The sequence below is a fragment of the Bacillus sp. F2HM genome (assembly GCF_019266135.1).
GTDB classification, from domain to species: domain Bacteria; phylum Bacillota; class Bacilli; order Bacillales; family Bacillaceae; genus Bacillus; species Bacillus safensis.
In genome coordinates this window covers 1-57,671 of record NZ_LRMO01000022.1, presented here as the reverse complement: position 1 = coordinate 57,671, position 57,671 = coordinate 1, and the positions used below count along the sequence as shown (strand labels likewise).

Sequence of the window (57,671 nt, the reverse complement as noted above, 5' to 3'; positions counted from 1 at the left end):
ATGACTTCAAGGCCATTTCCTTTTCTGACCGATATCTGTTCATCTAATTCAAGTCTATGTACTTGCTGCTGCGCCGATTGAAGCGGTCCATCGGTAATTTCACCAGCAATGGCTTTCACTGCTTTTTGATGCAGAATCGCATAGCATGGCAAATAGGCATGGTCTGAGCCGATATCAGCGAAGACTGCCTCATCTGGTAAAAAGTCTGCGACTTTTTTTAATCGTTTCGATAAATTCATTTCATTCATACGTATCACTACTTTTCTTTAATGTTCATACTTGTCTATCTTATATAAATTATGGACTTTTTAAAAGTCGTTTTCAAATGAAAAAAGCTCTTCTTTTGAAAAAGAGCTTTTTGTATAAGATTATTTAATTTTAGACACCCATTCCGCCATTTCATCGAGCTTTTCATTTGGAATCAGCCCGCCTGGCATCCCGTTGCCGCCTTCTTGAATTTTCTTCTTGATGTCGGCTACTTCAAGCTTGTCTCCAACACCTTTTAATGCAGGACCTGCACCGCCTTCATAGTTTTCCCCGTGACAGCTTATGCAGTTCTGCTTATACAATTCTTCCGGCGTTGCATTTGCTGTCTCTTCTTGCTTTTGCTCTTTGCCCCCTGAGGCAATCTTTTCTTCATCTTTCAGCCCCTTCATTGATAAGAAAAAAGTGAGTCCAATACCTAAAATGGCAATCAATAAAAATGGTATAAGTGGATTCCGTTTCATTTCTTTCATCCTCCCCTTTGTGAAAACCCCTTTGAGACTATGCAAACAATTCTAATTCTACTTTAATTTTACAAAAAGTAAACGAATTATGATACAAAACTTTGGTCAAGTTCACAGATTAGACAAAAATGATTCAAGATGAGAAATGAAGCCTTCAGCACATTTAGATGTATTTTTTATACATCTTTTCTCTAAGAACGTTGCAAATTCATTTGTTATTCAGTAAAATATAATCAGATTGAAAAAAGCGTTTTCATTTTTGATAAGAAAGAACGGATCTCTTTCAAGATCCGTCCGGTTTCTACTCTAAGAAGTCTTTTAATCGTTTACTTCTGCTTGGGTGTCTTAATTTACGAAGAGCTTTCGCTTCAATTTGTCTGATACGCTCTCTTGTTACGCCGAACACCTTACCAACCTCTTCTAACGTGCGAGTTCTTCCGTCGTCTAGTCCGAAACGTAGTCTTAGCACATTTTCTTCACGGTCCGTCAGCGTGTCTAATACATCTTCAAGCTGCTCTTTTAAGAGTTCGTACGCAGCGTGGTCAGATGGAGATGTCGCCTCTTGGTCTTCGATAAAATCACCAAGATGCGAGTCATCTTCTTCACCAATAGGTGTTTCTAAAGATACAGGCTCTTGCGCAATTTTAAGAATCTCTCTTACCTTTTCTGGAGTTAAATCCATGTCTTCAGCAATTTCCTCAGGCGTTGGTTCTCTGCCTAGGTCTTGCAGAAGCTGTCTTTGAACACGGATCAATTTATTAATCGTTTCCACCATATGAACCGGGATCCGGATTGTTCTCGCCTGATCGGCAATCGCACGTGTGATCGCCTGTCTAATCCACCAAGTCGCATATGTTGAGAATTTATATCCTTTGCGGTAATCAAACTTCTCAACCGCCTTCATCAGACCCATGTTTCCTTCTTGAATCAAGTCAAGGAACAGCATACCACGACCGACATAGCGTTTCGCAATGCTGACAACGAGACGAAGGTTCGCTTCCGCTAATCTTCTTTTTGATTCCTCATCGCCCTCTTCGATCTTTTGAGCATACGTAATTTCTTCTTTTGCAGATAACAAATTGACGCGTCCGATTTCTTTTAAGTACATACGAACAGGATCATTGATTTTGACACCTGGTGGTACGCTTAAATCATTCAGGTCAAATTCTTCTTCTGCTTTAGCCAGCTGCTGAACATTTGGGTCTTCTGTCTCTTCGTTTTCACTAATGAGCTCTACACCCTGTTCGCCTAAGTATTCATAGTATTCATCCATTTGGTCTGATTCAATTTCAAAGCTAGACATACGCTCTGCAATTTCTTCGTATGTTAAAACGCCCCGTTTTTTACCCGTTTCAGTGAGCTTATCTCTCACCTGTTCAAAGGTTAATTCAGTTTCGGTTTCGTGGGCTTGTTTATCAGCCATTATGGATCCCTCCTTCCAAAGCTTGCAACGAATTCTAAAGTAACTTGCGATTTACTTCCGCCCTGCTTTTCTCTCTCTATCAAACAGATGACGAAGCAAATAGGAAATAAAATAAATAATGATGAAGGCAAGATGCTTGCGGTCTTATGCTCCTCCCGTAAAGGATTCATTGCCAGCCGTAAGTCCTGTCATTAATAATAGACGTATTACTTCAGCGAACGGTTCAACTGAATAATTTCTTTTGCAAGTGTTGCCGCTTTGAAGAAATCTTTTTGCCTCTCCGCTTCTGCACGTTCTAGTTCTTTTTCCTTTATCATTGACAAATTCCGATGATTCAACACTTTTTTTACATAATCACTTAATTCAGCTTCACTTAGTTCGTCTCCGACTTGAATCATCAATATATCCGTCAACAGCTGATTCATGACATCATCTTCTATCCGGTTCATCAGGTGCTGCGGCGTTGGTTCTTTGCCTTCTTCATACAAGGCATAAATGTACGTTGCCAGCGCCCTGTGCGAATCTATATTAAATTCAATCCCGATTCTGTCAAGTACTTTGCGGATCACGTCATCGCTTTTTAACATATGTGCAAGCAGCATTCGCTCTGCATTTTCATATGCCGGCCGCAGACGCTTTCTTCTCACTTGTGTTGACAGATGTGCACGCCGTTTTTCAAGCCCGTTTTCTTCCTGCGTGCTTTTGGTTTCTTGCCGCTGCTGTTTTTCAAACAGCTCCAGTTGTTCTTTTAATGAATCAAGTGAGATCGAAAACTCCCCAGCAAGCTGTTTCATGTAAATCTCTTGCTCCAAAGAGCCATTTAACCGGCTGATTTCTCGGAGAACCTGCTTCATATAAGTAAGACGGTCTCCTTCGTCTGATAAGTTTTTTCCTCTTCGGAAAAAATTCATCTTAAACGTCATTAATGTCACACTTGCATCTATGATGTCATTCCTAAATTTCTCGCCGCCATATTTACGAATGTAATCATCTGGATCAAGTCCATCTGGTATCATGGCAACGCGAACTTTACATCCTCTTTTTCCAAGCAAATCTGATGCTTTCATGGTCGCTTCGTATCCGGCCGTATCAGAGTCATAGCAAAGGATGATCTCTTCTACGTTCCGCCTGAGAAGCTTTACGTGCTCTTCTGTAAGAGACGTACCCATTGTTGCAACACTTTCACCGACACCTGATGTAACAGCTGAGATGACGTCTGCAAATCCTTCAAAAAGAACTGCCCGTTCGCGTTTGCGAATATGCATACGTGCGTCATGAAAGTGATAAAGCAGCTTACTTTTATGAAAAAGCGGCGTTTCAGGACTATTCATATATTTAGGCTGCTGATCACCAAGCGATCTTCCGGAAAAAGCGATGACCGTTCCATGATGATCATGAATGGGAAACATGACACGATCTCTAAAGCGGTCAAAAAAGCCTGTGCCGTTTTCACGTTGAATCAAAAGACCAGCCTTCTCCATCATCACAGGATCAAATCCTCGTTTTTCTAAAAACTTGGTCACGAAATCCCAAGAATCAAGAGCATACCCGATCTCAAACTTGGCAATGGTTTCATCCGTAAAGCCTCTGGACCGTAAATAATCGAGTGCGTTTTGACCTTCTTTTGTATTTACCAGCAAATGGTGGTAAAATTTCTTAAGAAGCTCATGGGCCTCAATCATTTTATGATCTGCAGTGTCCTCTTGCTGAGAGGAACTCATCTGAGCATTCGCCACCTGCTCAGGCAGATCAATATGGTACTTATCAGCCACATGTGAAACGGCTTCAATAAATGAGTAGCCCTCCATTTGTCTGAGGAAAGAAAACACATTGCCTCCTGCACCACAGCCAAAACAATGGAAGATTTGCTTATCTGCTGAAACAGAGAATGAAGGAGTATTTTCACCATGGAATGGACAAAGACCGAAGTAATTTCGACCTTGCTTTCTAAGCTGTACGTATTCTCCAATCACTTCGACAATGTCTGCGTTTTTTTGGATCTGCTCCAAAAGTTCATCTGGTATACGTTTGCTCATCCTAATAACACTCCGTCGTACATTATTCGCCTTTTAATTTAAAAATCCTTCATGATTCGACAGGATTTTTTGTAGTTGCGCCATAAATCGCTTCTTATCCTCTTCTAAAAGCTTTTTGGGACCTTTTCCGTATACACCTTTTCTTCGCTGTTTGCTGGAAACATGCCTGCGTTCCAAATCAAAATCAATTGTTTCGTTTGTGTACATTCGTCCTCTTTCAGACAGAACAATGACCTGTCTCGGAAGCAGTAAGGAGGCAAGACCAATGTCTTGGGTGACGACAATATCATGTGCGGCAGCTGAGTTGGCAATGACTAAGTCCGCTGCTTCCTTATGTGTATCTACAAACCGCCAATCTTCAAGTGGAGATCTTTTGGTTTGAAAATGCTCATATGAAGCAATGAATGTCACTGGTACTTGAAATTGAGATGCGACAGAAAGGATTTCGTCTTTTACAGGACAAGCATCTGCATCGACATAAATCGTCCTCTCTTTTTTACGTTCATTCAGGTGACTAATTCTCCATCCCTCCACCTTATTCCTGCTTTAGAGAAGCAAAAAGACCATACTTTTCCCCCATAGAGCAATCAACAGTAAAACTCATTTTGTCGAAAAGTTATGTTCAGAATCACTTGACTTCTGCCAATATTAGTTTATTCGTTCTTGACTTAACTTAAACCTAAAATCAATCATTTTATCACAATTTTTTATTATAATACAAATGCAGCAAATATGCTATTGTTTTTGTTTACCCGTTTCCCACCATAGGAAAAACCCAGGAGGAGCATCCTGAGTTTATTCGGAACCTCTTTTGGTCAGCATTTGATGAATGACATTTGCCGTTTCCTCAACTGCTTTATTCGATACATCAACGACTTGACAGTTAATGCGGTCAACCACTTTTTCAAAATACTCTAGTTCCTCTTTAATCCGCTCAATGTTCGCATAAATAGCGCGATCATTTAAACCAAGAGATTTTAACCGCTCTTTGCGAATATGATTTAATTTGTCTGGACTAATTTTCAAACCGATACATTTCTTCGGATCAACTGAAAATAACTCTTCTGGCGGATCAACTTCAGGTACAATTGGAACGTTCGCTACCTTCAGCCGTTTATGCGCTAAATATTGAGATAATGGCGTTTTGGACGTGCGTGATACACCAATGAGCACAATATCAGCCTTTAGAATACCTCTTGGGTCTCTGCCGTCATCGTATTTCACAGCGAACTCGATAGCTTCTACCTTTTTAAAATAGTCCTCATCTAATTGACGTACACGACCCGGCTCATGTTTCGCTTCATTTCCATATGCCGTCTCCATTTTATCAATGAGTGGACCGATGATGTCATAATAAACAACACCGTTTGCTTCTGCTTCCTCAATTAAGAATTGGCGCATTTCTGGCACAACAAGAGTAAAGCAGACGATCCCATTATCTGCTTTCGCCAGTGAAATGACTTCTTTAATCGTACCAACATCCTCTACATACGGGATTCTTCTAATATTTGAATGGTCTGATGAGCCGCCATCAAATTGGCTAAGCGCCGCTTTGACCACGAGCTCTGCCGTTTCTCCTACTGAATCTGATACCACAAAAATTACGCGATTACTCATAACATCCCCTCGCAGTCTTCTGTCATTAGATTATTTCGTTCTCCGATAAGCTAACAAGTATTTTCGTCATGTTTGTTTTCGTAATTCTACCGACCACTTCAAAGCCTTTATCCGTATCTTTTATCACAGGAAGTGCATCTATTTGCTTTTCAATCAAGTGCTTCGCCACATCCATAATGAAATCTTCCTTGCGGCAAACGGTGATGTTCGGCATTCTTGTCATAATAATATGGACAGGGATAGATGGAAGCTCCTGTTTCCCTATACTTGCGCGAAGGAGGTCTTTTCTTGATAACACACCTGTTAAAATAGAGTGATCGTCCACAACGAATAATGTGCCCACATCCTCTAAAAACATCGTACAAATCGCATCATAAACCGAAACATTCTCATGTATCACCACTGGAATGGATTGAAAGTCTTTCACTTGAAGTTTTTTCAGCTTATCTGCGAGAAGCTGCGTGCCTGTTTTTCCTGTGAAAAAGTAGCCGACCCTTGGTCTTGCTTCTAAAAAGCCTGACATTGTTAAAATGGCTAAATCCGGTCTGAGGGTCGCCCTTGTTAAGTTCAGCCGATCGGCGATATGCTCTCCAGTGATCGGACCATTCTCTTTGACAATCTGTAAAATCTGCTCTTGCCGTTTATTTAACTCGATTGTACTCACCACCTTTAAATAGAGAGAGCGAAATCTTTATTTTATGTATATCATTTTCATAACTCATCATATTATAGCGCATCTTTGTCCGAATGAAACAAAAATCCACTCAAAAACCGTGAATTAAATGAGTAAAAAACGATTGCCCTTCGGAAAAGGCAACCGTTCTTAGGTATTTATTTTACAATTAAATTGTTCATATTCGCAAATGATTGAATGACTTTGGCTAGTTTGACCATTTGTGCCAAACGATTTCGCTTCAGTTTTTCATCATCCGCATGAACCATTGTATGATCGAAATAATGAACAATCGGTGTTTTTAACGTATCTAGCGCCTCAAGTGCCAGGCTGTATTGTGCTGCTGCTACATGTTCCTTTACAGCTTTCTCTACTTGCTGATACGCCTCAAACAGCTTTTGCTCATATTCATTTTCAAACAGTTCAGGCTGAATCTCTGCGTCTTCCCCTTTTTTACTGATTGAAATGACGCGTCCCAATGCTTCAGCCGTTTCTTTGAAGCTTTCTTGTTTCACACTCTCTTCAAGAACAGCTGCTTTTTTGACGACTGCATATGGCTCAATATTTTCAACATCCAGCACTGCATCAACAACATCATGGCGAATATGCTCTGCTTGAAGAACATACTTTAAACGATGCGTTAAAAATTCAATCAGAGCAGCTTCATGTTCTGCCTTTACTTGAGCAAGTGCTAACAGCTCTTTAAATGAAATATTCCAATGACGGTCGAGCAGGATTTGAACGATACCGCTCGCTTGTCTTCTAAGTCCATAAGGGTCTTGAGAACCCGTTGGGATTACATCAATTGAGAAGAATGAACAAATAGAATCAAGCTTATCTGCTACTGCCACAATCGCACCAATCAAAGTGGATGGCGCCTCGTCACCAGCAAAGCGCGGCATATAGTGCTCGTTGATGCTTCTTGCTACTTCTTCATGTTCACCAAGAGCTCTTGCATATTTCTCACCCATGATTCCTTGTAATTCTGGGAATTCATAGACCATTTGAGTCACAAGATCAAACTTCGAAATACTTGCTGCTCTCGCCACACGTTTAGTGGTTTCGTCATCTGCCCCGACATGCGCCGCTAGACGAGTTGCAATGTCTGTCACTCTCTTCAGCTTGTCGCCGATTGTTCCAAGTTTCTCATGGAATACCACTTTATCAAGCTTTTTAATATTGTCTTCAATCACTAGTTTTTCGTCTTCTTTATAGAAGAATGCAGCATCTGATAAACGCGCACGAAGTACTTTTTCATTCCCTCTTGCGACATTTTCCAGCGCCTCACTGTTTCCATTTCTGACTGTAATAAAGTGCGGCAATAATTCTCCTTGCTCATTTTTCACAGGGAAGTAGCGCTGATGCTCTTTCATTGTTGTCACCAATACTTCTTCCGGCAATGCAAGAAACTCCTCTTCAAAGGAACCAAACAGCACAGTTGGGTATTCTACAAGATCATTCACTTCTTCTAGAAGTTCAGGATCAACAGGAATGACCCAGCCTTTTTCTGAAGATAGCGCATTTAGCTGTTCAGTAATTAATTGTTTTCTTTTATCTGAGTCTGCAATCACAAATTGATCGCGCAATGTTTGTTCATAGGAAGCAGGTGTGTCAATGCTGGCTGTTGTTCCAAGGAAACGGTGTCCTCTTGTTTCACGGCCACTTTTCACACCAGCAATTTCAACAGGTACAATCTCTTGTCCAAATAAACAAACAATCCATTTAATCGGACGGATATAGCGTAAATCTTCGCTTCCCCATCTCATGTTCTTTGGAAAGCTTAATGAAGCAGCGATCTCACCTAACGCTGGCAGAAGGTCTTTGACTTGCTTACCTTCTTGAAACTTTTGGACATGGACATAATCCACTCCTTTGATCTCTTTGAAATAGAGATCATCTGTTGAAGCACCTTGGCCCCGGGCGAAGCCTTCAGCAGCTTTTGTCCAATTGCCTTCGGCATCTTGGGCAATCTTTTTAGCTGGGCCTTTTGCTTCTTCTTTGATGTCTTCTTGTTTTTCTGCGACACCTTTCACAAGTACAGCAAGACGTCTTGGTGAGTTGAATAAAGCAGTCTCTTCGAATGAAATATTTTGCGTTTCAAACCATGCTTTTACTTTCTCACCTAGCTGTTTTGTGCTCTCTGGCATGAAACGAGCCGGCATCTCTTCTAAGCCGATTTCAAGTAATACATCTTGTTTATTCATGAGAAGCCGCCTCCTCTTTTAGCATAGGGAATCCCAATTTTTCGCGTTCTTCATAATAGGTTTTGGCTACTTTTCTTGCTAACTGACGCACTCTTCCGATATAACCAGTTCGCTCAGTCACAGAAATAGCGCCCTTTGCATCAAGCAGGTTAAACGTATGAGAGCATTTGAGGACATAATCGTATGCCGGGTGAACAAGCCCTTTGTCCATTTGACTATGTGCTTCTTTCTCATAGGTTGTAAATAGCTCGAACAGCATGTCAGTATTAGATGTTTCAAATGTATAAACAGAGTGCTCATATTCAGCCATTAAGAATAAATCTCTGACCGTAAATCCGTCTGTCCATTCAAGATCGAAGACATTCTCTTTGTCCTGGATGTAAGAAGCAAGACGTTCAATACCGTATGTGATTTCAACAGAAACCGGCTTACATTCTAAGCCGCCGACTTGTTGGAAATACGTGAATTGTGTAATTTCCATCCCATCAAGCCATACTTCCCATCCAAGTCCTGCACAGCCAAGAGATGGATTTTCCCAGTTGTCTTCCACAAAACGAATATCATGTTTCAGCGGGTCAATGCCAAGTGCCTTCAATGATTCAAGATATAGTTCTTGAATATTGTCAGGTGATGGCTTAATGATCACTTGAAATTGATGATGCTGATACAATCTATTTGGGTTTTCTCCATATCTGCCATCAGCCGGGCGTCTTGAAGGCTCTACATATGCTACCTTCCATGGCTCTGGGCCGATGCTTCTGAGGAACGTGTATGGACTCATCGTTCCGGCACCTTTTTCTGTGTCATACGCCTGCATTAATACGCAGCCTTCATTTGACCAATGCTTTTGCAGCGTCAAAATCATGTCTTGAATATTCAATGATCGCACCTCCATCTTTTCTACACCAACCGCTATGTATGGCGGGTGGGATTAGAACCTTGTAAGAGAACACAAAAACTCCCGTCTCTATGCTCGCAAGGTTCTTTGCAAACATAGGGACGAGAGTTTTTCCCGCGGTTCCACCCTATTTGCTGGTGTCGTAGCATCCAGCCGCTTTGTTTTACGCTGCTCAAGAATGCCTTTCGTTACGCCTCCATCCTTAGCTCACACCGCCCTAAGGTCGCTTTTATGGATTTTACGTAAGTACTTCTTTCTGTCAATGCAACATATTTTATCTTAGATGATCTTACAAAAAGTCATGGGAGATGTCAACTTTTGTTTTCGTCACCCATTAGCTTTTTCATGGATTCCATCTGATTCATGAATTTTTTTGATTTTAAATAGAGGCCAGAATATTCGTCATAGTAGTGATCAAGCACTTGACGAATTTCTTGTTTCGTCTGCGGCTTCACATCAACCTGACCAAGCCTTGATAAATCAAAATAATGAAACAAACGGAGCAGCCTTGCAGCTGCGGGGGACAAGGGCAGTTTATATGGATCTTTCGAAAAACAATTTTGGCAAATGAAGCCGTTATCTCTTATCGAGAAATGGAACTGCCCTTCTTTTTGACCACAGTGAACACATTGATCAAGTTCAGGCTTCATCCCCATCACTGATAACATTTTAACCTCTACGATAAATAAAATAATATCAGCATCTGTGCCTTCGTTGAGATGACGCAGAGATTGAAGCAGAAGCTCAAACAAATAAGGGTTTGGCTTTTTTTCTTCTGTCCCTTTATCCATCAATTCCGTCATATATGCGGCATATGCGGTCAGAAATAAGTCTTCCCGAATGGCCCGCATACTTTCAATCATTTCGCCTTGCTGGAGCGTTCCAAGTCCTGTTGATGATTGGATAAGAAAGGTGCCGTATAAAAACGGCTGGCTTATGGCTGACAGGCGGCTGTTTGATTTTTTTGCGCCTCTTGCCATCACGCCAATTTTTCCATGTTCTCTTGTGAGCAGCGTGACAATTTTGTTTGTTTCGCCATAATCTGTTGTTCTAAGGACGATTCCTTCACTTTTAATGAGCATTTGTCTACACTCCGAACGCTGGAGGGGGTCAAGAATTATAAGATTGGAAAATCAAATCGTGCTATTTCTTCTTCAAGTACATCGGGTCTTTCCAGGTTCTCCTTTTCTAACTCTTTGAAAAGCAGATACGTGTCAACGCTTCCTGTTTGTGAAAATACGTTCCATGTAAAATTCAACATAAAAACCCCACCTTTCTTTATTAGAAGCAGCAACGCTACATCCAACATATTAATTTTATCTTGACCAGGCTACCTCCATTTCATGATAAACAATTTTTACTAATCGAACCGCACCATTGTCAGATTTGCTGACAAATGCGCGATTTTTTAATATTCGTCTTCTCTAAATCCGAAGTCACGCAAGTGAGTGGATTTATTACGCCAGTCCTTCTGAACTTTGACCCAAAGCTCTAAATACACTTTTGAGCCTAGAAGTGCTTCAATATCTCTGCGCGCTTTTTGTCCCACTTCTTTTAACAAGCTGCCTCGTTTACCAATGACGATCCCTTTTTGCGAATCACGTTCTACGACAATGGTCGCCGCGACATGGATCTTGCCGTTTTCATCTGGCTTAATCGATTCAATCGCAACCGCAATACTGTGCGGAATCTCTTCTCTCGTTAAATGCAGCACTTTTTCACGAATTAATTCAGAAATAATAAACCGTTCTGGATGATCTGTTACTTGATCTGCCGGATAAAATTGAGGGCCCTCTGGAAGATAACCTTCAATCTGCTGAAGAAGCGTGTCGATATTGTTTCCTTCAAGAGCTGAAATGGGCACAATTTCCTTGAATGGGTAACGTGTGCGGTATTCATCAATTAAAAGGAACAGTTCATCTGGATGAATTTGGTCAATTTTATTAACGACTAGGAACACCGGTGTAGATGTTTGCTTTAGTCGTTCAATGATGAATTCATCACCTTTGCCATAGCCTTCCTGTGCGTTGATCATAAACAAGATCAGGTCGACTTCCTTCAGTGTATTTTGAGCCACCCTCATCATAAAATCACCAAGCTTATGCTTAGGTTTATGAATCCCCGGTGTATCGATAAAGATCGTTTGTGATGTGTTGGTTGTCAAAACACCTTGCACTTTGTTTCGCGTCGTTTGGGGCTTATCGCTCATGATGGCGATCTTTTGTCCAATGACACGATTAAGAAAGGTTGATTTCCCTACATTTGGTCTTCCAATAATTGATACAAATCCTGATTTGAAACTTTCGTTAGTCATTTAAATCCTCCGGTGAAAATGCGCCTGGCAATAGTTCATTTACTGTTGTTTCGTATATATGTCCTTTTAAGTTCGTTAGAATCACTGGCATATCAGGTGCACATAGCTCTGAAATGACCTGTCTGCATGCGCCGCACGGCGAAACAGGACGGTCTGTATCAGCCACCACTGCTAACATTTGAAAAGATGTAATGCCTTCTGAATAGGCTTTAAAAAGTGCTGTTCTTTCCGCACAATTACACATACCATATGCTGCATTTTCAATGTTGCAGCCGCCATACACTTTTCCATCATTCGACAGTAATGCTGCACCGACTTTGAATTTAGAATAGGGTACATATGCAAAATCTCTTGCTTTGATTGCTTCTGAAATCAACTCTTGTTTGTTCATTCCTAGTTCCCACTTTCAGAAGAAATGGTACCACTGTCACATTTATATTTTACATAATTCACGTGACATTTTCACGCCCATTTCTAAAAATGTTAATAAATAGTAATATTGTTCTATTGCATGATCTTCGGTAAGAAGATGATCAACCCAATCATAACCGAAATCGCGGCGTAAACGCAAACAGCGCCTGCCGCAGCGTCCTTCGCTCTCTCTGCAAGCGGGTGCCTTTCTTCTGTCATCAGATCCACTGTATGTTCAATGGCTGTATTGACAAGCTCAAGCGCAAACATTCCCCCGCAAAGAAGAAGAATGATCAGCCATTCAAATGGGTCTATGCGGAACCAAAAGCCGCAGATCACCACGATGATGGCTGCGACTGTGTGAAATCGAAAATTCCGTTCATTCAAGAAAGTTCGCCATATTCCTCTAAATGCATAGTAAAAACTCCGAAAAAAACGGGCGAGCGGCCTTCTTTTCTTACGATGATCTCGAAAGACCATAATCATCCAAGATTTTTGTCTGTTTGGCGAACATTTCTTTTTCCTCTTCCTCTGTCATATGATCATACCCAAGCAAATGGAGGAAGCCATGAATCGTTAAGAATCCAAGCTCTCTCATAAAGGAATGTCCATATTCCTCTGCCTGCTCTTTCGTTCGATCCACACTAATGATAATGTCACCAAGTACAGGCGGGATATCATCCGCTCCAATGATTTCAATCTCCCCTTCTCCTTCTTCCTCAAGTGCAAAGGAGATCACATCTGTTGGTGCGTCTTTTCCGCGGTATTCTTTATTGATTTGATGAATCTCTTCATTCGAAACGATCGTCACTGATACTTCCGCTTGATCCTTGACCTCAAGTTCATCTGCAGCAAACTGAAGAAGCTTTTCCACTTCTTCAAGCTGCTCTTTTGATACTTGTCCTGTTTCATCTATTAAATCGATTAACAATGTCATTTACTTCACCTTCTGCTTCGGGGCATCTGGATATTCAATCCGAGAATGGAAAATCCCCTTTAATGTTGTACAAATCGTTTGGCTGATAATATTTAATTCTTTAAATGTGAGGTCACACTCACTAAATTGCCCGTCCTGCATTTTATCTGAAATAATGCCTTTGACAAGCTTTTCAATCCGCTCTGGATTTGGATTATGCATCGAACGAACCGCCGCTTCAACGCTGTCAGCCACAGAAATAATCGCTGCTTCTTTTGATTGCGGCTTTGGACCAGGGTAACGGAATTCTTCTTCTGTCACCTGATCATCACGCTCTTTCGCCTTATAGTAAAAGAACTTTAAAAGAGACTTCCCGTGATGCTGTTCGGCAATGTCGACAAGTTCTTCAGGAAACTTCTTTTCTCTCAGCATATCAGCGCCATCTGTCGTATGGGCAATAATAATATTTTTACTCAGCTGAGGAGAAAGCTTGTCATGCGGATTATCAATGTTCATTTGGTTTTCGATAAAGTACTGCGGTCTTTTCGTTTTCCCAATGTCATGATAATAAGCACCGACTCTTGCTAAAAGACCATTTGCGCCGACTGCTTCACATGCAGCATCCGCTAAATTCGCCACCATGACACTATGATGATATGTACCTGGTGTCTCGGTTAAAATCTTTTTGAGCAGCGGATGATTTGGATTGGATAATTCAATCAGTTTCATTGTGGAAAGAATACCAAACATGCTCTCAAAAACAGGCATTAACCCAATAACCAAGATAGATGATGCAAACCCTGACACAATCGCCATCATAAGGTTCACACCGATTTCAAGCCCTGATGGTGAAGAGTTTTGGATGAGTGTAATGGATAAAACCACAAGTACATTCACCAAAGCTACCAAAAGCCCAGCCTGCAATATTTTAGATCTTGCATTATGTTTTCTTAAAAATAAAATACCCGCCATCCCGCTCATCAGATAATAAGCGCAGATCACATAGTTAAAGACGCCGGTTACTCCTTGATTAAACATCATACTGCCGCAAAGAGCAAATACAAGACCGGAGAAGATCGCTAATCGCTCATTAATGAGCAGCTTGATTAGCATCGTGCCAAGTGCCACTGGCACGACATAGCCTATCGTCGTATACTTCGTTTCTTGGAAGAGGCTGAACACTTCCATGATAATTAATATAATCGTGAAAATAAGCGAGTAAAGCAGTAACGACTTATTCTTATGGACAAGCGATTTTTTCCTCGATTCAAGGGAATGAACAATCGCTGCTAAGAAAAGTCCAATTAATATAAGAAGACCACTTACAGGCTTAAATAAATTTGAGCTGTTTAACAGACCCGTGAGTTCTAATTTGCGATAAACTTCCCGGTCAATGAGCTCTCCTTCTTCAACTAAGATTTGTCCTTGCTTAATTTGCACAGGCTGAATATTGTCAGCCGCTTCCTGTCTTTTCTTCTCTGTTGCCACTGGGTCAAATACATAGTTTGGAATGATCGCAAATTCACCGATTTCTTTCGCTGCATTTAAGTATTTTGATGGAATTGAATTGTTTTTAAGCTCTGTTTTGACTTGTTTTTTCTCATCTTGTAATTTCGCTGCTGTGATTTCTTTACTCATCAGTGAATTCACCACTGTGATGATGGAATCCTTAGTAAATGAGAGATTTTCATCACTTGCCTGGAGCAGTGCTTTGATGGATTGATCCGAAACAGCCTCCTGCATATCTGTTGTAAGCTTTTCTTTGACACGCTTGACCATTTCTTGATCTGATGGCGCGTTCTCTTTATCATCAGCTGCTTTCTTCTCTTCTTTAATGGCTTCAAAGAGGGATGAGATGAGGTCTACACGATTATCAGAATACGCTTTTTTGAGCGTATATTGATCTTCTACCTGATCTGTTGCTTCTTGTTTCTTTTCTTCTGTCGCTTCTTGATCATCAACGGTTGACGGAGAATAGATGGTCTGTTCGCTCACTGAAAATAAATCTAAGTCGAGCGATTCAGGCTTTACATGGAAGAAGAGCACCACGAATAAAATGGCTGCTAAACCAGCGTACAGCAAAACATTTAAATAACGTGAGCGCTCCATTTTCTGAGGTTCTTTTTTAGACAGCATTCTTTTGCGCTTACTGCCTTTTTGATTCTTTCTCAAGGAAAGTACCTCCTTTTTTACTTTAAACCACGATCGAAACAAAATGACCCGATGAAGACGATCGGGTCACTCAGTTCATTTTTGCTTTTCGTATGCGCCAATGATCTTCGCCACAAGCGGGTGTCTGACCACATCTGTCTGGTCTAATTCAATAAATGAGATGCCCTTGATCTCTGCAAGCATGTCCTTTGCAGCCGCAAGACCTGACTGCATGCCCTTTGGCAGATCAATCTGTGTAATATCTCCTGTAATGACCATTTTAGAGCCAAACCCAAGTCTCGTCAAAAACATTTTCATTTGGGCAGGTGTTGTATTCTGCGCTTCATCTAAAATCACAAATGCATCATCAAGCGTCCGGCCTCTCATATAGGCAAGGGGCGCTATTTCAATCACGCCGCGCTCGATTAAACGTTCCGTATGATCACTGCCAAGCACATCATGCAGGGCATCATATAGTGGTCTTAAATAAGGATCTACTTTTTCCTTTAGATCACCTGGTAAAAAGCCAAGGCTCTCTCCTGCTTCAACAGCTGGTCTTGTCAGGATAATCCGTTTTACATGTCCATTTTTCAGTGAATGTACCGCATTGACAACTGCCAAATACGTCTTCCCTGTACCAGCGGGTCCAATTCCAAAGACGAGGTCATCTTTTTTCATCGCCGCAGCATATTCCCGCTGGCCGATTGTTTTCACCCTGATCGATTTTCCTTTGGCATTTTTCGTAATTTCATCTTCATACATATTTTCAAAATAATTCAGCTTGTTTTTTTGCGCCATTTTAATGGCATAGACGACATCCCGTTCAGATATCTCAATTCCTTTACGGATGAGATGTAAAAGAGATGTGATCAAACGGCTTACTGTATCTCTTGATGCTTCCTCACCAGAAACATACACTTTTTCTCCACGCGTAATAATGGAGACGTTCAGCTCGTTTTCCATTAGTTTCAGATAAGCATCTTGATTGCCAAATAAAGCAATCGCTTCGTTTGGGCTATCCAATTTTTGTTGAATCTCAAGTAAATGTTCTGTCATTCTCTAGTCTCCCTGAACAATAGGTGTTGGTTGAACAATATCTTCTATTACTTGGTAAAGGATGATTAACTTAACTTTACCATTCCCTGTTGTCTCGTGCAAAACTTTTTCACTTTTCACCTCTCCTGTTTGACCTAGCTTCTCTTCTAATTCTTTTTTACCCATTTTAATCCCTGCTTGAACCGCTTCTTTATTTGTGTATTCTCGATTTATTTTCTCACTTTCACGTGTGATTTCCTTTTCATAAGAGAATGGGAGCTGCATGTTTAAGAAATGAAGCGGATGAACTTCTGTTTCTGTTTTTGGCTGCTTAAAATCATCCTTTTTAAAAGAAAAGCCCCAAAATGGCAGTGAGCCTCCAAATGCGGAGAGCTTGTGCTTTGTCTTCATTTTACCCGTAAAGACGTCAAAAGATGTTCGAAGAGGGACAGAAACTTCTGAACGATACCACGTTTCACCATAGATTTTCGCTTTGGCTCCTACCGTTTTTTGCTGATCTTCGCTGCCAATGAGTCCAGAGACAAGCATCTGTCCTTTCTTTACATGTTCATCAACCGCAGCAAGCGGCTCCCCTTTTTCTACATACATTCTCGTGATGACAGCCTTTTTCTTGGCGACGATATGCTGAGGACTCGTGTATTTCTCTTTTTCGGGTTCATTTTTTTCCACAACCTTCATTTGAAAGGTTGTGCCGTTTAGTTCTACGCCGACCCATGTGATGCTTGGAATATTGGTTGTAAGGGATTTTTGAATTTTTTCAGGTGTTCCCATGAGAAACTGAAAACGTCCTTTTTGCACCCCAATGTCGTCTAAATGCTTTCTCATTTGATGTTCAGTTTCTGGATTGGCTCCTTTAATATCAATTTTCCATACCATGTTTGAAAGCGCCAATATCGTCACTAGAAAGCATACAATCCCAAGGGTAAATCCGATATTCTTCCTTGACCATAGGAGTAGAAATGGAAAGCCCTTTTTTTGATGAAATGAACATGTCACGTCATGATGTCTGCGTACTTTTCTGAAGGCATGTACATCTGATAAGCGAATAAATAAGCGCACGCTGTCTTGACGGCGGCTCACTTGAAACATTGTGATCCCCTGCCTCGTGCACTCATTAATGAGCCGCTCAATGCCGTTTCCTTTGATCTCCACTTCCACTCTGCCAATAAAATAGGCGAACCATTTATTCTTCACGCTTCTCCCCTCCGTCAGTTAAGAATCAATATAACGGACCTCATCGATTTTCCCTTCCAATAAAATCTCTTCTGGCAAAATCGTTTTAATCACAAAATCTTTCCCTGAAATAATGCATTGTCCCTGTTTGAGCATCAGCCTTACCTCTTGATCACTGAAAAGCAAAAGCCCTTTATGGTTCTCTATGTAAATGTGGAGTCTGCCAACCATCGTAATACGGGGAAGATCCATCATCACGTCTGGAGGGATTTCAAGTGTTCTTGTCAGCCATGCTTTAAGTCGATTTTTTCTTTTTCCCATTCAATAAGAACCCCTTCCCACCTCATGTGTATGAGATCAAACTGAAAGATGGTGAGACTGATGAGAAAGCCTCTATATCATCCTATTCCTCAGGGGTTCATATCATGCTAATGAATCCCGTAAAATAGCCTTTTCAGCATTTTCTTCAAGAAAAATCGTCATCAGGCAAAAAAAGCCCCCTTTATGAAAAAGGGGGCTTTCTTCTTTATCTTTTATATGGCCGTTTCATCGTTCTGTGCGGCTTTTTCGCGCGCGGCTCTCCAAATACTTCTCCAAGGAGCATTCCTTGAACAATTGTATCTTGGTTCAGCTTCTCAATGATTTTTGGCTTCTCTTCAGCAGATGCAGCCTTTGGCCTTGTCAGCTCTCTTTCAAGCGATTGGAACTCTTTGTTCAGCTCGTTTTTTCTTTCTTCCATTTCGGCAAGTGTAGCCGTATAGCGATCTTGTAAGGACTGAGAAGTTTTTTTCTTCATCCCGCCATGATCATGCACATCACCGAAATCGTCCAGCTGATCCGTCACGACTGGATCTGGACTTGTTTGCTTTGTTTGCTTTTGGGGCACCTGCTTACGCTGAGGAGCGGGCTTCTTTTGCTGATTCTGCTCTTCGTTCTCCTCTTGTTTGCCGATCTTCCCAAAGACGGCAGAGATGATACCGATGATAATCGCAATTAGTAGCGGATTTTCAAATAGAATGTCCAATGGGCTCCCTCCTTAAAGCGTGAGAGGATGCTTATTTGTTTTCATTATCAGATGGACCTTTTGTCATTTTGCCAAATGAATCTCTCATATCCGTATCAGCATCGATATTCTTAATGTTCATGTAGTCCATGACACCAATATTGCCTTCACGTAATGCTTCAGCCATTGCAAGTGGTACTTCAGCCTCTGCTTCTACGACTTTCGCGCGCATTTCTTCAACTTTTGCACGCATCTCTTGTTCTTGTGCAACAGCCATTGCGCGGCGTTCTTCTGCTTTCGCCTGTGCAATATTTTTGTCTGCTTCTGCTTGGTCTGTTTGTAGAATTGCCCCGATGTTCTTACCGATATCAACATCTGCGATATCAATCGAGAGAATTTCAAATGCAGTACCTGAATCTAATCCCTTACCAAGAACCGTTTGAGATATCATATCAGGATTCTCAAGAACCTTTTTATGATTATCTGATGAACCGATTGTAGAGACAATCCCTTCACCTACACGGGCAATAATTGTTTCTTCTCCTGCACCACCGACAAGTCGGTCGATGTTTGCACGAACTGTAATACGTGCTTTTGCTTTGACTTCAATCCCGTCCATCGCAACACCAGAGATAAATGGTGTTTCAATGACTTTAGGATTTACACTCATTTGAACTGCTTCTAGTACGTCACGGCCTGCTAGGTCGATGGCTGCACAGCGGGCAAAGTTCAATTCGATATTCGCGCGTTGAGCTGCAATTAATGCGTTCACCACTCGGTCCACGTTACCACCTGCAAGATAGTGGCTCTCCAGCTGGTTAATCGACACATCAAGACCTGCTTTATGTGCTTTGATGAGCGGATTGACCACTCGGTTTGGTATCACTCGGCGCAGTCTCATTCCTACAAGTGTAAAAATGCTCACTTTTACGCCAGCCGCTAGGGCAGAAATCCACAGCATCACCGGTACAAAGGTGAAAAAGATCGATAGAACAATCAAACCTGCTGCGATAATCACAAATAATAGTAAAGTAGATGGATCCATTTTATTCCTCCTCTAAAATCAGTATATCTATACTTTCCTCACGACAATGCGTGAGCCTTCCGCTTTCACAATTTTTACTTGTTCATCTTTATCGATAAAGGCACCTTCTGACACAACATCAATGCGCTCATCTCCGAGTACGATCGTACCAGATGGACGAAGTGCGGTAGCTGTCACTGCGATTTGTCCAACAAGATCCTCTCTTGTTTCATTGGAGACATAACCGCTTTCCTTATTGGTTGAATCGGTTAAAATGAACTTTTTAAAGAATTTCATACGTTTCCCCAACACCTTTGTCAATAAAATAACTGCTATGATTGAAACAGCAGTGGCAATCAAGATGGAAATCGCCATTTCTGTAAAGCTTCCAGCTGCTAAAAATAAGCTGACAACGACACAGATCAGTCCAATGACACCTACGATTCCCCCTGGCAAAAACAATTCCAGAATGATGAGTGCAATCCCTGCTAAAAACAGGAACAACGTCTCATATCCTGCAAAACCTGCCACGAGATGACCATAAAAGAATAGAAGAAGCGCTGTCACTCCCATGGTGCCCGGGACCCCAAAGCCAGGAGAATAGAGCTCAACAACTAACCCTAAACTTGCAATGGATAAAAGGATTGGGATGACAATTGGGTGCGTAAGAAAACGCGCAACCTTTTCAGCAAAGCTCACTTCATCGTATTGAACAGAAGCATCTTTTAATTTCAGCTTCTGAAGCAAGTCATCCATATTTTTTGCTTCCCCTTCTGCATAACCGAATTGCAGCGCCCGGTCTGTGTTGAAGGTGAGCAATTCTCCTTTTGGTGCACCGGCTTCTTTTGCGTCTATATCTATATCCGCCATGGCAAGAGCATACTTTGGATCACGCCCCTGCTTTTCGGCAGCATCACTCATTTCAGCAAGCCATAAAGATTCAGATTTTTGATCGGCAGCATTGCCTTCTCCATCAATGATCGCAGCAGCCCCCATCTTTCCATTCGGGGTCATATAGATTTGATCGGCATTTAACGCGATGAAGGCCCCGGCTGAAAGCGCTCTATGATTGACAAACGCTGTTACTGGGATATCGGAAGCACGTATAGTATCTGCGATCTCAAGCGCTGCATCGACTGCACCACCCGGTGTATTGATGTCGAGAATAATATGCTTCGCCCGTTCGGACTTTGCCTGCTCAAACGATCGTTCAATGAATTTAGAAAGTCCTTTTTCTACTGTATCTTCAATTGGGATAACATGAACTTTCTGATCTGCTGATTTCGCGGTCAATTGAACCCCTAATAACAAGCATATTATAAAACAACTGAAGAGAGCAATAGAAATTTTTATTTTTTTCATCTATTTGGTGATCCCTCCTCTCTTTCTTCCATTTTACTGTTCCTTTACATACGTTACAAATGTATCATAGGTTTCATTTTTATATGACAGAATCACGAGGGCATAAAAAAAGTACCCTTCTAACAATAGAAGGATACTTTTTATTGAGACAGCTGCTCGCTGACAAGTCTGTTAATGACAGCTCCATCAGCTTTACCTTTTACTTTTGGCATAATAGCGCTCATGACTTTACCCATATCAGCCTTCGAGGAAGCACCTGTTTCAGTGATCGTTTCTTTCACGATCGTTTGCAGTTCTTCTTCAGAAAGCTGTTCAGGTAAATAAACGTCTAATATGTCAATCTCTTTTTGAACTTTATCTACTAAATCTAAGCGATTAGCTTTCGAAAATTCATGGAGGGAGTCTTTACGTTGCTTAATCTCGCGGGAAAGGACGGTTAGTTCCTCATCGCCGGTCAAACTGTCTTTCTTAAGCTTAATTGCTTCATTTTGCAGCGAAGCCTTTACCATACGAATGACAACAAGCTTGTCTTTCTCACGGTTTTTCATCATAAGCTTCATATCAGAATTTAATTGCTCAAGAAGACTCATAAAATCCACCCTCTTTAGAATTTACGTTTTCTAGCAGCTTCAGACTTTTTCTTACGCTTTACGCTAGGCTTTTCATAAAATTCACGCTTTCTTGCTTCTTGCAATGTTCCAGTTTTGGATACACTGCGTTTAAAGCGACGAAGAGCATCTTCAAGCGATTCGTTTTTTCTAACGACCGTTTTTGACATTCTCTTTCCCTCCCTCCGAATACACCAATCGACTGCATTAAAAAAAGATATACATGCAAAACATGTACCTAGACATTATAATATAAGCCTAGTGTGAGGTCAACTAAGTGATTTGGAAATATATTTTCGTCATGAGCAGGTAGACAAGTCCATATATTCATTGGTAAGAGGAGGACTTTTCTATGATGGCGATCATTTATTTTTGTGCACTTATTTTCATTTTTTTATGGTCAATGGGTTTGCTGAGAAAAGGATTAATGGCGCTTGCTTCGTCTCGTATTGAGAAATCACTTCTTCTCTTTACAGATCACCCGGTAAAAGCATTCTTGGTCAGCATTGTGTTTACAGGGGTTCTACAAAGCAGTTCTGCTTTTATGGTCATCGTCATTGGCTTTGTCAGTACTGGCATTCTCTCTTTTAAAAAATCGATCCCAATGATTCTTGGAACCAATATCGGCTCCACGTTTACGACAGAATTTATCGCCATTAAAATGGACGTGTTCATGTGGGTTTTGATCATAGCCGGTATTGTATTTATCCTTTTTGGCAGGACATCTTTTAGACATGCAGGAAAAAGTTTATTTGGGCTCGGGATGATCTTTTTTTGCATACAAGGCTTTTCAAAAATTGCAGGGATGATGACAAGCCAGCCTGAGACATTGCGTTTTCTTGAAATGATGCAGCATTCAGACTGGACAGCGCTGCTTTCGGGTACCATTTTCACAGCAATTGTTCATTCGAGCTCAGTCTGTATCGGTATTTTAATGGGATTTATGAATGAAGGAACTGTGGCACTTCAGGAAGGCATCAGCTTTGTGTTGGGGTCCAATATTGGGACATGTATTACGGCTGTGATGGCTGCGATATCTGGCGGCTACGCAGCACGTCAAACGGCTTATGCACACGTCGTGTTTAATGTGCTTGGGGTTCTTTTATGCCTGCCGTTTCTCGCCCTGATTACAGAGGTTGTCGCCCTTCTCGCAAGCTCACCCGCCCAGCAGATTGCGCATTTCAGTCTGCTGTTTAATGTGGCAAGCTCTCTCCTCTTCTTCCCGTTCATACGCCCTTTTCACGCATTGATCTTGTGTCTCATGCCGAATCAGTCAAAATAAAAGAAACCGGCTTGCCCTTTTGGCTGCCGGTTTTTTATCTATTATGAGGTCATTCTCACTTTGTCTGGCTGCACATCATCGCTGATGCGAACGAATTGTCCTTCGTTATAAGGATAGCCCGCTTTCGTAATTTTCACTTTGACCAGACGGCCGATCATGTCCTCTGTCCCTTCAAAAACAACTTTCATGTAGTTATCGGTATAACCTACATAAAGATTGTGGTTTCCTTCTTGTTCTTTGAAGGATTCTTCCGGAATAATCTCTAGCACATCACCTTCGTATGCTGATGCATACTCTTTCGCAAGCTGGTCAGAAAGAGCGATCAAACGGTGGACACGTTCGTTTTTCACATGTTCATCCACTTGATCTTCCATTCTTGCAGCCGGGGTACCTGTACGTTTGCTGTAAGGGAATACGTGCAGCTCAGAGAATTGATGATCTTTGACAAAATTGTACGTTTCCAAGAACTCTTCTTCTGTTTCCCCAGGGAATCCAACGATCACATCAGAGGTGACAGCAAGTCCTGGCAATGCTTTTTTCAGCTTTGTTAAACGCTCTGCAAAGAATTCCATCGTATATTTACGGCGCATTCTTTTTAGCACAGTATTTGAGCCAGATTGAAGCGGGATGTGTAAGTGTCTGACAATTTTATCTGACTGATCAAGCACTTCAATCACTTCATCTGTAATTTGACTTGCTTCAATAGATGAAATACGGATTCGTTTTAAGCCAATAACACGTTCATCTAATTCTCTCAAAAGCTTTGCAAAGTTATAATCCTTTAAGTCTTCTCCGTATCCGCCTGTGTGAATACCTGTCAGCACAATTTCTTTATAGCCCGCATCAACAAGCTGCTGCGCTTGATTGATGACCTCTTCTGGATCACGAGAACGAAGAAGGCCGCGCGCCCAAGGAATAATGCAGAATGTACAGAAATTGTTACAGCCTTCTTGGATTTTTAATGAAGCGCGCGTTCTGTCTGTGAAGGCAGGAACATCAAGTTCTTCAAACACACGTGCTTTCATGATATTGCCAACCCCGTTGATCGGCTGTCTTTCTCTGCGGTATTCTTCAATATAGCCTAGTAATTTATGTCGGTCCTGTGTCCCAACCACAATATCAACACCAGGAATCGCCATGATTTCTGCTGGTGATGTTTGCGCATAGCAGCCTGTTACACAAATGACACCATCCGGGTTATGGCGAATAGCTCTTCTAATGACTTGGCGGCTTTTCTTATCGCCTGTATTCGTGACCGTACATGTATTAATGACATATACATCTGCTTTTGATTCATACTCTTTTCTTTCATAGCCAGCTTCTTTAAACAGCTGCCAGATCGCCTCTGTTTCATAGTGGTTGACCTTACAGCCAAGTGTATGGAACGCTACTGTTCCCATGATGATTCACCTCTTAATAACTCTGTTTGATAAGATATAGCGGAAAGCGCATATAAAGGAGCAGTTTCTGTTCTTAAAATGCGCGGTCCAAGCCCGCAAATGACTGCACCAAGCGTTTCAAGCTCTTCTATCTCCTTTTCTGCCAAACCGCCTTCAGGGCCAAAAACCACTAGCAAGGTTTGTCCGCCTTTCATCTGTTGAAGCACAGTTTGAAAGCGGCTTTGCTCTCCTTCTTTCGATGATTCTTCGTATGCAACGACACATTTATCGAATTCACCAGCTAATTGCGTCAGCTCTTTAAACGTTGATACTGAATAAACACGCGGAATGATATTCCGGTAGGACTGCTCGGCTGCTTCTTTCGCGATTTTCTCCCAGCGCTCTCGTTTTTTATGTGACTTTTTTTGGTCTAGCTTTGTAATAGAACGAGCCGCTTGAAACGGGATAAAAGCACTTGCGCCAAGCTCTGTGCCTTTTTGGATAATGAGCTCAAGCTTATCTCCTTTTGGAAGACCGCTTGCAATCGTCACCCTAATCGGAAGTTCTCTGTCTTGATTTGTCCAGCTTTCAAGGTGACAAATCACTTCTTCCTTTGTTATTGTATCAATTTTACTGAGCGCTTCAAAGCCGTCTGTCGTTAAACAAAGGATTTCCTGCCCTGCTTTCATCCGCATGACATTGGAAAGATGATGTACATCTTCACCTTTTATAACGATGGCTCCCTTTAACGTCACTTCTTCTTTCGTGAGGTCGATAAAATATCGTTGCATACGTGTCCTGACACCTACTCGCTTTATTTTTTCGCTATAATGCTGACCCAATCTTCCATTGACAGCACTTCAACAATATCAAAACCCGCTTCTTCTAATGCTGTTTTGACCTGTAATTTCTTTTGTCCAATGATGCCTGATGTAATGAAATAGCCACCTTTCTTCAATAGGTCATAGGCTTGATCTGTAAAGCGCAAAATCACTTCTGCCAGAATGTTGGCGACAATCACATCACGCTCACCTGAAATTCCATCAAGCAAATTGTTTTGTTTGACCGTCACTTGGTCACTTACACCATTTAATTCGATGTTTTGCTTCGCACTTTCTACCGCAACGGTGTCGAGATCAAAGGCTTGAATGTCCTTTGCACCAAGCATCGCTGCTGCCACACTTAGAATTCCAGAGCCTGTTCCAACATCAATCACCGTATCGTTTTCCTTCACGTAACGCTCAAGCGCCTGAATGCAAAGGACGGTTGTTGGATGCGTACCTGTTCCAAATGCCATTCCAGGGTCCATTTCAATAATCAGTTCATCAGAATGAACCGGTGTATATTCTTCCCACGTTGGAACGATGGTGAATTTTTCAGAGATTTTCACAGGATGATAGTATTTCTTCCATGCGGTGGCCCATTCTTCTTCATTTACTTCACAAATTGACAGTGTATTGCGTCCAAGGTCAATATCGTATAGAAGAAGGTTGTTGATGGCTTCTTTGATCTCATCTACCGTTTCCATCAAAAAGCTGTTCATTGGAAGATAGGCTTTCACAATGACACCTTCATCCGGATAGTCATTCGGATCGAGCTGGTAGATCTCACCGTATACATTTTCACGTTCCTTGACTAAATCAAGCGGGTCCTCAATCACGACACCACTTGCACCTGCTTCATGCAAAATATTGGTGATCGGTTCCACCGCTTCATTTGTTGTATGGACGCTAATTTCTGACCACTTCAATACTACCAACTCCTTATCCGTCTTACTCGCCTTTAAATGCGCGTTTTACCTTATCGAAAAAGCTCATTTCTTGTTCGTCTGGTTTATTTCCGCTCACTTCAGCAAATTTTCTAATGATATCTTTTTGATTGTCTGTTAAATTTGTCGGTGTGACGACACGTACAACGATATGCTGATCGCCTTGGCCGTAGCCGCGTACATTTTTCACACCTTTTCCTTTAAGTCTAAACTTCGTGCCAGTTTGAGTGCCAGCAGGAACTTTTAATTTTACTTTTCCATGTAATGTCGGCACTTCAATTTCGTCACCTAATGCAGCTTGGGCAAAGGTGAGCGGCATCTCGCAGTATATGTCATCTCCATCACGCTCGAAGAATTCATGCGCACGCACATGGAATACAACGAATAGATCGCCTGGAGGTCCTCCATTTACACCTGGTTCACCTTGACCAGATACTCTGAGCTGCTGACCATCATCAACACCTGCAGGGATCGTCACGTTAATTTTCTTACGCTTGCGCACTTTGCCAGATCCGCCGCATGTTGAACATTTATGGTCAATTTGTTTCCCTGTTCCGCTACAGTAGTTACATACTCTGCGGTTGACCACTTTACCAAACGGAGTGGATTGCTCAACATTTAATTGACCAGATCCTCCGCAATGTGAACAAGTTCTCGCCTGCGTACCAGGCTTTGCTCCTGATCCATGACATGTTTCACAAGATTCTTCACGAGGGATTTCAATCGTTGCTTCTTTTCCAAATGCCGCTTCTTCGAATGAAAGCGTCATTGTATATTGCAGGTCCGCTCCTTGGCGTGGTGCATTTGGATCTCTTCTTCTCGCTCCGCCGCCAAAAATACTAGAGAAGATGTCATCAAAGCCGCCGAAGCCGCCAAAATCTCCTCCTCCACCAAAACCTCCGCCGCCAAAGCCTTGGTTTGGATCGGTATGACCGAACTGGTCATAATGCGAACGTTTTTGATCATCAGAAAGGGTTTCATAGGCTTCTTTTACTTCTTTGAATTTCTCATCTGAGCCAGCTTCTTTATTAATATCAGGGTGATACTTTTTTGAAAGCTTGCGGTATGCCTTTTTGATTTCGTCCTTTGAGGCGCTCTTACTTACGCCAAGCACTTCATAGTAATCACGCTTACTCATCTCTTCACACTCCCGATTTTCTCACATAAATACGATTGTATCATTTTGATTTAACCTTTTTCAATTCCTTTCATCGTTGAAAAGAAAAAAAGTCAAAGCCAAGAGATCCTGACTTTGACTTTCTGACGAGTACGTTTCAGCAGTCTTTTTCAAAAGTAAAGGTGATTATTTTTTCTCTTGATCGTCGTTTACTTCTTCGTATTCTGCATCCACTACATTGTCATCTGCTTTTTGAGCACCTTCAGCGCCTTCTTGCTGAGCTTGTGCTTGTTTTGCAGCTTCTTCATAGAGCTTTGTCGTTAATTCTTGAACGATTGTTTGCAGCTCATCTTTTTTCGCTTTGATGTCTTCAAACTCGCCTTTTTCGATCGCAGCTTTTAGCGCATCTTTCGCGTCATTTGCTTTTTTCACTTGCTCTTCATCGATTTTGCCTTCTAGATCTTTTAATGTTTTTTCAGTTGTAAACACTAATTGATCTGCTTCGTTGCGCACTTCGATTTCTTCTTTCTTCTTCGCATCTGCTTCAGCATTTTCTTCTGCTTCTTTGACCATTTTTTCGATCTCATCATCAGAAAGACCTGAAGAAGATTTGATTGTGATGTTTTGCTCTTTGCCTGTACCCATATCTTTCGCACGTACGTTGACAATACCGTTTTTATCGATATCAAAAGATACTTCGATTTGCGGTACGCCGCGTGGTGCTGGCGGGATATCAGTCAATTGGAAGCGGCCTAATGTTTTGTTATCTGCAGCCATTGGGCGCTCACCTTGCAGGACATGGATATCTACAGCTGTTTGGTTGTCAGCAGCCGTTGAGAATACTTGAGATTTACTTGTTGGAATTGTTGTATTGCGTTCAATCAGCTTCGTGAATACGCCGCCCATTGTTTCAATTCCTAAAGAAAGTGGTGTTACGTCAAGAAGAACAACGTCTTTGACATCCCCTGTGATTACTCCACCTTGGATCGCTGCACCAAGTGCAACTACTTCATCAGGGTTTACACCTTTATGAGGCTCTTTGCCTGTTTCTTTTTTGATTGCTTCTTGTACTGCAGGAATACGAGTTGATCCACCAACAAGGATGACTTTATCAATCTCGCTAGCAGATAAACCAGCATCTTTCAGTGCTTGACGTACAGGTGTCATTGTACGCTCTACAAGATCTGCAGAAAGCTCTTCGAATTTAGCACGCGTTAACGTTAATTCAAGATGCAGAGGTCCTGCTTCTCCAGCTGTGATAAATGGCAGTGAGATTTGTGTAGAAGATACACCAGAAAGATCTTTTTTCGCTTTTTCAGCAGCATCTTTTAAACGCTGAAGCGCCATTTTATCTTTAGAAAGATCAATGCCATTTTCTTTTTTGAATTCAGCCACTAGGTGATCAATGATGACTTGGTCAAAATCGTCTCCACCTAGACGGTTGTCCCCAGCAGTTGAGCGCACTTCAAAGACGCCGTCTCCAAGCTCAAGGATCGATACGTCAAATGTACCGCCGCCAAGGTCGTATACAAGAATCGTTTGATCTTCTTCTGTTTTATCTAAACCATATGCAAGTGCAGCTGCTGTTGGTTCGTTGATAATACGTTCTACTTCAAGACCAGCAATTTTACCAGCATCTTTCGTTGCTTGACGTTCTGCATCGTTGAAGTAAGCAGGAACTGTGATAACAGCTTTTGTTACTTCTTCGCCAAGATAGCCTTCAGCGTAAGATTTAAGGTGCTGAAGAATAATCGCAGAGATTTCCTGCGGTGTATAGTTCTTGCCTTCAACTTCTACTTTATAATCAGTACCCATATGTCTTTTAACAGACATGATCGTGTTCGGGTTTGTAATTGATTGACGTTTTGCTACTTCACCCACTTGGCGCTCTCCGTTTTTAAAAGCGACAACAGATGGTGTTGTACGTGCTCCTTCAGCGTTAGCAATGACTTTTGGCTCGCCGCCTTCAAGTACTGCAACACATGAGTTTGTTGTTCCTAAGTCAATCCCAATGATTTTACTCATATTCGATGACCTCCCATTATGTAGTTATTGATTTACTTTTACCATTGATGGACGAATAACTCGGTCTTTGAGTTTATAGCCCTTTTGCAATTCTTCTACAACGATATTTGAATCGTAGTTTTCATCTTCAACTTGCATGACGGCTTGATGAAGGTTTGGATCGAACTCTTTGCCGACAGCTTCAATTGGTTCTACGCCTTCATTTTTCAACGCTTCTACCAGCTGGCGGTAAACCATTTGCATTCCTTCTAACAAACTTTTCGTCTGCTCATTGTCTGGATCAATTCCAAGCGCTCTTTCAAAGTTATCAAGAGCTGGGAGAAGATCACTGACAACATGTTGAGAACGATATTTTTGCACGGTCTCCACTTCAGTTCGAGCACGGCGTTTATAGTTTTCAAAATCTGCTTGAACACGCAGAATTTTGTTTTCTTTTTCATCTAGAAGCTGCTGCAATTCATCGATTTTTTCTTGGAAGGCAGACTGTTCATCATTTGTTACTTCCTCAGTATCTGCTTGAACTGCTTCTTCTTGTGCTTCAACCTCTGCTTCTTGCTCAGGTGTCTGTTTTTCTTCTGACATTGTGTTCACCTCCCTCAAAAGATTCAAAAATACGAAGGGGCTGTGCCCCTATCTTCTATCACCCTACTCATCATACAAATTGGAAAGTGCGTTTGACAAGTCTTTTGATACATGATGCAAGAGACTAACAACCCGCCCGTAATCCATACGGGTTGGACCAATGACGGCAATGGAGCCGAGTGATTTTTGATCAATCGAATAAGTGGCTGTGATTAGGCTGCAGTTCTCCATCGCTTCCAAATTGTTTTCTGAACCGATTTTAATGGTGATTCCTTGCTGATTTGGATGAAACAGCTGCATGACATCATTCTTTTGCTCAATCAGCATCATGAGTGAACGGATGCGGTCAATGTCATGAAACTCCGGCTGATTCAACATATTAATCTTCCCGCCAAAGAAAAGTTTTGATTCATTTTGAGTCGATGTAAATGTATTGCCGAGCGCATCTAAAATATGATCATAATCTTTTAAATGCGTGCGAAGAAGCATCACAACTTCTTTATACATTCTGTCCTTCAGCTGATCCATCGGGACTCCGGCTAGGCGGCTGTTTAAAATATTCATCAGCTTCTCAATATCGGAGACATCGAGATGCTCAGAGAAGGTAATGGTTTTGTTTTCAACATGTCCGCTGTCTGTAATCATGATCGCCACTGCTTTGTTTGGCTGAACAGGGACAAGCTGAATTTGCTTTAATCGATTTTCACTTAGCTTCGGACCAAGCACAATCGATGTATAGTTTGTGAGATCTGATAAAATTTCCGCCGATTTTTGAACTGTCTTTTCCAGCTCAAAAATTTTCTCCTGAAAGGCCGACTGGATGAGCACAAGCTCTTTAGACGACAGTTTTCGCGGAGAGAGCAAATGATCTACATAATAACGATATCCTTTTTCGGAAGGAATTCTTCCTGATGAAGAATGGGTCTTTTCAATAAAACCAAGTTCCTCCAAATCAGCCATTTCGTTTCTAATCGTCGCAGAGCTGAATGTAATGTCTTCTTTTTTAGAAAGAGTCCTTGATCCAACTGGCTGCGCCGAACGAATAAAGTCATTAATGATGACTTGCAGAATCAAAAGCTGACGATTTGTTAACATCATCATCACCCCTGTTAGCACTCTCTTTCAACGAGTGCTAATTGTATAAACAAAATTACCAAACTCAAATTAAAATGTCAATTATAACTCACCGAGAAACGCTTGAAATACTTCATTGCCTAACAATTTTCCTTTTCTTGTTAAACGTATCCCCTTGTCATCATTTACAATGAGGCCTTTTTCTTCTAAATCTTCAAGAACAGTGGAAAAAAGTGCTTCTGGTGCAGCACCATATTTGGCTTGGAAATCAGCGCTTTTTACCCCTTCGATTTTTCGAAGACCTAAAAACATTTCTTCTTCTATTTGCTCTGCTTTTGTGACATGGTGTGTTTCCTTATACGGGAACCCTGTTTGGTCAATCAGCTCCAAATAATGTTTCACCGGCCCTGCGTTCACATTTCGGATGCCATCTACATACCCGTGTGCGCCTGCACCAAAACCGAAGTAATCTTCATTGCTCCAATAGGTCAGGTTATGCTGGCTTTCAAAGCCAGGTTTGGCGTAATTGCTAATCTCGTACTGCTTTAATCCATGGCGCTCCATTTCATCCATCACAAGCTCATACATTTCAGCCTCACGTTCTTGCGGCGGTAAATGAAGTTTTCCTTTTTGCATTAAGTTGTAAAAAACGGTTTTCGGCTCGACGATGAGTGAGTAAACCGAATAATGCTCTGCCCCCAGCGAGAAAGCCGTCTCAAGTGAATTCATCACATGATGCTTTTCTTGATGCGGCAAGCCAAACATGAGATCCAGGCTAATATTGTCAAATCCAACCGCTCTAGCTCGCTCAAAGGATGTAAGGACATCCTTCTTTTGATGAACTCGTCCGATTTTCTTGAGCAAATCGTCTTCAAAGGTTTGAACGCCAAAGCTCAGCCGATTCACGCCGGCTGCTTTAAGCACATGCAGTTTCTCAAGCGATAATTCATCTGGGTTTGCTTCTACTGCAAATTCAATCAGGTTTTTTGTCGGCTTTAGTACGCGGTGAATGCTGTTCATGAGCTGGTCTAGCTGGCTGACAGTCAGTGATGTCGGGGTTCCACCGCCAATAAAAATCGTCTTTAGTTCCTGCTCGCCTTTTTGCTCAATCGTGTGCTGCATCTCTGTCTCTAGAGCCGCTAAGTATTCGTCGACTGGCTGCGTTTTAATGAAAAATTTATTGAAATCACAATAGTGGCAAATATGCTCACAAAATGGAATGTGAATGTATGCTGCTTTCATTTGATGACACCTTCTTTACAGGTAAAGAGCCGCAGTTTATCGCTGCGGCGCCTTTGTTTGTTATCGACTATAAACGTCAAGGCAGACATTGTAAAGCAGGTAGCCTTGAGGATGTTATTTTTTCGGTGTGCTGTCGTCCATCTTCAGCACGGCCATAAATGCTTCTTGCGGGACTTCAACAGAGCCCACTTGCTTCATGCGCTTTTTCCCTTCTTTTTGCTTCTCAAGAAGCTTTCTTTTCCGGGAAATGTCTCCACCATAACATTTAGCAAGTACGTTTTTACGCATCGCTTTAATGGTGGAACGAGCAACGATTTTTTGACCGATTGCTGCTTGAACTGGCACTTCAAAGTGCTGGCGTGGAATCAGTTCTTTTAGCTTTTCTACGATGATCTTGCCTCGTTCATATGCATAATCGCGGTGAACAATAAAGGAAAGGGCATCGATTTTTTCGCCATTCAGCATGATATCCATCTTCACCAGCGTCGAAGGACGATAGCCAATCAGCTCATAATCAAAGGACGCATAGCCTTTTGTGTTGGACTTTAGTTGATCAAAGAATTCGTATACGATCTCTGCCAAAGGAATTTCGTACACAATGCTCACGCGGTTCGCATCAAGATACTGCATATCAATGAAATTCCCGCGCTTTCCTTGGCAAAGCTCCATCACAGAGCCTACATAATCATTCGGCACCATCATTGTTGCTTTTACGTATGGTTCTTCAATTCGCTCAATCTTTTGTGGATCAGGCAGATTGGACGGGTTATCTACGACGATTTTTTCTCCATCTGTCATATATACATCATAAATAACACTTGGCGCTGTCGTAATCAGATCAATTTTAAATTCACGTTCAATCCGTTCTTGGATGATTTCCATATGAAGCATTCCAAGGAAGCCGCAGCGGAAACCGAAGCCAAGTGCTTGGGATGTCTCTGCCTCATATTGAAGTGAAGAATCATTTAATTCAAGCTTTTCTAACGCTTCACGTAAGTCATTGTATTTCGCTGTATCAATTGGATAAAGTCCGCAGTATACCATTGGATTTAGCTTTCTGTATCCTGGAAGTGCTTCTTTCGCAGGGTTTTCCGCGCTTGTGATCGTATCCCCTACACGTGTATCACCGACATTTTTAATCGCAGCGGTTAAGTAGCCAACATCTCCAACGGTGAGTTCGTCTGTTGGCATGGCTTTTGGTGTGAAAACGCCGACTTCAAGTACTTCAAATTCTTTCCCCGTCGCCATCATTTTAATTTTCTGACCAGGTCTGACGGTTCCTTCGACAATTCGTATGTACGCAATAACGCCGCGATACGCATCGTAAAGAGAATCAAAAATAAGGGCTTGAAGTGGTGCTTCTGGATCTCCAGCGGGAGCCGGCACCTTTTCAACGATTTGTTCTAAAATATCCTCGATTCCAATACCCGCCTTAGCAGAGGTGAGAACAGCTTCAGACGCATCCAACCCGATGACATCTTCAATTTCTTCTCTTACACGCTCAGGCTCTGCACTTGGCAGATCGATTTTGTTGATAATCGGAAGAATTTCTAAGTTGTTATCAAGAGCTAAATAAACGTTCGCAAGTGTCTGTGCTTCAATTCCTTGTGCTGCATCTACTACAAGAATCGCACCCTCACAGGCAGCTAGGCTTCGAGATACCTCATAGGTGAAGTCGACATGCCCTGGTGTATCAATCAGGTGCATGATATATTCTTCTCCATCCTTCGCCTTATACTTCAGCTGGACAGAGTTTAATTTAATCGTTATGCCGCGTTCACGCTCTAAATCCATGGAATCAAGCAATTGTTCTTTCATTTCCCGTTGAGTAATCGCCGCTGTTTTTTCCAAAATACGGTCCGCCAATGTGGATTTCCCATGGTCAATATGGGCGATAATGGAGAAATTTCGAATTCTTGATTGCCGCTCTAATCGTTTTTCTTTATCTGTCACAATCTATCACTCCTACTATAAAACGCGGGTTGCGCTAGGTTAGATTATATCAATAGGGCTGTAAAGATTCAATCGAAATCAAGAAAAGCCGCTTATCGGTCAGCGGCTTTGATCAAAAGGGTGAGATCTCATGAAATTCGTTTATTTCCCATTCACCCAGTCATAAAGAGAACGGGCTGCATGTGTCATGCCATCAGACAGGGCTTTTCCTGCCTTGGAAAAGGCATTAAAGCCCTCTATTTCCTCCAGCTGTTTTTGTTTTTCGGCAAGATCCTTTTCTGTAACAGCCGTTCCTAAGATAGAAGCTTCCTTCTCTTCATTGTCGTTCATTTGAATGGAGAAAGCTCCTTTTAATTGCGGATCATGGTAGCCCTTCATTTGCAGCATGCCATTATTCGCTTGCTGCATTCCTAAAAAGACACCAAACAGCAAGACCAATCCTAAAATAATGGTTTTTCCAATAAATGAGCCCATACCCGTCACCACCTTAAGAGCGTTTTTTCTCATCCTTTGCTTTGCCGTCCACCTTTTCCGCGTCCCAGAAAATGTCGCTGAATACATCAGCTGCCGCATTGGATGCATTTCTTAATTCTTCCATATTATTATCTACTCCACCAAATTCTAAAAGAAGGGCTTTGTCGGATAAATCTTGATTATAGATTCCATTATCGCCAATTTCTCCTTTGGCAAACACACCGACACTAAGACCTTTATATTTTTTCTCCATCAAATGGTGGAACTCTGTCGCAAGCTTTAAGTTTTTCTCATAGTTTTGATTCTTCTTCCCAACAACAAACGCAATTCTCGCATATTTTTTCCCTTTGATTTCGACAGTCGTATCTTTCTTTCTTCTTGAGTCCCGGTGAATATCAATTAAATAATCGAGGTCATCATTTTTCGCTAAGGCTTCTTTCACGACCAATCTTGATTCATTATAAGACTGCGGATACTTTAATCCTTTTTTCACCAGTCTTTTTTCAATTTCCGTTTTGTCGACTGTATTGCCGATTCCTTGCTGATCAAGCGCCTTTCCAAACATGTCGCCGACAAGGGTGACATTCACTTTTGAGTGCCGTGCATTATTTGGATTCGTTTCTCCTTTTAAAAATGGTAAATATGATTCCGTATTATGTGTGTGATAAATGTACACAGCTTTTCGTTTTCCTGTTGACCGGTCCGGTTCTTTGGCAGGCTTTTTCGGCGTATCATCATCGAGCTTGTCCAGCTCAGCCAAATTTGCTTCTTTTTCATCTTGGATCACTTCACTAGGCGGCGGCGATTCCATTGGCATATTGGTATAGTCTGTTCCTTCACCCGCTAAGATGATTTTTGTATCAAAATGTTCAAAGCCTGGGAGCTCTCTTCCTAGGAAACTGCGCGGGTCTTCTAAATTAATACTGGTTGCAAGCTTCAGTGACAGCCCAGAGAAATGAAATCCTTTTTGAGCTTCTGGAACTGCTGAGGCGAAATATTGGTTTTCCATGCCCATTAATGTGGCAAAAAATGCGCCAGAGAGCTCATCTGCTACACCATATAACGAGGCTTGCGGCCTCAGCTCGGGTTTTAAAGAGGTCAAAGCCCCTGACATCACAAACACCACAACAAGAGAGGCAATAAATAAGAAGATGCTTTTTACTACTTTCGTTCCATTAATCGCAACGACCAACTGTCGAGGACGGCGGGGTCTTTTTTTCATGATTTACTCCCTCCAGCACGCTTTCTAGTAATTACACTATGAGCGAGCTAGAGAAAGTAGAACCGATTAATGATTATATGAACCCATATTATCTTGAGTGATTTTTTGATGAAGCGCTGTGTTTAATCCGTTGGCAAGTACGTTTGCCATATCATCAATGAATGTATCGACTTCCTTAGGCGTGACCATTAAATTTTGCCCCAGGGGCGCAAGCACTTCGTGGATCAGCTGCCTTTTTTCTTCTTCAGGAAGGGTTCCTACGATGCCTAAGAATGATTGACGCGTTTCTTCATCTGGCAAGTCTTCTTCGTTAAGTACTTTTTTCTTCCCGAATGTCAAACCAGCCGGCACAAGAGAGCGAGATGGTCTATCATCTTTTAGTTCTCTACCAAAATGCTTTAAGACATAATCAATTGTGTCACTTGCAATGGTTACTGCATCCACCACTGTCGGAACGCCAATCGCAATCACTGGAATTCCCAATGTTTCTTTGCTTAATTCTTTTCGCTTATTCCCTACACCAGAACCGGGATGGATGCCTGTATCAGAAATTTGAATGGTTGTATTCACTCGTTCCACCGCACGAGCAGCAAGGGCATCGACCGCAATGACAAAATCAGGCTTAGATCGCTCAATCACGCCTTGGATAATGTCACTTGTTTCAATACCGGTCAGTCCCATCACCCCTGGAGACAAAGAGGAAACCGGGCGATAGCCTTCCTGAACATTTTCCGGCTGCAATTCAAAGAGATGGCGGGTTACAAGCAGATTTTCAACCGTGAGAGGACCTAATGCATCTGGCGTGACATTCCAGTTTCCCAGCCCTACTACAAGGCAGCTCGCATCAGCCTGAATGCCTCTGTCTTTTAAAAACTGAGCAAAATGATGGGCAAAGACTTCGACGACTTTTTCTTGCATCTCAGAGTCTTTCTCCCGAATGCCTTGTGCCTCAAACGTCAAGTATGTCCCTGCCTTTTTGCCGGTCAGCTCCTCCCCTTCTTTCGTGATTTCCACAGTACGTATGCGGATGCCTTGCTCTTCTTTTTCCTTTTCGACAATCCCTTGGATCCCGTCTTTTTTGACGACATTCGGATCGTTCTCTTGTTCTAGTATCTCTTTTGTTTCAACAGCGAGGTCTGTCCGGATTTGATAAACGCTTAAATCGAGTTTTTGTTTCTCCATAAAAAGACTCCTTCCACCAAGTAATTAACAGTAGTCTTTCCATCTCTTGAAAGAAACATTCGAGCACGTCATCAATGAAAAATACTTTACATTTATATTGCATTCTAAAGGTGTGTTTGATAGAATACAATTTGTTCTATTGTGAAGATTTAACCTTAAGACAATTGTGTTTAGGTTGTATCTTAGGAGGTGAAACACATGCCAAATATTAAATCAGCGATCAAACGTACAAAAACGAATAACGAACGCCGTGCACATAACGTAACAATCAAGTCTGCGATGCGTACTGCGATTAAACAAGTTGAAGTTTCTGTAGCTAACAACGATGCTGAGCAAGCAAAAGCTGCTCTTGCTTCTGCTGCAAAACGCATTGACAAAGCCGTTAAAACTGGTCTTGTACACAAAAACGCAGCTGCGCGTTACAAATCAAGACTTGCTAAACAAGTAAACGGACTTTCTGCATAATGCTTGCAACGCCTCAGTGATGAGGCACCTGTTTAACTGTACGTCCGTCCTGACCGGCATAGCCTTAAGGACAGACTGGCAATTATACATCTAAACAAAAACGACCCTCTTTTTAGAAGGTCGTTTTTTTATGTTCAAGCGCCTAACAAACGAAGCAGGAACAATTCTAACAACAGCTGCTTGTCCTTTTTACCCGTTTTCATTTCATAATCAATCGTTGAAAGCTCTTTGACGATCTGCTTGAGCTCATCTTCTGAAAACAGTCTTGCCTGATCCATCGCAAGTTTGACCCGAAATGGATGGACTTTTAGATTTGAAGCAATTTGTTTTTGTCCATAGCCTTGCTGAGCGAAGTACTTCGTCTGCAAAATCAATCGAAATTGAGTTGAAATGAGTGCTAATATTTTAATGGGTTCCTCATTTTGCTTCAAGAGGTCATAAAACATCTGCATGGCCTCAGAGCGGCGTCTGTTTACAATTTGATTAATCAGCTCGAAAATATTTTGCTCTAAGCTTCTTGCAACGAGCTGATTGACATCCGCTAACTCAATTTCCTCCCGCTCTCCAATATATGTACTTAGCTTCCGAACCTCTTGGAATAGAGAGGAGAGACTTCCGCCGCATAGCATCACAAGCTGCTCAGCCGCTTCAGATGTAATCGTCTTTCCTTCTGTCTTCACCAGTGTGATGGTGAAATCAATTGTTTCTTTTGGGTTTAACTCTTTCGCCTCAACGACAGCAGCTTTCTTTTTTAGCAATTTGGTGATTTTTTTACGCTCATCCAGCTTTTCATATGGTGCCAATAACACGAGAATGGTATAGGGCGCTGGCTTTTCTAAATAAGCTTCTAATACAGAAAGCTCATGCTCAATCTTTTCCTTTTTCTTTTCAGCTGTAAGAAAATAAGGATTCTTGATCACGACGAGACGTCTTTCTCCCATAAACGGAAATGTTTCTGCATCCGTTACAGCCTGTTCAAGCGGTACTTCTTCCATATCGAAGACGGAGTAATTAAAATCCTTCGTTTCTTCCTCTACTACAGCTTGTCTCAATTTAGCAGCGGTTTCTTGCAGTAAATATGTTTCTTTCCCATATAAGCAATAAACGGGATGGATATCCCCTCGTTTTAAATTGTTCCATACATCAAAGACCATCAATTGAATCCCTCTCTTTCACTTCCTCCTCTATCCTAAAGTGTGTGAAGACATTAGTAAAGAGGAAGCTGAAAGTGCCGCCTCCTCATTTATAGTAAACGTCCGGCGCAAGCTCCCGGGTCAGCCTGCTGTCAGACGATATTCATAAAATGATCATAAAATGGAAAACGGTTACTTTACCTTCTAGCAATTCCAAATGAGTTCAAGTATACTAAAATTAGCCAGGAGGGATGAAAATGAATGAATTTGAAAAAAATGTTCAAAGCAAGCGGAATGATGTGACCGACTCAGCCGTTGGTTTTATCGTCACATTCGGATTTTTCGCCTCAATGTTTATTTTGGCAACCATTATACACCTCGTTGGATCTTAACTTCATGAAGGTTACATGACTGCCGTTTTGGCAGTTTTTTTATTGAGTTTGTAAGATATCATATGGAGGGTGAGTGTAAAACGTTCCTTCCTCATCGAGAAATTCATACGTCACGCTCCCGTCGGTATCTGTACGATACACCTTCATTTGCTGGTCCTTTAATTTTTTCAAAACTTCCTGATGTGGATGCTGATAACGATTGCGTTCACCTGCTGAAATGAGTGCATGTGAGGGCTTGAGATGCCGAAGCCATTCTTCGCTTGTTGACCCTTTACTCCCGTGATGTCCAACCTTTAGGATATCTGCTCGAAGATGAGGAAAGGCTTCTATAATGTCTCGCTCCCCTTCTTGTTCAAGATCTCCAGTGAGCATAAACCGCTTCCCGCCTAGAGTAAATGTCAAAACGAGTGAATCATTATTCTTAGTTGTTACCCGATCACCCGATGGATGAAGGACCTTAAATATTTGCTCTCCAATCTGAAGCTGATCTCCTCTCTCTAATTCATCAATCATGATCCCTTGATCAGCTGCTTCTTTTAACAGCTCCGCATCCTCTGGACTCCGTGCAAAGCCTTTTGGAATAGCCAGCCGCTTTACTTTATTTCGTTTGATTAAACGAGCTGCTTCTCCCATATGGTCTTGATCCGCATGTGTAAGAATAAGGACATCTAGTTTCGCTATACCTTTAGAGTGCAGAAACGGGATCAGCGTTTGATCACCGATCGTAGACACTTTACGTCTTTTTTTCCACGGTTCTTCTTCAAAAGAAAGTCTGCCTCCTGTATCCACAAGCAAGTGCCCTTTTCGATAGGGCAGCTGAATAAACAAACTATCCCCCTGTCCTACATCCAGCATCGTCACTTCCCCTTTTTCAAAAAAATTCGGGGTGAAATAGTGTGCACTCAAGACACCAATAAGAAAAAGGATCGGCAGTGTATAGGATTTCACAGAAGTTTTGCACTCCATCACAAATAACAGAACAATTAAGGCGCTCACCTCAAGAAGAATATGCCACCAAGCAGACTTCATAAAAATCAAGTTGAATTCATCAAAAACAGCCATATAGGCTGACAATTGATGACTAAGCTGAATCACCGAATCAAGCAGCTGAAACAATGTTTGTCCAAGCGGAAGATAAATGGTAGTGAGAATAAAAAAGAGTAAGGATAGCGGCATAACGACCGTCGTATATAAAGGAACAAATATCATGTTCAAAGGTACGCTCAGTAAAGAGAATTGATGAAAATGATATAAAAGAACAGGAAGTGAAGCAAGCTGTGCAATAAAGGAAATCAGGAATAATTGCATGACTGAACTTTTTGCTTTTGATAAAATCCTAGTCGATAACAAAATAAAAAACGTGACCACGAATGAAAGCTGAAATCCGATATCAAATAAATAAAGAGGATGAATTGCTAGTAAGAGTAAAAACGTTGCACTTAATACCACAGCAGAAGGCTGTTTCATTTCTTTTGGCAGACTAGTCATCACTAAATAGATTCCTGCCATGAGGCAAGCTCTTAAAACAGATGGTGCAGCACCTGACAAACAAGCATAAATAGGAAGAAAGCATAATAGAAGAATACGTGCTGTCTCTCTTGTCACGCCCGCACGAAGGAGGCACCAAAATAAACACGCAAGAAGCGTTTGCACATGCAGTCCTGAGATCGCTAGTAAATGAATAATCCCAAGCATTTGATAATCTCTTAATGTGTCAGGGTCTATCAACTCACGATCGCCAAAAATAAGTGCCTGTACAATGCCAACAGAGTGTTTAGGCACATGATCTTCTAAAAATTTCAAACCCTTTTGCCTTATCACTTGAAGATAATAGGAAGAACTGTCTTTTTTTATACAGTTTTTGATCGACTGTGGCAGAAAAATGGCGTCAATGCCTTTTGATTTTAAAAATTGATCGTATTGAAACCCGTTAGGAATGGTTGCGTGCTTTGCTGGACGAACATCACCTGTCATGTGACAGCTCATACCAGGTTCTACCTCTTTTAATGCCTCTTTTTCACGCTCTGTTTGAATTGTATAAAAAGTGGCTAGTTGTTCATGGTCTGTTGAAACAGTCGCTGAAAAACGATTGCCATCTGTTTTCGGAATACTTTCAATCACAACGGAACCAGATAGAAATTTTTCTAGTACGGGTTGATCTGTTTCAAGAGACTCATGAATCATAAAAATGAGTATATAGACAGCACCGCATAGGCTGACCATTAAAAAGAGCTGAGGCATTTTTTTCAGTAGGCTGAGAAGTAATATGATGAGAAGAAAGAGAAGGAAATACATATGAAGATGATATGCAGCCAGAGCAATTCCAACAGCTGCTGAAATTGCCCCAAACGGCAAATATTTAAACATAGGAAGTAAATAATTGATTCGCCTTCTCATGCATATCGCGAATTTCTGTTTCGCTAAGTCCTGATTCACTCAGCTTCCCAATTAAATCTGCAACAAAGGCCAATTTTTCTTGATTTTTTAAGTCGATGATCATTTCATCTAATTCAACTTGCTCTGTTTGAACACCCGCCTGCTCGAATAAATCAATGGCATATGGATGATTTTTATAATCCTTTGCATAGTATACTGTTCGTATGCCCGCTTGAATGATGGCTTTACAGCACTGTAAACAAGGAAAATGTGTGACATATATTTCAGCATCAGCTGTAGGTGCACCAAATTTGGCACATTGTAAAATAGCATTCATTTCCGCATGGATGGTGCGAACACAGTGATGATCAATGACATAGCACCCTACATCCGCACAATGAACATCACCGGCAATGGAGCCATTGTACCCCCCTGCAATGATGCGCTTGTCCCTTACGATGGTCGCCCCAACAGCTAACCGCTCACAGGTGCTTCGTAAAGCAAGCAAATGGCTTTGTGCCATAAAATATTGATTCCATGAAATTCTTTCCACGAGCTGATCCCTCCAGAATGATGGTTGATATTAAGTGTACATGCCTTTCTTCTCTAACGTCAATTCTACTTCACGGTCAATTGACTTTTCAGCCGTTCAATCGTCTTTTCCCCAAAACCTGAAATGTTCCGCAAGTCTTCAATTTGTTGAAATTCTCCGTGTTCCTCTCTATACGTAATGATAGCTTCGGCTTTAGCTGGTCCTATGCCGTTAATGGTTTGCAATTCGGCTGCATCGGCCTGATTGACATTCACACCCTCACTCTTTTCAACGCCCGTTGATGCGTCAGCTGATGCTGTTTGCGTCTCTCTTTCCGCTTCCCCCTGCTTCCGAACATAAATCATCATACTATCCTCTAATTTAGCTGCTTGGTTGATTTCAATCGAGTCTGCTTTGCTGGTAAAGCCTCCTGCCCTTTGAATCGCTTCCTCTACCCGAGCATCAGATTGAAACGTATAAACACCTGGTTTCCTTACAGCTCCTTTGACCTCTACAAAAATCGTCGATGGCTCTTTTTCTGTCTTTTCTTGTTTGTCTTCTAATGTGACTTGTATGTCTTTATTTTCCTTCAATACACTTGGCTCTCTGCTGCCCTCTCCTCTTCCAGTGAAAAAGAAGAAACTGAAGATGATCACGACTATGAGTCCAGCGGCGATATAAAGACTGTATTTTTTTAATGAAATGAATCGTTTCACTTACTCACGCTTCTTTCAATCATATTTTTCTACTGCTCAACATACTGTTTAGAAGATAACAGATCCTATGCGTCTAAGGAGGGAGAACGTTTGAATATAGGGTTAATCGGTACAGGAAACATGGGTACCATACTTACTGAGGCATTTATTGAATCAAAGGCAGTCAATCCCTCATCGATCACCATTACAAACCGAACCATTGAAAAAGCGTTCAATATAAAAAAGAACCATCCAGAGCTTGAAGTAACGAAACAGCTTTCAGGGGCTGTCACGAATAAAGATTTCATTTTTGTTTGTGTCAAACCACTTGATATTTATCCACTTTTAAAAGAGCTGAGCCCTCTTTTAACGGAGCAGCAAACCATTGTCATCATTACAAGTCCGGTTCATCCTGAACAGCTTCAGGATATCGTTCCTTGTCAAACAGCCAGGCTGATTCCAAGCATTACAAACCGCGCTTTATCAGGCGCATCACTTTTAACTTTTGGTTCATCATGCAGTGCCGCGACGAAAACTGCGTTAAGACAGTTAGCTTCGTGCATTTCAACACCTATCGAAATCCATCATTCGATTACAAGAGCGGCTTCCGATATTGTCAGCTGCGGACCTGCTTTTATCAGTTTTCTCGTTCAGAAAATGATTGAAGCAGCCGTAGAAGAAACGGATATTTCTAAAGAAGAAGCCACCACCTTATCAGAGGATATGCTTGTTGGTCTTGGCCGTTTGATTGAAAAAAGAGTCTATACCCTTCCGACACTGCAAGACAAAGTATGTGTGAAAGGCGGCGTCACTGGTGAAGGCATTAAAGCACTTGAAGCAGGTGTGCAAGATATGTTTCACCGTCTCTTTCAAAATACCCATAAAAAATTCGATGAAGATCTAGAAGCAGTTGCGCATCAATATCCGCCAAGCGTGTTCACTGATGATCGCAGAAATTAGTCATCTTTGCAATAAGCGAAAAAAAGGTTTTAAAAAACCATCGTTCTATTAAACGATGGTTTTTGGTTTCTTAGCTGAGATGAAATACCTTTCGGCGAATTCACCGGGGGCTTTATTTGTAAAATCAGCGGTCACTTCTATTTGTTCAAAGCCAGCGGACTCAAGGAACGCTGCATATGTTTCAAATGGAAATGTGCGCTGTTCATGTGTCTCATCATAACGCTGATACATGTCTCCGTCTTTTACAAAAAAGCTTAAATCATGTATGACCGAATACATGTCATCCCCTTTATCACTCTGCCAAATATAGCTGATCTCTTCATCTTGATCTGCATAAGTCGAACCCGGGAATACCTCTTCCATTTTATAAGGCGTATGAACATCAAAAAGTAAAACCCCATCTGCCTCTAAAAGCTGAAACATGTTTTTAAAGGTTTTTTTGACGTCATTTTCGTTTTTTAAGTAATTCAAGGAATCACAGCAAATAACGGCTGCCTGGAAGGCTTGTTCAAAGCCCGTAACCTCTCTCATATCTTGATGTAAAAATTGAATTGACTGCTTTTTCGCCTGCGCTTTTTGCTGCGCAAAGGCCAGCATTTCTTCACTGAGGTCAATTCCTGTGACCTTGTGGCCCTTTTCAGCTAACCGAAGAGAAATCTCTCCAGTTCCACAGCCTACATCAATGATGGCAGCATTCGGCTTCATATACTGCTGGATCCACTGAACCCATTCATCATAAGGTGCATGTGTCATGAGCTCGTCATACACACCTGCAAACCCTTGATAAATCATGAGTTAATGCCAAGTGAAAGCGTTTCTCTCGGCGCATCTCCCCATAGCTTTTCTAGATTGTAGTATCCTCTTTCTTCTTTGTGGAACACATGGGCAATGACATCACCTAGGTCAATCAATACCCATCTTGCTTCATCAAAGCCTTCCATCTTCTTCACTTCGATTCCGCTTTCCTCTGCAAGATGTTTTACTTCTCTTGCAATGGCTTGCACTTGTTTATCGGAATTCCCGTGACAAATGAGAAAATAATCTGCAACAAGTGAGATTCCTTGCATATTAAGGGCAATAATATCCTCAGCCCGTTTATCATCGCATGCTCCTGCTGCGACGTTTAAAATTGATGATGAATCCATCCAAAATTCCTCCTTAGTTGTTCTTATGCACAAGCGAGTTGTAAGTAGCAAGTGTATCTGGAAAGACTGGCTGATTCTTTTTCATTAGAAAACTGATGGTGTTTTTTAATGATTGGATCAGTGCACGATCTAGATCATGTTCTGCTAACTCCCTTACTTCTTCGACACCAGGGAAATGACGTCCTGGTTCAATATAATCTGCGACATAAATGACTTTTTCAAGTAAGGTCATGTCTGGTCTGCCGGAAGTATGAAATTCAATAGCTGTTAACACATCTTGATCGTCAATTCCAGCTTCTTTTTTGACCAAATAGGCACCAACCGGGGCGTGCCAAAGCTCGGGCGAATATTCAAGCAATAAAGGGTTCATCTGTTCTTTTTGGATAATCCCCTTCATTTCTTCTTTTGGCCTAAATTTCGCATAATCATGAAAAATAGCGGCGATCTCTGCTTTTTTCACATCTGCACCGAACCGTTCCGCTAATGAAATGGCTGTCTCCATGACTCCGAGTGTATGTGTATATCTATGCTCTGTTAACTGCTCTTTGACACAGTTCAATGCTTCTTCACGATTCATATAAATGATGCTCCTTTATATAACGCTCAACAGCTTTCGGAATCAAATAATCGACAGGGTTCCCCTGCTCTATTCGCTGCCTAATCAATGTCGATGATACATCAAAAGCTGGAACATCTGCAAATAAAAGAGGATATCCCGTACTTCCAACGTAACCCGGCCTTTTCATCCCAATAAAGGTGATCATTTGAAGCAAATCATCGATCCGGTGCCATTTTGGCAAATACTCGACCATGTCCGCTCCTATCATAAAAAAGAACTGATCTTCTGGATGACGCTTCTTTAACAGATCGACTGTATCTACCGTATAAGACGGACCCTCCCGCTCCATTTCAATGAGCTCGAGCCGAAAATATGGATTTGATTGAATCGCCGCCTCCACCATTTTTATCCGGTGATGACTATCTGCTCGTTTCCGTCCAGTTTTATGAGGAGGCATATGGTTTGGGATAAACCAAATTTCATCAAGCCCCACTTGAATCCGCACTTCACTTGCCATCAGCAAATGCCCGTTATGGGGAGGATCAAACGTACCCCCGAACAACCCTATTTTTTTCATATCGTATCCACCTTTACGGCAGCTTAATTTGTTTATTTTCCTTAGATTCTTTGTAAAGGACAATCACATTTCCGATCGTTTGAACGAGTTCAGCCTTTGCACCTTTTACAAGTGCTTTCGCAACTTCCGTTTTGTCCTCGTCGCAATTTTGCAATACGCTGACCTTTAACAGTTCTCTTGCTTCAAGCGCCTCGGAAATTTGCTTGACCATATTGTCATTTACCCCGCCTTTTCCAACTTGAAAAATAGGTGATAAATGATGTGCTTGTGCACGTAAAAAACGTTTTTGCTTACCTTTTAACATGGTGTTCCTCCTAATTTCTCTATGACAATTGACTTCATTTTTCCGGCATCAGGCGTAATGCCTGTCCACAGTTCAAAGGCTCTTACTGCTTGTCCAACAAACATGCCAACCCCATCCACTGTTTTCAAGCCTAAACCTGCTGCTTCACTGAGCAGTTTTGTTTCTATTGGATTATACACAATATCACAAACGACCGCTGTTTTTTTTGCGTTCGCTAAAGAAATCGGGGTTTCTTCAACATTCGGATACATGCCGATCGAGGTCGTATGGATGATGACGTCATATTCCCCAAGCCGCTCTTCTGCTGCATTTAATGTGATTGCTTGAGATGTGATTTTTCCCTCTGCACTTTCAATTAAAGCTTCAGCTTTTTCAATGGTGCGGTTCGTAATATCAAAGCTCTTCGGTGCATACTGAGCAATTGTCGTATAAATCGCTCTTGCCGCTCCGCCAGCACCAATCAAGAGAAATGACAGCTCTGATAACGGCTGATCCAAGGCTTCAAGCAATGAATGAAGAAAGCCTTCTCCATCTGTATTGTATCCAACGAGCTGATCCCCTTCGAGCCGCACCGTATTGACGGCACCGAGGCGTTCAGCCGTCACATCAATTTTGTCAAGGTACTTCATGATTTCTACCTTGTGCGGAACAGTGACGTTAATGCCGCTGATTCCTAACGCCTTCATGCCGCTAATCGCATCTTTCAGGTCATCATTTTCTACTTGAAAGCCATGATAATGTCCATCAATTCCAGCGTCCTTTAGTGCTGAATTATGAATATCCGGAGACATTGAGTGGCCAACAGGGTTGCCGATTACTCCGTATAAAGGTTTCAAGGTCTCTCCCCCTTTGAACATTTAAATTAACGAACGTCTCATAAACACATGAACGCCTTTTGGCGCATAAACTTTGATTTGCTTGCCCGCATCATTTGCAGTAACCCAGCCTAAACCTGAAAAGACGATGTCCATTTTTGGCTGATCAATGGTAAAGGTATGCGGAACGAGCGGCGGGAAATTTTCCATTCCCTCTTTTGATGGCGGTGACAGCAGTTCCCCTGCATGTTTTTCATATAAATCATCTGCGTTCTCCAGCTTTGTCCGGTGAATGTTCAGCTCATTTGGCATATAGCAGACAAATGATGTTCTGCCGCCTTTTACGTAATCAAATCGAGCCAGTCCGCCAAAATAAAGCGTTTGTGCTTCGTTTAATTGGAACGTTCTCGGTTTCAATTCTTTTTTCGGCGTTAAAATCTTTAAGTCATTTTTGCTGACATAGTGCGCCATTTGATGGCGGTTGATGATGCCCGGCGTATCGAATAAAGCAGACCCGTCATCAAGCGGGATTTCAATCGCATCAAGTGTAGTACCTGGATATTGGGATGTAGTAATGACGTTCTCTTCGCCAGATACTTCTTTGATGATTCGATTGATAAATGTTGATTTTCCAACATTCGTACAGCCGACGACATAGACATTTCTTCCCTCGCGGTAATGATCGATCGCTTCCATCACCTCAGGCACACCCTGGCCTCTGCTTGCACTGATCAAGAAAACATCGATAGGGTTTAATCCGTTTTCCTTTGCTTCCCGTTTCATCCAATGAATCAGACGATCTTTTTTCACGGATTTCGGTAAAATATCCACTTTGTTGCCGACAAGTAAAATCGGATTACCGCCGACGATACGGCTCAGCCCGTTGATCCAGCTTCCGTTAAAGTCAAAAATATCAACGACCTTCACAATGAGAGAATCTGTCTCTCCAATGCTGTGCAATATATTTAAAAAGTCGTCTTCTGTTAAAGAAACATCTTGAATCTCATTGTAGTTCTTTAACCTAAAACAGCGCTGACAGATCACATCTTCTTTCAATAGAGATGCTGCCGGCGCATATCCTAATTGATCTTTATCTTCCGTCTGAATGGCTACACCGCAGCCAATACAAACAACCTTTTCCATTATTACTCTTCCTCCCACTGAATGTGGCCCTTACGCTTTAAGGCTCCTAAAATTCTGCGTTCAATCTGCCTGTTAAACTTTGTGAAAAATCCGTCCGAGGCAGCAACAGGAACGACCAAAATCGTATGGAAGCCATGACGATTCCCGCCAAGAACATCTGTCATGAGCTGATCCCCAATGACAACCACATCTTCTTTTTTCAACTGCATATCAGCGACTGCCTTATTAAAGGCTCTTCCCATAGGCTTTCTCGCTTTATAAATAAACGGGATATGAACCGGTTCAGAAAAAAGCTTGACCCTTTTTTCATTATTGTTCGATACAATCGTCACTTGTATCCCGTGATCTTTCATTTCTTGAAACCATTCAATTAAGCGCGGTGTCGCACTTGGGCGGTCCCATTCTACTAGTGTGTTATCTAGATCGGTAATAATTCCTTTTACATTTCGTTCTTTTAATTTTTGCGGTGAAATGTGGAAAATACTTTTCACAAATTCATCCGGTAAGAAATACTTCTTTAGCACAATTTGCACCCTTTCTTCCATTGGTTTTCAGCGATTGTGTCGAATCAAATCACAATTTGTCTGTCTATCGAATACAATGAAAAAGTTTTCGACATATGACGAGGACCTTCAACAGGTGTGGATAATTTTACACACATTATCCACCTATATTTCATCACGCTTTCATTCAATTATAAACACTCTACCCACAAGTTATCCACTTAACCATGTGGATAACAGAACGATTGTTCTTGTTTCCCATTCATGGTAGATTAAAGGTACTTCAAAGACAGTCGATCAACCTATGATGATATGTCTTTTCCTCAAATTTTATGCCAACTTTTTCAGGGGAGGTGTTTTTCCCATCATATGGGTTTCTAGTATGAAAAAGCTGTCAGATGATTTACTTATAGAATCGTATTATAAAGCAAATGAAATGAACTTAAATCGCGACTTCATTGAATTAATTGAGACAGAAATGAAAAGACGTTCGCTCGGGCATATGCTCTCTGTTTCCTCTTAATTCCATATCACAGGGACCATGCCTCCCGAGCACTCTCCTTTTTTAAACTCAGGTGACTGATATTATATCACTTGCGCTATAGGCTTACTACTATTTTCCGTAAAAAACACCCCTTCTGATGAAAGAAGAGGTGTCTTAATTGCAAGGCTGTTCATTCCAAAACCATAACCCTCCGCCTACGACTAAAATGACCACAAGGAACACAACAAGAAAAGCGTAACCGATTCCTGCTCCTTGTGCTGGATAAGGCGAACACGCAGGGTAAGGATAAGGACATCCCCACATATCAGTTACCTCCTTCTAGGAAGATATACTGTTAGACTATGCTGGATGGATGGTCTTGTTTAGGCAGATGGCCATCATTTAAAAATGTTTGATGACATCACGCTCTTTGATTTCGTTATAAATAATTCTCGCCCCTTTTGGTGTCATATGATTGCCAGAAGGGTCGATCAAGCCAGACTGAATCAGGGCATGATCACTATCTTCTCCAGCTTCTCGGATGAAAGCTTTCCAGTTGTCGACAAGCGGCACCTGCTCATCCTTCGCTACTTCTCTAGTGATATCATTATAAGAGTTTTGCCAGGCTCTTGCCCCGCCTCTCCCGGCAAAATAAGATGACTTATATCTGGAGTAATAATACAAGCCCTTTTTCCCGCCTTCTACAACAGGCACACAGGTCATGAGAATCGGGGTAATGCCTTCTTTTCTACTTTCAGAAATGAAGTAGGTTAAATTTTCTTTAAACCGTTTTTTCGTCACTCGGGGATGTTTCCCGTCTAAAATCGCCGCATCATTCGTACCGAACATGATGAGGACGTAAGTTGGCTTCTGTTTTAAAATATCCTGCTCAAAGCGAAGTTTCGCGTCTTCAGTCGTCTGCCCGCCAATGCCTGCATTCTTCACTTGAATTTGGCCGCGCTCGACGTTTTTCATGAGATTCACCCATTTTTCAGATGTTGGATAATCTCGAAAGTCCCAGTTTGATCCTCTTGTATTGCTGTCACCAAATGCAATGACGCTTTCTTGTACTGGCTTTGAGCACCCAGCAGCAACACATAATAGGATGAAAAGGAAAACATATTTCTTCACAACATTCACCTCCAAAAGCCCTCTTCATATAGTAAACGACAAGACTTTTGGTTTCAATGAATGAGTGTTTTTGACGAATGCTGTCTATTGCAGCTGAACAGGCATATATGCTTTATCATGGTGCAGCAGTTCACTTACTTTTACAAATTCATAGCCCCTCTTCTTCAACTCAGGAATCACTTGTTTCAATGCTTCTACCGTTTGCTTGCGATTTCCTCCGCCATCATGTAAAAGGATGATATCGCCGCCTTGAATATGATCAATGATACGGCTTGCAATTTTACGTGCGCCTGGTCTTGACCAGTCCTTCGGATCTTGCGTAAAGGACCACATGACCACATCGTACCCTTGCTTTGATAGAATGCGGAATGATTTCATTGTTAAGCGTCCACCAGGAGGGCGAAATAATAAGGGACCGCCAGGCTGGAGTGAAGCGATATGAGCCGCTGATTCTTTTAATTCCCGCTTGATCTCCTTTGACGACAAAAGGTCAAAATACGTATGATTCATCGTATGATTGCCGAGTTCATTCCCTTCGTCCACAATCCGTTCTGCGATCATTGGATATGTATGAATTCGGCTCCCTATCACAAAAAAGCTTGCATTCACTTGATGCTCCTTCAGTACATCCAATATTTGATTTGTATACACTGGATGAGGTCCATCATCAAAGGTGATCGCAATCTTTTTCCGTTCCACTCTCACATCCCAAAAGGCACGTCCCGTTTTTTCAAGATCCACTCGTTTTAATGTACGTGCCTCTATTTTATTAGGAATAATAGCACATAGCAGCCATATACACATCAAGATATGCAGCCCTCTCATTCGACCGCCTCCTCCACCGAACATCATTACCGATAAATTGCCCGCTTTCTCATCAATTCATGCTCATATCCGCTTTTTTTTCAAATAAAAAAAGCCGGCCATATTGGCCCGCTCTTTGTTTCACGTTTGGTTTCTCTCTTCAACTGTCGAACGTTGCTTAGAATTCATACAGACACTCTCCTTCTTGGATTTGATTTTGAGCCCATAATAATTTCTGATAATACTGGTTGGACTTTTTGTATTGTTGAGAGGCTTCTAAGGCTGTCGCAATTTCTAGTGAGATATCCTCTATATAAGAGTATAGGCTAAGTTTTTCCAAATAATCAATGGTTTTTTGCAGTTGGTCTTCATTGATTTCCTGAACATATAAAGCATCCAGATACTCAAACATATGACAGAACAGCTGGTCTTCATGCTTCTTTGCGGCCAATTTCCCAGCTTCTAATATGCGCAGGGCATCCGCCTGTTCATTCTGTCTAAAAAGCAGCTTCGCCAGCGTATAGAGCGTATGCGGAAGCGTTGGGAGCAGCTCTTTGCGGGCAAGATCAGCGGATTCCGTTAAATATCGTTCCGCTTCCTCTCTATAGCCAAGCTCGCCATAACATTTTCCTAAATTATAGAGCGCTGAACTGTATATGCGCGGGTGATCAATTTGAGATGCGAGCTGTTTTGCCTTTTTTAAATGAGGCAGTGCCCGGTCTTTTCGTTTTAAATCTTGATAATTTCCTGAGATGACAAAGAGACATTGAATGATGCGAATGGTATACGCATCATGCTGATCGTATATTTCCAGCGCCTTTAAAATATGGTGCATGGAGACATGTGTTTGTTTCATTATATAGTAGGCTTCTGCCACTTTAAAATGAAACTCTGCCTGCTCAATATCATCAAATACCATGGACAGCTGCTTTTCTGCGACTCGATAATATTTGACGGCTTCTAAATATTCTTTTTGACTAAATTCATGCATGCCACGAAAAAATGCATGGTAATAATGCAGCATATCAGATAACTCATGATTGGAATTTTCGATTTTATCGACTAGATTAGATACTGAGAAAGGTTGATATTTTGAAGGGTGTATATAGTCAAGCATGATTTGGTGCCGAAAACACATGAGCTGATAATAAATCAGTAAATGCTGGTCCTCTTCCATCTGTTCAATTTCCGCTTCAACTTCCGCTTTCAAGATTTCCGCATCTGGAACACTGAACTGCCGTATCATTCGATACCATTCATTAATTTTCATACCTACATGTGAAGATAGAACCTTCCCCATGTTCCGAAATTACCCCTTCCTTTTCGGTCTAATATTACATATTTTAGCACGCTTCTTGACCGCCAAGCACCGCAAAGAAACCGCAAACATAAAAAAGAGACGAACAGAAGCACGATTTTTTTGAAAAAGATGATTTTTTCATCGTACAGACACAGACAATCCCTCCTTAACATACATTTGAGGATATAGGCAGCGGCCTAAACATGGTGGAGGTGAAAATCGTGGCAGGAGTATTTACAGCGATGGGATTGATGGTCAAAGAATTGGTGTTTTTAGTGTCCTATGTCAAAAACAATGCCTTTCCACAGCCCCTTTCGGGAGATGATGAAAAAAAATACTTAGCCCTCATGGCACAGGGCGATGAACACGCAAGAAACATGCTGATTGAACATAACCTTCGGCTCGTCGCCCATATTGTAAAGAAATTTGAAAATACCGGGGAAGACGCTGAAGACCTCATCTCCATCGGGACGATCGGACTCATTAAAGCCATCGAAAGCTATTCCTCTGGAAAAGGAACAAAGCTGGCAACGTATGCGGCGCGGTGTATTGAAAATGAAATTCTCATGCATTTACGCGCGCTCAAAAAAACGAAAAAAGATGTCTCCTTGCATGATCCCATCGGTCAGGATAAAGAAGGCAACGAAATTTCATTAATCGATGTCTTAAAATCCGAAAATGAAGATGTGATCGATACCATTCAGCTCAACATGGAGCTTGAAAAAGTAAAGGAGTATATCGACATTCTCGACGGCCGAGAAAAAGAAGTGATCGTCGGCCGGTTCGGCCTTGATTTAAAAAAAGAAAAAACGCAGCGGGAAATAGCCAAAGAGCTTGGCATATCGCGGAGCTATGTATCCCGTATTGAGAAACGGGCACTGATGAAGATGTTTCATGAGTTTTACCGGGCGGAGAAGGAGAAACGGAAGCGGGAGAAGGGGAAATGATTATAAGAGGCCAGGAAAAGTAATTTCCTGGCCTCTATTTATAGATAGATAACTTAATCCATATGTTTATAAAATCATTTATTGCTTATTCTTTCTCTAAATTTATCTGTTCTTAACTTGTAAAGAATCAGCATACTTTCTCCACTTTTTATAATTTTCATTCGATATTAAGTACAAATCGCCCTTTGAACGAGTCAAGGCTACATATAAAGCATTCCTTGTTTTTACTGATAGAGTACTCATCCACTGATCTTTTCGGCTAGTCTTATCTGTTAAAATTACACATGATTGACTATAGGTATCGCCTTTTGAGTAAGTCCAATTAATGTAATTATTCCCCACCGCATGTTTTAAACGACTATTCCAAATTAGTTTAGGAATGTTAGTGTCTATCATGATTTGATGGATGCTCTCAACTTCATTTAGTATAATTATATCAGCATTTATATTCGAAGCTGAATCGATTTTTATTCCTAAATTAGACTTAATATACTTACAAACAGAAGGTGGAACTCTTCGACTTTTTGTCAATTCAGACTCATTTACCATAATTTTGTTTGAGAGTTTATTTTTCAGATCAGCCGCTGAATGAATTTTATTAAAGGGTGATGACGAACCACTGGCTCGACTTCTTATTGGAGTTAGGCAACTTTGAAATATATCACCAACTGCTGTTACTCTTATTTTGGTTTTCTCTAGTAAATATTTCATTGTCTTGAAATCAGCACCATTATAATCCTGAAATTCATCAAAATATATCGCATCACAATATTTACTAAGACGAGCTAGAACTATATTTTTATAACTTCTGTTCTGCTCAAGAAAAAGTTTACCCATCCTAGAAACAAAATAATGTCCAGTAGAGTTTATAAAATGTCCATGTTCTTCTTTTTTTATATATGATCGTTCTCGAGAATCTTCTACTGGGCTAGACCATATATCTACCCCTCTACTCCTGATATAGGGGAACATTGAGATAGGCTCGAAAGGCTTCAGTAAATTATTATACACAAACGAATCAAATGTCGAAATATGGACTGTGGGAGGTATTGTTCCTCCAAATCGTTTTCGCACTTCTTTACGTATGTTGTCTACATTTGAGTTAGTAAAGGAAATAAGGATAACTCGTTCATTTACATCAAAGTCATTCGCTATATGGAATGTTTTTCCAGAACCCGCAACTGCTAAAACTATTTGCTTATCCATTCAATCGCCTCTTTTAAATATTCTGGAATAATTAACTCATCTAATGCTTTTTCAATTTCAAGGGCATTCTCGGTCTTATTCTTTAGCATATGAGCAAGTGCCTTATCCATTTCTTCTTCGTGATACTCAGGTTTTGTCTTCCTGCTTTTATAAATGTCGTCGAAATAGTCCTTGTTAGCATTATAAAACGCCACCTCTAGGGTCCAGTTATCAGTTGATTTATCAGCACAAACTATAAAATTATCAGATACAGAGTACACGGTATCTTCTTTCCTGTCATTATCTGTAATAACAACAACTTTTTTCTTTAAAATATCAGATAGTTCTTTATATTTTTCGAATGATATGCTTCCCATAGAAATCACATCTATACCTGAACTATCTATATCCTCTCCAACTACTTTTTTAAAAAGTTTAGGTAGAATAATATATTCCGCAGCTCCCTCTACAAGAATCACTTTTTCTGCCAATATAAAACGAAGCACATCCAAATTATCAATTTTTTCGAAATACTTCGCCGTTTCCTTACTGAGATCTGCTAAAGAATTAGATTTCTGTTCTGACAATATTATTGTATTTTGTAGATTCAACTTGTTAACAATTAACGAACTATGGGATGCAATCACGACTTGTGCCTGAGTTACATTTCTAATCATATCAATCAATTTCCTTGTATTAGTATAGCTTAAGTGGCTTTCTGGCTCATCTATTAACACTAAATCAAAAACATTATTGTTTACAGCCATTTCTGTTCTCACAATATTTTCTCGACCTTTTCCCATATCTTGAATCGATATTCCTGATTCAAAAATATCCAAGAGCTTAACAATATCGGTTTTAGATGAGTTCAAACCAATTTTTTGATTAGCACCAATTTTTAAATCATCATCATGTTCTTCTCGAAATTTTGAAATTGCTCTTTTAAAATTAGAGGAAATCTTACGCTGTGTTTTTTCTTCAATTTTTGCATCAAAAATCTTTTTTGCATAGCCACCGAAAATGTCATGTTTTATTGTAGAATTATCTAAATAGATGAATTTTATTGGAGACATTCTACGAACATAGTTCTTTCCCTGAAATGTGTTCCATGTGGCTTTGTAGTATTCAGTTGGAATGATATTATTACTTGCAAAACCTTCAAGATCAATATCGTCCTCAAACTCAGGGTTAAATTCATATACAAATCTAATTCCTGTTGTTGATTCTGAAGCAGCATTATAGTGAAATCCATCAAAATCGATTGATTTTATGTTGCCATCCAAATCAAGGAACAATTCGACTTCTATCTTTGGTAAAAAATCTCTTGTTTTGTTTTTAAAAAACTTTTCTGCCAACTCACTATTAATATAGCCAGATGCAGTACTGTCATTATAAAGAAAACTACTTTGATTTAAAACAATGTCTACTGCTTTTAAAACGGTAGATTTCCCAATCTCATTTTCACCGACTAAAACAGAAAATTGGTCATTAAAGTGAACATCCAAGCTTACAAATTTTTTGAAACCTCTTATCTTAACACTTTTAATTTTCACTTTTTATCTCCTATCTAAATTTATTAATTCCTCTAGTACACAGTATAAATATATTGAAGTTAATATCTGATACTAATATTCTCACTTTTTATATCGGCCAAGATCTAGTTGTTAAGATCGTTTGCGAAAATTGTCGAACGAAAAGCGATCTCTTATTCATTAATCGATGTCTTAAAATCCGAAAATGAAGATGTGATCGATACCATTCAGCTCAACATGGAGCTTGAAAAAGTAAAGGAGTATATCGATATTCTCGACGGCCGAGAAAAAGAAGTCATTGTCGGCAGGTTCGGCCTTGATTTAAAGAAAGAAAAAACGCAGAGGAAAATAGCCAAGGAGCTCGGGATATCGCGGAGCTATGTGTCAGAAGCGCGCTGATGAAGATGTTTCATGAGTTTTACCGGGCGGAAAAGAAGAAACGGAAGCGGAAGAAGGGGAAATGAAAATAAACTTCCTAACTTCTAACAAAAACAGACCTCATGAGGTCTGTTTTTAAATTCGACAATAAGCTACTGTCTCTCTGCATTTCTATTGATAATAGCTGCCCTTTATTCATATCGCACAATTAATCTAATTTAAATGACTGCGATGTCCTCTTTTTTAATTAAATATATTTTGTTATGATCGTGATCTTTGCTAGGATAATGATCAATTAAATATTTTCTCAAGGTATTTAATTCATCCCTATCAATCTTTTTTGATTCAATTGCATTTTCCCACATTACAATTAATGTTTCATCGTCTACTACCTCTAGCACTTGAGGAACAAATTTTTTATTTTCTCGTCTATACGCTTGATACGCTGTGTAAGAAACTGCATCTAATACTGAATACCAGCCATATTGTTTTTGTTCATCTTTTTCTTTAGTAGCGAACTCAGCTACATCCATATAATCTTCACTATCTATATAATTACATAAATCTTCTGCACTTAACTCTTTGCCAGAAAGCCATTTCCAACAATCATCTAAAGCTTTTTCTCCTATGTGGTAACCATCATCTTCTTTATCTATGAATGTATACATTTTTTCAGCTATTGCTAATCCTAGAGCAACTTTAGCCTCTTCACTAAGGTCATTTATAAAATCCATTCTATAGCCTCTTTCCTATTTTTTCATTTTAACTACATTTTCTGTAACACCATTTTTAACATCAAAAGATAAAGTATCTCTTGGATGTGGGACACTTGGATCTCGTTCTGTTGTTACTTTTATTTTCAATTCAGGATATTGATCTGTCAGTTGCTTGAATATTCCTCTTTCCTCACTTGGAACTCGATCAAACAGACCTTTTGTACATTTATTACAAACTCCATTTGGATTAGATTGATGGATATTTAGTATACCTTTTATCTCTTCTGGTTTAAGTCCTGCCTTTTTAACCGCGTCCTCAAATTCTGCGATTACGCCTTCTTCTGCATGATCCATAAATTGAGCGTGCCCTCTAATTGATCTTTTATATGGTGCCTTAATTTTCCGATCAGGATAAACTTCATCTAATGAAGGCAGACCTCCTTCTTTCCTAACTTTTGGCGACCCACCTTCGAACACGCTACGTTCCAAACCTTTGACATCTGTTTTTCCTACAGCAACAGTTTGAGTTTCTGGAACATTCCACTTCTTCCGTAAACGATCTAAGTCAGTCTTTCCTACGCTTGCTTGATTAAGGTGGTTGCTTTTCTGATTAATTCCCATTCTGCCATTAAACCCTTTCGCTCCAAACGGCAAAAGCATTCCAAGCGCCGCATTCACACTCGCTTCCTGCTGTTCTT

At 41.0% G+C, this 57,671-nt stretch carries 62 protein-coding genes, 1 pseudogene and 1 other annotated feature (1 of these 64 running past the window's edge); of the genes and pseudogenes, 7 read left to right on the top strand and 56 right to left on the bottom strand.

Annotated features, from left to right (window positions below; all coding sequences use genetic code 11):
- From AWT60_RS14255 to rpsU, 24 genes are all read right to left on the bottom strand, one after another.
- Nucleotides 1-248, bottom strand: the start of a protein-coding gene (locus AWT60_RS14255; protein WP_041106903.1) for a tRNA (adenine(22)-N(1))-methyltransferase. It extends 469 nt beyond the left edge of the window; 248 of the gene's 717 nt are visible here — the first part of the coding sequence; it begins with the start codon at nt 246-248; the stop codon falls past the left edge of the window.
- A 120-nt stretch (nt 249-368) separates the two neighbouring features.
- The gene (gene cccA, locus AWT60_RS14250; RefSeq protein ID WP_024423014.1) at nt 369-728 is read right to left on the bottom strand and encodes a cytochrome c550; all 360 of its coding nucleotides are present in this window, start codon (nt 726-728) and stop codon (nt 369-371) included.
- 301 nt (nt 729-1,029) lie between these two features.
- Nucleotides 1,030-2,151 carry an RNA polymerase sigma factor RpoD gene (gene rpoD / locus AWT60_RS14245; RefSeq protein WP_008342392.1) on the bottom strand — a complete coding sequence of 374 codons (1,122 nt, stop codon included), beginning with the start codon at nt 2,149-2,151 and terminating at the stop codon, nt 1,030-1,032.
- 206 nt (nt 2,152-2,357) lie between these two features.
- Nucleotides 2,358-4,187 (bottom strand): DNA primase, encoded by a 1,830-nt coding sequence (gene dnaG, locus AWT60_RS14240; protein ID WP_041106905.1) that lies wholly within the window; start codon nt 4,185-4,187, stop codon nt 2,358-2,360.
- A gap of 33 nt (nt 4,188-4,220) precedes the next feature.
- On the bottom strand, nt 4,221-4,721 hold the full coding sequence (locus AWT60_RS14235) for a YaiI/YqxD family protein (RefSeq protein ID WP_024423016.1): 501 nt from the start codon (nt 4,719-4,721) through the stop codon (nt 4,221-4,223).
- Between the two features lie 261 nt (nt 4,722-4,982).
- The gene (locus AWT60_RS14230) at nt 4,983-5,804 is read right to left on the bottom strand and encodes a pyruvate, water dikinase regulatory protein (protein WP_008342399.1); all 822 of its coding nucleotides are present in this window, start codon (nt 5,802-5,804) and stop codon (nt 4,983-4,985) included.
- Nucleotides 5,805-5,829: 25 nt separating this feature from the next.
- The gene (ccpN, locus tag AWT60_RS14225; RefSeq protein WP_024423017.1) at nt 5,830-6,468 is read right to left on the bottom strand and encodes a transcriptional regulator CcpN; all 639 of its coding nucleotides are present in this window, start codon (nt 6,466-6,468) and stop codon (nt 5,830-5,832) included.
- Nucleotides 6,469-6,635: 167 nt separating this feature from the next.
- Nucleotides 6,636-8,681, bottom strand: coding sequence for a glycine--tRNA ligase subunit beta (gene glyS, locus AWT60_RS14220; RefSeq protein ID WP_218677391.1), 2,046 nt, complete (start codon nt 8,679-8,681; stop codon nt 6,636-6,638).
- Nucleotides 8,674-9,561, bottom strand: a complete 888-nt coding sequence (gene glyQ, locus AWT60_RS14215) for a glycine--tRNA ligase subunit alpha (protein WP_012010611.1) — start codon at nt 9,559-9,561, stop codon at nt 8,674-8,676. Before glyQ ends, glyS begins: the two co-directional genes overlap by 8 nt.
- Nucleotides 9,562-9,673: 112 nt before the next feature.
- Nucleotides 9,674-9,851, bottom strand: a binding site (T-box leader).
- 39 nt (nt 9,852-9,890) lie between these two features.
- Nucleotides 9,891-10,661, bottom strand: coding sequence for a DNA repair protein RecO (gene recO / locus AWT60_RS14210; protein ID WP_218677390.1), 771 nt, complete (start codon nt 10,659-10,661; stop codon nt 9,891-9,893).
- 35 nt (nt 10,662-10,696) lie between these two features.
- Complete coding sequence (locus tag AWT60_RS14205; RefSeq protein WP_003217288.1) at nt 10,697-10,840, bottom strand: YqzL family protein; 144 nt, start codon at nt 10,838-10,840, stop codon at nt 10,697-10,699.
- A gap of 147 nt (nt 10,841-10,987) precedes the next feature.
- Nucleotides 10,988-11,893 (bottom strand): GTPase Era, encoded by a 906-nt coding sequence (gene era, locus AWT60_RS14200; RefSeq protein ID WP_007501305.1) that lies wholly within the window; start codon nt 11,891-11,893, stop codon nt 10,988-10,990.
- Entirely contained in the window at nt 11,886-12,284 is a 399-nt protein-coding gene (locus tag AWT60_RS14195; RefSeq protein WP_008356263.1) for a cytidine deaminase, read from the bottom strand. The genes era and AWT60_RS14195 overlap by 8 nt, the downstream gene beginning before the upstream one ends.
- 113 nt (nt 12,285-12,397) lie before the next feature.
- Nucleotides 12,398-12,784, bottom strand: a complete 387-nt coding sequence (locus AWT60_RS14190; RefSeq protein ID WP_075623736.1) for a diacylglycerol kinase family protein — start codon at nt 12,782-12,784, stop codon at nt 12,398-12,400.
- Nucleotides 12,762-13,241, bottom strand: coding sequence for an rRNA maturation RNase YbeY (gene ybeY / locus AWT60_RS14185; RefSeq protein ID WP_041106915.1), 480 nt, complete (start codon nt 13,239-13,241; stop codon nt 12,762-12,764). Before ybeY ends, AWT60_RS14190 begins: the two co-directional genes overlap by 23 nt.
- A complete protein-coding gene (locus AWT60_RS14180; RefSeq protein WP_369810472.1) occupies nt 13,242-15,353 on the bottom strand; it encodes an HD family phosphohydrolase in 2,112 nt (703 codons plus the stop codon).
- A 114-nt stretch (nt 15,354-15,467) separates the two neighbouring features.
- Nucleotides 15,468-16,427, bottom strand: coding sequence for a PhoH family protein (locus AWT60_RS14175; RefSeq protein ID WP_024423023.1), 960 nt, complete (start codon nt 16,425-16,427; stop codon nt 15,468-15,470).
- A 3-nt stretch (nt 16,428-16,430) separates the two neighbouring features.
- A complete protein-coding gene (gene yqfD / locus AWT60_RS14170) occupies nt 16,431-17,621 on the bottom strand; it encodes a sporulation protein YqfD (RefSeq protein WP_024427959.1) in 1,191 nt (396 codons plus the stop codon).
- A gap of 18 nt (nt 17,622-17,639) precedes the next feature.
- Entirely contained in the window at nt 17,640-17,921 is a 282-nt protein-coding gene (gene yqfC, locus AWT60_RS14165) for a sporulation protein YqfC (protein WP_012010618.1), read from the bottom strand.
- A gap of 205 nt (nt 17,922-18,126) precedes the next feature.
- A complete protein-coding gene (locus AWT60_RS14160) occupies nt 18,127-18,624 on the bottom strand; it encodes a hypothetical protein (RefSeq protein WP_076840452.1) in 498 nt (165 codons plus the stop codon).
- Between the two features lie 31 nt (nt 18,625-18,655).
- Entirely contained in the window at nt 18,656-19,648 is a 993-nt protein-coding gene (gene floA, locus AWT60_RS14155; protein ID WP_041106923.1) for a flotillin-like protein FloA, read from the bottom strand.
- Between the two features lie 27 nt (nt 19,649-19,675).
- Nucleotides 19,676-20,989 (bottom strand): NfeD family protein, encoded by a 1,314-nt coding sequence (locus AWT60_RS14150; RefSeq protein ID WP_041106925.1) that lies wholly within the window; start codon nt 20,987-20,989, stop codon nt 19,676-19,678.
- 140 nt (nt 20,990-21,129) lie between these two features.
- Nucleotides 21,130-21,579, bottom strand: a complete 450-nt coding sequence (locus AWT60_RS14145) for a GatB/YqeY domain-containing protein (RefSeq protein WP_024423028.1) — start codon at nt 21,577-21,579, stop codon at nt 21,130-21,132.
- Nucleotides 21,580-21,593: 14 nt separating this feature from the next.
- Nucleotides 21,594-21,767: a 30S ribosomal protein S21 gene (gene rpsU / locus AWT60_RS14140; RefSeq protein ID WP_003152957.1), complete on the bottom strand. Its 174-nt coding sequence runs from the start codon at nt 21,765-21,767 to the stop codon at nt 21,594-21,596.
- A 182-nt stretch (nt 21,768-21,949) separates the two neighbouring features.
- Between rpsU and AWT60_RS14135 the strand changes: the two genes are divergently transcribed.
- The gene (locus AWT60_RS14135; protein ID WP_075623531.1) at nt 21,950-22,879 is read left to right on the top strand and encodes a Na/Pi symporter; all 930 of its coding nucleotides are present in this window, start codon (nt 21,950-21,952) and stop codon (nt 22,877-22,879) included.
- Between the two features lie 41 nt (nt 22,880-22,920).
- Here AWT60_RS14135 and mtaB read toward each other — a convergent pair whose 3' ends face one another.
- From mtaB to gpr, 12 genes are all read right to left on the bottom strand, one after another.
- Entirely contained in the window at nt 22,921-24,279 is a 1,359-nt protein-coding gene (gene mtaB / locus AWT60_RS14130) for a tRNA (N(6)-L-threonylcarbamoyladenosine(37)-C(2))-methylthiotransferase MtaB (protein WP_076840450.1), read from the bottom strand.
- The gene (locus AWT60_RS14125; protein WP_218677389.1) at nt 24,267-25,049 is read right to left on the bottom strand and encodes a 16S rRNA (uracil(1498)-N(3))-methyltransferase; all 783 of its coding nucleotides are present in this window, start codon (nt 25,047-25,049) and stop codon (nt 24,267-24,269) included. Before AWT60_RS14125 ends, mtaB begins: the two co-directional genes overlap by 13 nt.
- Before the next feature lie 23 nt (nt 25,050-25,072).
- On the bottom strand, nt 25,073-26,008 hold the full coding sequence (gene prmA / locus AWT60_RS14120; protein WP_218677388.1) for a 50S ribosomal protein L11 methyltransferase: 936 nt from the start codon (nt 26,006-26,008) through the stop codon (nt 25,073-25,075).
- A 22-nt stretch (nt 26,009-26,030) separates the two neighbouring features.
- A complete protein-coding gene (gene dnaJ, locus AWT60_RS14115; RefSeq protein WP_218677387.1) occupies nt 26,031-27,164 on the bottom strand; it encodes a molecular chaperone DnaJ in 1,134 nt (377 codons plus the stop codon).
- Between the two features lie 165 nt (nt 27,165-27,329).
- Nucleotides 27,330-29,168: a molecular chaperone DnaK gene (gene dnaK, locus AWT60_RS14110; protein WP_024423034.1), complete on the bottom strand. Its 1,839-nt coding sequence runs from the start codon at nt 29,166-29,168 to the stop codon at nt 27,330-27,332.
- Between the two features lie 24 nt (nt 29,169-29,192).
- The gene (grpE, locus tag AWT60_RS14105; RefSeq protein WP_024423035.1) at nt 29,193-29,750 is read right to left on the bottom strand and encodes a nucleotide exchange factor GrpE; all 558 of its coding nucleotides are present in this window, start codon (nt 29,748-29,750) and stop codon (nt 29,193-29,195) included.
- Nucleotides 29,751-29,813: 63 nt separating this feature from the next.
- Entirely contained in the window at nt 29,814-30,845 is a 1,032-nt protein-coding gene (gene hrcA, locus AWT60_RS14100) for a heat-inducible transcriptional repressor HrcA (protein ID WP_003217350.1), read from the bottom strand.
- Nucleotides 30,846-30,926: 81 nt separating this feature from the next.
- Nucleotides 30,927-32,066 carry a radical SAM family heme chaperone HemW gene (hemW, locus tag AWT60_RS14095; protein WP_218677386.1) on the bottom strand — a complete coding sequence of 380 codons (1,140 nt, stop codon included), beginning with the start codon at nt 32,064-32,066 and terminating at the stop codon, nt 30,927-30,929.
- 114 nt (nt 32,067-32,180) lie between these two features.
- Nucleotides 32,181-34,019 (bottom strand): translation elongation factor 4, encoded by a 1,839-nt coding sequence (gene lepA / locus AWT60_RS14090; RefSeq protein WP_024423038.1) that lies wholly within the window; start codon nt 34,017-34,019, stop codon nt 32,181-32,183.
- A gap of 141 nt (nt 34,020-34,160) precedes the next feature.
- Nucleotides 34,161-34,493 carry a YqxA family protein gene (locus tag AWT60_RS14085; protein ID WP_024423039.1) on the bottom strand — a complete coding sequence of 111 codons (333 nt, stop codon included), beginning with the start codon at nt 34,491-34,493 and terminating at the stop codon, nt 34,161-34,163.
- Nucleotides 34,494-34,506: 13 nt separating this feature from the next.
- Entirely contained in the window at nt 34,507-35,715 is a 1,209-nt protein-coding gene (locus AWT60_RS14080) for a stage II sporulation protein P (RefSeq protein WP_218677385.1), read from the bottom strand.
- Between the two features lie 66 nt (nt 35,716-35,781).
- Nucleotides 35,782-36,897 (bottom strand): GPR endopeptidase, encoded by a 1,116-nt coding sequence (gene gpr / locus AWT60_RS14075; RefSeq protein WP_024423041.1) that lies wholly within the window; start codon nt 36,895-36,897, stop codon nt 35,782-35,784.
- Nucleotides 36,898-37,095: 198 nt separating this feature from the next.
- On the opposite strand from gpr, the gene rpsT reads away from it, so the two are divergent.
- On the top strand, nt 37,096-37,362 hold the full coding sequence (rpsT, locus tag AWT60_RS14070) for a 30S ribosomal protein S20 (protein ID WP_024423042.1): 267 nt from the start codon (nt 37,096-37,098) through the stop codon (nt 37,360-37,362).
- A gap of 134 nt (nt 37,363-37,496) precedes the next feature.
- Here the strand turns inward: rpsT and holA are convergent, their stop codons facing one another.
- The gene (holA, locus tag AWT60_RS14065; RefSeq protein ID WP_041106935.1) at nt 37,497-38,516 is read right to left on the bottom strand and encodes a DNA polymerase III subunit delta; all 1,020 of its coding nucleotides are present in this window, start codon (nt 38,514-38,516) and stop codon (nt 37,497-37,499) included.
- A 236-nt stretch (nt 38,517-38,752) separates the two neighbouring features.
- Here holA and AWT60_RS14060 point away from each other — a divergent pair, with 236 nt between their 5' ends.
- Nucleotides 38,753-38,887, top strand: a complete 135-nt coding sequence (locus AWT60_RS14060; RefSeq protein WP_012010638.1) for a YqzM family protein — start codon at nt 38,753-38,755, stop codon at nt 38,885-38,887.
- A gap of 39 nt (nt 38,888-38,926) precedes the next feature.
- Here AWT60_RS14060 and AWT60_RS14055 read toward each other — a convergent pair whose 3' ends face one another.
- The 3 genes from AWT60_RS14055 to AWT60_RS14045 all read right to left on the bottom strand — a co-directional run bounded on the left by AWT60_RS14055 (nt 38,927) and on the right by AWT60_RS14045 (nt 42,511).
- Complete coding sequence (locus tag AWT60_RS14055) at nt 38,927-41,254, bottom strand: DNA internalization-related competence protein ComEC/Rec2 (RefSeq protein ID WP_218677408.1); 2,328 nt, start codon at nt 41,252-41,254, stop codon at nt 38,927-38,929.
- Nucleotides 41,247-41,816: a ComE operon protein 2 gene (locus AWT60_RS14050; RefSeq protein WP_024423045.1), complete on the bottom strand. Its 570-nt coding sequence runs from the start codon at nt 41,814-41,816 to the stop codon at nt 41,247-41,249. Before AWT60_RS14050 ends, AWT60_RS14055 begins: the two co-directional genes overlap by 8 nt.
- A 65-nt stretch (nt 41,817-41,881) precedes the next feature.
- Nucleotides 41,882-42,511, bottom strand: a complete 630-nt coding sequence (locus tag AWT60_RS14045) for a helix-hairpin-helix domain-containing protein (RefSeq protein ID WP_041106938.1) — start codon at nt 42,509-42,511, stop codon at nt 41,882-41,884.
- A 90-nt stretch (nt 42,512-42,601) separates the two neighbouring features.
- Here AWT60_RS14045 and comER point away from each other — a divergent pair, with 90 nt between their 5' ends.
- Nucleotides 42,602-43,450 (top strand): late competence protein ComER, encoded by an 849-nt coding sequence (gene comER / locus AWT60_RS14040; protein WP_218677384.1) that lies wholly within the window; start codon nt 42,602-42,604, stop codon nt 43,448-43,450.
- A 48-nt stretch (nt 43,451-43,498) separates the two neighbouring features.
- On the opposite strand, the gene AWT60_RS14035 is transcribed toward comER, so the two are convergent.
- Genes AWT60_RS14035 through AWT60_RS14000 form a run of 8 tightly spaced genes read right to left on the bottom strand, consistent with a single transcriptional unit; the run spans nt 43,499 to nt 48,517 of the window.
- The gene (locus AWT60_RS14035) at nt 43,499-44,242 is read right to left on the bottom strand and encodes a class I SAM-dependent DNA methyltransferase (RefSeq protein WP_197203008.1); all 744 of its coding nucleotides are present in this window, start codon (nt 44,240-44,242) and stop codon (nt 43,499-43,501) included.
- The gene (rsfS, locus tag AWT60_RS14030; protein WP_003217467.1) at nt 44,239-44,595 is read right to left on the bottom strand and encodes a ribosome silencing factor; all 357 of its coding nucleotides are present in this window, start codon (nt 44,593-44,595) and stop codon (nt 44,239-44,241) included. Before rsfS ends, AWT60_RS14035 begins: the two co-directional genes overlap by 4 nt.
- A 13-nt stretch (nt 44,596-44,608) precedes the next feature.
- Entirely contained in the window at nt 44,609-45,172 is a 564-nt protein-coding gene (gene yqeK, locus AWT60_RS14025) for a bis(5'-nucleosyl)-tetraphosphatase (symmetrical) YqeK (protein WP_034280084.1), read from the bottom strand.
- Entirely contained in the window at nt 45,162-45,731 is a 570-nt protein-coding gene (locus AWT60_RS14020; RefSeq protein ID WP_197203007.1) for a nicotinate-nucleotide adenylyltransferase, read from the bottom strand. The genes yqeK and AWT60_RS14020 overlap by 11 nt, the downstream gene beginning before the upstream one ends.
- Nucleotides 45,732-45,744: 13 nt before the next feature.
- Entirely contained in the window at nt 45,745-46,035 is a 291-nt protein-coding gene (yhbY, locus tag AWT60_RS14015; protein ID WP_008342507.1) for a ribosome assembly RNA-binding protein YhbY, read from the bottom strand.
- Nucleotides 46,029-46,871 carry a shikimate dehydrogenase gene (gene aroE / locus AWT60_RS14010; RefSeq protein ID WP_218677383.1) on the bottom strand — a complete coding sequence of 281 codons (843 nt, stop codon included), beginning with the start codon at nt 46,869-46,871 and terminating at the stop codon, nt 46,029-46,031. The genes yhbY and aroE overlap by 7 nt, the downstream gene beginning before the upstream one ends.
- 21 nt (nt 46,872-46,892) lie before the next feature.
- Nucleotides 46,893-47,993 (bottom strand): ribosome biogenesis GTPase YqeH, encoded by a 1,101-nt coding sequence (yqeH, locus tag AWT60_RS14005; RefSeq protein ID WP_197203006.1) that lies wholly within the window; start codon nt 47,991-47,993, stop codon nt 46,893-46,895.
- Nucleotides 47,994-47,995: 2 nt separating this feature from the next.
- Nucleotides 47,996-48,517 (bottom strand): YqeG family HAD IIIA-type phosphatase, encoded by a 522-nt coding sequence (locus AWT60_RS14000; RefSeq protein WP_008356191.1) that lies wholly within the window; start codon nt 48,515-48,517, stop codon nt 47,996-47,998.
- A gap of 361 nt (nt 48,518-48,878) precedes the next feature.
- On the opposite strand from AWT60_RS14000, the gene AWT60_RS13995 reads away from it, so the two are divergent.
- Nucleotides 48,879-49,019 (top strand): sporulation histidine kinase inhibitor Sda, encoded by a 141-nt coding sequence (locus tag AWT60_RS13995; protein WP_003217327.1) that lies wholly within the window; start codon nt 48,879-48,881, stop codon nt 49,017-49,019.
- A gap of 135 nt (nt 49,020-49,154) precedes the next feature.
- Here AWT60_RS13995 and AWT60_RS13990 read toward each other — a convergent pair whose 3' ends face one another.
- The 4 genes from AWT60_RS13990 to AWT60_RS13975 all read right to left on the bottom strand — a co-directional run bounded on the left by AWT60_RS13990 (nt 49,155) and on the right by AWT60_RS13975 (nt 52,215).
- A complete protein-coding gene (locus tag AWT60_RS13990; protein WP_162842499.1) occupies nt 49,155-49,304 on the bottom strand; it encodes a hypothetical protein in 150 nt (49 codons plus the stop codon).
- A 78-nt stretch (nt 49,305-49,382) separates the two neighbouring features.
- Entirely contained in the window at nt 49,383-50,111 is a 729-nt protein-coding gene (locus AWT60_RS13985) for an SGNH/GDSL hydrolase family protein (RefSeq protein ID WP_024423053.1), read from the bottom strand.
- A gap of 84 nt (nt 50,112-50,195) precedes the next feature.
- The gene (locus AWT60_RS13980; RefSeq protein WP_041106951.1) at nt 50,196-50,936 is read right to left on the bottom strand and encodes a polysaccharide deacetylase family protein; all 741 of its coding nucleotides are present in this window, start codon (nt 50,934-50,936) and stop codon (nt 50,196-50,198) included.
- 157 nt (nt 50,937-51,093) lie between these two features.
- Nucleotides 51,094-52,215 carry a response regulator aspartate phosphatase gene (locus tag AWT60_RS13975; RefSeq protein ID WP_041086294.1) on the bottom strand — a complete coding sequence of 374 codons (1,122 nt, stop codon included), beginning with the start codon at nt 52,213-52,215 and terminating at the stop codon, nt 51,094-51,096.
- A 218-nt stretch (nt 52,216-52,433) separates the two neighbouring features.
- Here AWT60_RS13975 and sigK point away from each other — a divergent pair, with 218 nt between their 5' ends.
- Nucleotides 52,434-53,162, top strand: a complete 729-nt coding sequence (sigK, locus tag AWT60_RS13970; RefSeq protein ID WP_034738387.1) for an RNA polymerase sporulation sigma factor SigK — start codon at nt 52,434-52,436, stop codon at nt 53,160-53,162.
- A gap of 102 nt (nt 53,163-53,264) precedes the next feature.
- Here sigK and AWT60_RS13965 read toward each other — a convergent pair whose 3' ends face one another.
- On the bottom strand, nt 53,265-54,368 hold the full coding sequence (locus AWT60_RS13965) for a UvrD-helicase domain-containing protein (RefSeq protein WP_218677382.1): 1,104 nt from the start codon (nt 54,366-54,368) through the stop codon (nt 53,265-53,267).
- The gene (locus AWT60_RS13960) at nt 54,353-55,900 is read right to left on the bottom strand and encodes an ATP-dependent nuclease (RefSeq protein ID WP_218677381.1); all 1,548 of its coding nucleotides are present in this window, start codon (nt 55,898-55,900) and stop codon (nt 54,353-54,355) included. The genes AWT60_RS13965 and AWT60_RS13960 overlap by 16 nt, the downstream gene beginning before the upstream one ends.
- Before the next feature lie 153 nt (nt 55,901-56,053).
- Between AWT60_RS13960 and AWT60_RS13955 the strand changes: the two are divergent.
- Nucleotides 56,054-56,343, top strand: a pseudogene (locus tag AWT60_RS13955) (sigma factor-like helix-turn-helix DNA-binding protein); the annotation flags it as partial.
- A 132-nt stretch (nt 56,344-56,475) separates the two neighbouring features.
- Here the strand turns inward: AWT60_RS13955 and AWT60_RS13950 are convergent.
- Together AWT60_RS13950 and AWT60_RS18555 are read right to left on the bottom strand one after the other, a co-directional pair.
- On the bottom strand, nt 56,476-56,991 hold the full coding sequence (locus AWT60_RS13950; RefSeq protein ID WP_087978525.1) for an Imm6 family immunity protein: 516 nt from the start codon (nt 56,989-56,991) through the stop codon (nt 56,476-56,478).
- Nucleotides 56,992-57,006: 15 nt separating this feature from the next.
- Nucleotides 57,007-57,671, bottom strand: a 665-nt coding sequence (locus AWT60_RS18555; RefSeq protein WP_256928507.1) for a hypothetical protein, incomplete at its 5' end; no start/stop codon positions are given.

Excerpts from the sequence above, each read along its gene's own strand:
- cccA (WP_024423014.1), bottom strand. The coding sequence starts at position 728 with ATGAAACGGAATCCACTTATACCATTTTTATTGATTGCCATTTTAGGT.
- rpoD (WP_008342392.1), bottom strand. The coding sequence starts at position 2,151 with ATGGCTGATAAACAAGCCCACGAAACCGAAACTGAATTAACCTTTGAA.
- dnaG (WP_041106905.1), bottom strand. The coding sequence starts at position 4,187 with ATGAGCAAACGTATACCAGATGAACTTTTGGAGCAGATCCAAAAAAAC.
- AWT60_RS14230 (WP_008342399.1), bottom strand. The coding sequence starts at position 5,804 with ATGAGTAATCGCGTAATTTTTGTGGTATCAGATTCAGTAGGAGAAACG.
- glyS (WP_218677391.1), bottom strand. The coding sequence starts at position 8,681 with ATGAATAAACAAGATGTATTACTTGAAATCGGCTTAGAAGAGATGCCG.
- recO (WP_218677390.1), bottom strand. The coding sequence starts at position 10,661 with ATGCTCATTAAAAGTGAAGGAATCGTCCTTAGAACAACAGATTATGGC.
- AWT60_RS14205 (WP_003217288.1), bottom strand. The coding sequence starts at position 10,840 with ATGTTGAATTTTACATGGAACGTATTTTCACAAACAGGAAGCGTTGAC.
- era (WP_007501305.1), bottom strand. The coding sequence starts at position 11,893 with ATGACTAACGAAAGTTTCAAATCAGGATTTGTATCAATTATTGGAAGA.
- AWT60_RS14195 (WP_008356263.1), bottom strand. The coding sequence starts at position 12,284 with ATGAACAAACAAGAGTTGATTTCAGAAGCAATCAAAGCAAGAGATTTT.
- AWT60_RS14190 (WP_075623736.1), bottom strand. The coding sequence starts at position 12,784 with ATGGTCTTTCGAGATCATCGTAAGAAAAGAAGGCCGCTCGCCCGTTTT.
- ybeY (WP_041106915.1), bottom strand. The coding sequence starts at position 13,241 with ATGACATTGTTAATCGATTTAATAGATGAAACAGGACAAGTATCAAAA.
- AWT60_RS14175 (WP_024423023.1), bottom strand. The coding sequence starts at position 16,427 with ATGACAGAACATTTACTTGAGATTCAACAAAAATTGGATAGCCCAAAC.
- yqfC (WP_012010618.1), bottom strand. The coding sequence starts at position 17,921 with ATGGGAAAAAGAAAAAATCGACTTAAAGCATGGCTGACAAGAACACTT.
- floA (WP_041106923.1), bottom strand. The coding sequence starts at position 19,648 with ATGGATCCATCTACTTTACTATTATTTGTGATTATCGCAGCAGGTTTG.
- AWT60_RS14150 (WP_041106925.1), bottom strand. The coding sequence starts at position 20,989 with ATGAAAAAAATAAAAATTTCTATTGCTCTCTTCAGTTGTTTTATAATA.
- AWT60_RS14145 (WP_024423028.1), bottom strand. The coding sequence starts at position 21,579 with ATGAGTCTTCTTGAGCAATTAAATTCTGATATGAAGCTTATGATGAAA.
- rpsU (WP_003152957.1), bottom strand. The coding sequence starts at position 21,767 with ATGTCAAAAACGGTCGTTAGAAAAAACGAATCGCTTGAAGATGCTCTT.
- AWT60_RS14135 (WP_075623531.1), top strand. The coding sequence starts at position 21,950 with ATGATGGCGATCATTTATTTTTGTGCACTTATTTTCATTTTTTTATGG.
- mtaB (WP_076840450.1), bottom strand. The coding sequence starts at position 24,279 with ATGGGAACAGTAGCGTTCCATACACTTGGCTGTAAGGTCAACCACTAT.
- AWT60_RS14125 (WP_218677389.1), bottom strand. The coding sequence starts at position 25,049 with ATGCAACGATATTTTATCGACCTCACGAAAGAAGAAGTGACGTTAAAG.
- dnaJ (WP_218677387.1), bottom strand. The coding sequence starts at position 27,164 with ATGAGTAAGCGTGATTACTATGAAGTGCTTGGCGTAAGTAAGAGCGCC.
- dnaK (WP_024423034.1), bottom strand. The coding sequence starts at position 29,168 with ATGAGTAAAATCATTGGGATTGACTTAGGAACAACAAACTCATGTGTT.
- grpE (WP_024423035.1), bottom strand. The coding sequence starts at position 29,750 with ATGTCAGAAGAAAAACAGACACCTGAGCAAGAAGCAGAGGTTGAAGCA.
- hrcA (WP_003217350.1), bottom strand. The coding sequence starts at position 30,845 with ATGTTAACAAATCGTCAGCTTTTGATTCTGCAAGTCATCATTAATGAC.
- hemW (WP_218677386.1), bottom strand. The coding sequence starts at position 32,066 with ATGAAAGCAGCATACATTCACATTCCATTTTGTGAGCATATTTGCCAC.
- AWT60_RS14085 (WP_024423039.1), bottom strand. The coding sequence starts at position 34,493 with ATGGGCTCATTTATTGGAAAAACCATTATTTTAGGATTGGTCTTGCTG.
- AWT60_RS14080 (WP_218677385.1), bottom strand. The coding sequence starts at position 35,715 with ATGAAAAAAAGACCCCGCCGTCCTCGACAGTTGGTCGTTGCGATTAAT.
- gpr (WP_024423041.1), bottom strand. The coding sequence starts at position 36,897 with ATGGAGAAACAAAAACTCGATTTAAGCGTTTATCAAATCCGGACAGAC.
- rpsT (WP_024423042.1), top strand. The coding sequence starts at position 37,096 with ATGCCAAATATTAAATCAGCGATCAAACGTACAAAAACGAATAACGAA.
- holA (WP_041106935.1), bottom strand. The coding sequence starts at position 38,516 with ATGGTCTTTGATGTATGGAACAATTTAAAACGAGGGGATATCCATCCC.
- AWT60_RS14060 (WP_012010638.1), top strand. The coding sequence starts at position 38,753 with ATGAATGAATTTGAAAAAAATGTTCAAAGCAAGCGGAATGATGTGACC.
- AWT60_RS14055 (WP_218677408.1), bottom strand. The coding sequence starts at position 41,254 with ATGTTTAAATATTTGCCGTTTGGGGCAATTTCAGCAGCTGTTGGAATT.
- AWT60_RS14035 (WP_197203008.1), bottom strand. The coding sequence starts at position 44,242 with ATGATTTATCAAGGGTTTGCAGGTGTGTATGACGAGCTCATGACACAT.
- rsfS (WP_003217467.1), bottom strand. The coding sequence starts at position 44,595 with ATGGATTCATCATCAATTTTAAACGTCGCAGCAGGAGCATGCGATGAT.
- yqeK (WP_034280084.1), bottom strand. The coding sequence starts at position 45,172 with ATGAATCGTGAAGAAGCATTGAACTGTGTCAAAGAGCAGTTAACAGAG.
- AWT60_RS14020 (WP_197203007.1), bottom strand. The coding sequence starts at position 45,731 with ATGAAAAAAATAGGGTTGTTCGGGGGTACGTTTGATCCTCCCCATAAC.
- yhbY (WP_008342507.1), bottom strand. The coding sequence starts at position 46,035 with ATGTTAAAAGGTAAGCAAAAACGTTTTTTACGTGCACAAGCACATCAT.
- yqeH (WP_197203006.1), bottom strand. The coding sequence starts at position 47,993 with ATGGAAAAGGTTGTTTGTATTGGCTGCGGTGTAGCCATTCAGACGGAA.
- AWT60_RS13995 (WP_003217327.1), top strand. The coding sequence starts at position 48,879 with ATGAAAAAGCTGTCAGATGATTTACTTATAGAATCGTATTATAAAGCA.
- AWT60_RS13990 (WP_162842499.1), bottom strand. The coding sequence starts at position 49,304 with ATGTGGGGATGTCCTTATCCTTACCCTGCGTGTTCGCCTTATCCAGCA.
- AWT60_RS13980 (WP_041106951.1), bottom strand. The coding sequence starts at position 50,936 with ATGAGAGGGCTGCATATCTTGATGTGTATATGGCTGCTATGTGCTATT.
- AWT60_RS13975 (WP_041086294.1), bottom strand. The coding sequence starts at position 52,215 with ATGGGGAAGGTTCTATCTTCACATGTAGGTATGAAAATTAATGAATGG.
- AWT60_RS13965 (WP_218677382.1), bottom strand. The coding sequence starts at position 54,368 with ATGGATAAGCAAATAGTTTTAGCAGTTGCGGGTTCTGGAAAAACATTC.
- AWT60_RS13950 (WP_087978525.1), bottom strand. The coding sequence starts at position 56,991 with ATGGATTTTATAAATGACCTTAGTGAAGAGGCTAAAGTTGCTCTAGGA.